Source organism: Grylomicrobium aquisgranense, assembly GCF_033971865.1.
In the GTDB taxonomy this organism is placed as follows: Bacteria; Bacillota_I; Bacilli_A; order Erysipelotrichales; family Erysipelotrichaceae; genus Bulleidia; species Bulleidia massiliensis.
Map to the genome: position 1 here is coordinate 57,672 of NZ_JALBUR010000006.1, position 43,774 is coordinate 101,445.

A 43,774-nucleotide genomic window follows, 5' to 3' on the forward strand; every position below is an offset into this window, starting at 1 on the left:
TTTCCGCTTGAATCTGCCGAAAGTTCTTCATAATCGCCTTTATCTGTCAAGTCTTGCTTATCAATGAACGTCAATGCATTGTCACTGTATTGATATTGATAGAGCGTATTGTCCAGAAGAACCCAGACAGTATCACCGGTGACTTCCACACGGCCGGAGAACAGATCCGAAACAAGCAGCGGATCATCCAGTTTGAGCCAGTCAGCGGTAATGGTATGATCGCCAGCACTGTACGTGTGCTGGACATCGGTTGAGAACGGCTCCCCGTTCCAAGGCCATGGCGCGTCGGTGTTATCAATATCTGTCAGTGTGAATTGCAGTGACTTGATAAGATCCTTGACACGTGAATCCTCCTGATCACCGGAAATACTGACGAAAACTGTCGTGCTGGATGGCTCATCACGGCCAAGATATGTCAGCGTAGATGAACCCCAGTATTCCGATTCATATTCCACGCATTCTACACCACCAATATTGGTCGTCTCCACGCTCTGTTTTTCAACAAGTTCATAGGCGTCAATTCCACTGCCTTTAAGCCTGTCTCGATACGAGCCAGCACTGTCTACCGATGCCTTAATCTCAACGGTCACCAGAGCCGTATTATTCTGTGGGATGGTAAGCTCCATATAGCAATAATCACTGCTGTCGTTGGTCTTATCTTCATCCAGTGCCCAGTCATCTGTATAACTGAGTGAGAATAAAGCGGTGGATGCTTTTGTTCCTTCAGCAGTACCAGCCGTCGGCTTTGCGCTGCCCGTACCCGCGGATGGCTTGCCACCGCAGGCAGCAAGACTGAATGCTGTCACTGTTGTCAGGAAGATTGAACAAATCCGTTTTACTGCTGTTGTCATGATGATCACCTTTCCTTTCTTTACACTTCCCAATTGATGCCGGCACTTGCAAGAACTTCATTGGTTTTGCGGATCCAATCGGAGCGATCACCCTGGAGAACAAGTTTGGCTTGATCCGTGATCACCTGTGCTGCCTGCTCCTGATCGCCGCCTGAAAGCATGCTCTTGACACCCTGAGTGATGGCAGCTGCTGCCATGATGTCCTGCTTGTTCTTCTTGATCGAATTTCTGAAGCCACGGAACCCTTTGCCGCCCAGTCCAAAGCACTCATCAAAGTAATTGGCGAGTTTCTTTGTCATGCCTGGTTTGCTTGGCATATAGATATCTCTGACTGCGTAGTCTCCGTCGAAGACCAGATGAACATACTTCTTATCTGGTTTTGTCCTGGCATCAATGGCCTGGTTTCCATCCGCTTCCTCATAGCTTGCCAGATCAGCATAGCGATAGATGTTGTATGTTTTATCTCCACCAAGACCGGCAAAACCACCTCTCTCCGTTTTGAAGAACATCAGTCCGGAGGCCGCATAGCAGTACAGGATCCATCCTGATTCGTCACCAAAGACTTCTGACTTCTTCTGCTCCCTGAGGATAGAAGTCACAATTCTCCCGTTCCTTTCCTGCTCCTTCAGCAGCCTTTCATATGCCGGATATGTGTGAACCATATTATTGAACACACGGCCGGCCTGCTTGTAACAATCCCGGCAAATGAACGAGCCATCCGCCAGCTTGACCTGTGACGCAAAACCGATTTCTTTGCCGCAATGTTTGCAATTCTGCTTAGCCATATATTTTTTCTCTCAGTCATTCATTGATCTGCAATCTTGTTATCTCGCTGTGATACGCGTTTCATCCTGGTTTTCTCGTGCCGCAGTTCTGACAGAACTTTCCCTGATTGACTCTGCCGCATTGCGGGCATGTCCACTCACCGGAATCAGAAGGCTTTGGCAAGCCGCATTCCTGGCAGAACTTTCCGGTATTGACGGCACCGCACTGACACTTCCAAGTTTCCGTCTGGACAGGCTGGGGCTTCTTTGCCCCGCATTCCGGACAAAATTTACCGGTTACAGTTGCCCCGCAAACGCACTTCCAGCTTTCCTGGGCGGATGCCTGTGCAGGCTTTTGTGCTTGTTGTGCCTGCTGGCCCATGGCATACAGATTCTGGGCGTTCATGCCACCGGCATTCATTGCCATGTTCATGCCCATGAAGCCGGCCATTGCTCCGGAAGGATTAGCCGCTGCTGCCTTCATGGCATCAGCCTGAGCACAAACCAGGGCTGCACCTGCCATATTGGCATTTTGCAGTACTGCTGTACGCTGCAGCTGCTTGACCATTTCAGCATCTTCCGGAGGCAGGGTCACACTCCCCAGAGCAATACTGACAACTTCCAACCCTCTCAGTTCTCCCCATTTCACGGACAAAGCTTCATTCATTGCCTTTTCCAGATCGGTGTTATGGGCTACGATTTGATTTGGCCTCAGTTCTAGATCAGAAAGCTTGGCAAAAGCCGGCTGCAAAGCACTGATAAACTCTGTTTTCAACTGACTGTCCAGCTGATCTCTTGTATAGGACTCTGCCACATTGCCGCAGACCTTCGTGTAGAACACAATCGGATCAGAAATCCGGTAAGAATACACACCCGAGCAGCGGACCGATACGTCGACATCCAGACCGATTTTGGAATCTACAATCCTGAAAGGTACAGGATTTGGGGTGCCGAACTTATTGTCGATCAGCTCCTTTGTATTGAAGTAGTAAACACGCTGGTCCTTTCCGGTATCTCCGCCGTATGAAAAGCGTTTGCCAAATGTTTTGAATGTATCCGCAATACTGCTGCCAAGATTTCCTGAAAAGATGCTCGGTTCTGTCGAGGTGTCATACGTAAATTCACCAGGTTCCGCACACACCTCAACAATCTGGCCCTGTTCGACAATGATCATGCACTGGCCATCCGCAACCGCAATGCCAGATCCGTTAGAGATAATATTGTCGTTTCCCATCTTGTTGGATGAGCGGCCGCTGACCCGTTTTCTTCCCTTTGTCACCAGTACTTCCTTGTCCATTGCTTCGCAATAGAAGAATTCTTTCCACTGGTCAGCCAAAGTACCGCCCAGTGCTCCTGATACAGCTTTAATCAGTCCCATCATTCACCTCCTGTGATCTTTGTGATCCAAATGAATTGCTATATTCAACTCTCATTTTTAATGCCGACGATACTGCCTTCTTCATTCAACTTCTTTGCACACCGCCTGCACATATCCAGATCTGCACAAACCATGAAGCAGTCATCACATACCCATCTGTGACAGATCGGACATCTGCTGAAGTGTGTCTCGGCATCCTTTTCTGCCTGCTGATATACAGCTTCTTTTTCGCGCTGATAAAGTGCTGCATAGATTACTTTTTTTCCTTCTGCAGCGGGAGGAATACCAGCCTTTGAAAAAGCAATTGGCTTGCTCTTCCACTCTCTTCCGCATTCCTGACAAGTTACCGAGAACTGAAATTGATCATTTGTTGAACAATCTGTCAGAATATCATTTAACAACCTCTGCATGGTCGGACCATCCTCCTTTCCTGAAATGTTTTTTGATTCTGCCGACTGCTTTTCTGCGACTTCATCATGACAGCTCATCAGCAATGAATCCATGGTCCCAGGTCTACTCCTGAGCAGGAAAAAGAAAAAAGTAAACCAGGTCCACCCTCAGGAAACGCATGGTAGACCGGGTTTACCATTGCTGATAAATTGCGGTTGGCAGAAGTATTGAATACACAAGCATGCATCATTATTGTAAAGTAAAAAAATACCCGGCTTTGGTGGAAACCGGGCAGTCTTCAGGAAGAGGGAATGATGCTTTTTGCACTGATATGGCAATGATCTTACTGTTTTAACAATGATGATTGACTACCTGCATCGTTTGCAGCAGGCGTCATGAGACATCTCTCAATTTCACGGGCAATGAGGAAATAATACTCATACTTCTGGATCGCATCCCAGTTTTCCCATGTACATGTAAACCCAAAGGCCATTGCAGGCATCTCATACTGGCTGCGCATGAAAGAATGAAACAGGTCCTCGTTGTTATAGACCGCCGCCTGGTTTTCTATCCTCATATCCGTCATTCCTGTCACCCAGGATGCCAGTTTTGTTTGTGAATTCGTCCATCAGCAAGCCACTAGTACCCGTGTGGCCTGCTGTCGTTACAGCTTCATCATGTACAAAGAAAATAAAAGGATCTATAGTCCCCGGTCTGCTCATCAGCTGATCACAAAATAGCAGACTTGGCCTGCCGTCAATTACCATATGGTCTAGATTGTTCTTCCTTAAGGAAAGCACAGAATTCATTACAGCGGCAAAAGACAGTCAGATGTCCTGATGCTGAAAAGTGGAATCCTCAACCTGTATCCCGAGGGTCTTCACCGCCATGACGCTGCAATTGATCAATGCAGCCGCATCTGCGAAAAAGATCCAGATACATCATCAGTTCTTCATAAGAAGAAATACCCAGTTTCCGGTAAATATTTCCATTGTGTTTTTTTACTGTGCTCATACTGATGCAGGCAGCGGCAGGAATTTGGGAAACTTTGTAGCCGTTCATGTAATACTGAAAGATATTGTATTCGGCGTGTGTCAGTGTTTTCACGTGATCCGCAAAATGCTTCAGAAGTTCCTCCATATCCCTGGGAAGCTCGCCAGCTTCACCGCCATTTTCTTTGCTGGCAAGATAGCTGCACAGCTCTTCCAACTCTGTAAATTTGTATTTGTTTTCGTCTGGATGCCGGCCTTTCTGGATCTCCTGGAAACTCTGTACAATCGGCCTTACAAATTTATTGGAAAGCTGCCAGGCGATGATGATCAGAATCATGAGTGAAGCACTGAGAACACTGATAATCCAGATATTGTGCTTATAAATATACTGATCACAACTGTGACGTGGAATCAGGACTGCCAAAACCCACTGCTGGCCATCATAACCGGGAATCTCCAGACTCTTCTGCAGACCGTAATATTCATCCTCTGCTGTTCGATATGTATAGTAATTGGCATTTTTCCGCACAACTGACAGACTTTCTTCGTTATCGAGCCAGGTGCCTTCTGTGTTTCCCGTCATGCCTTGATCCAGCCTCAGGATATTGTTCTGATAAGGACTAAACACGCTCACCATAGTTCCGAAAGAACTCTCAATTGCAGGATACTGCCGAAAATGTGCCGCATTCAGTTCAATGCCACAGGAGCCAAGAAATTCACCTGCATCACTGTAGATCGGCACAAGCAGAAGGATCACATCATCCCAAGTATTTCTCAGATCCATGCGGCTGATCCAGTAATATTCAGATTTCGACACGCCATTAACCAGATCCTGATACCCGGGGATCCCTTCTGTGCACAGTTCCATATTCCATCGACTATGCAGACCAAGATTGTTTTCTCTTGCCAGTATCATATTGCCGCGAAATAAGGTAATTTCCGGATTCAGAGTAACACCGCTGCCGATATTGGCAAGGCGCAGATAGACGCCGCATCGGGACAGATCAGCATCAGGAAGGCTGGTATTCACTGTTGCATTAACCAAGGCAAAAACACCGCTGCTGCGGCCAAGCTTGATCATTGTGCTGAGTTCTGTATACATCAGCTTCTGAATATTGATCAATTGTTCGGGATGATCATTCAGATCTGATACTGACATGCCTTCTGCTTCCAGATACCCTTCAATATCCCGTTTCAACTCACGGGAAAGCTGCAGGCCATACCCTGTATATGCTTCAATTTCTGCAGAGACCTGATTGGCTGTCAAGGTGACCTGGTTTTCCAATGCCTGCGCAATCTGCGGATCTGCCTGCAGATGAGCACCGATTGCACTTGACAGCACCAGAAATACACCCAGCGCTGAAAGGATGAAAAAGATCAGATATTTCATCAGCTTTCTGTGCATCGTTACCTGATGTGTCTGGATGACATGCAGAAATCTCCCTGTTTCTTTCCATATATCTGTCATCATGATCACCCGCTTTCCTGCTGAGGCAGTGAGACCTCAAGATTCATCATTGCCTGACTCTTCAATGCCTTTACATCTCTTTCGCCATTTTTCCAGGAAGTATTCGCCATCCGCAGCTTACTGCGCACATTCTTTTCAAAGGACTGTTCCAGCTCCAGATAGTTTGTCATCTGCGGAGCTGTATAGAATGTGTATTCTTTCTGGGTCTGCAGATACGCCTCATACAGGCTTCTGTATTTATCATCTTTCAGGTTGCCAATGTAATCCGGCAGAAGATCAAACGCTTCGGTTGTTACCGGCATGTAGCCAAGGCTTGTCACAAAGCGGTTATTGATCTGTGGATTTGTAAGCCACTTCACAAAAGCAACAGCCTTCTTTTCTTTCTCCGGAGTTGACTTCACGGCACAGATCCCTGCTCCTCTCTGGATCACCAGTTTCTGGCCATCCGTAAAGTACGGAACCGGTCTGGCAATGATTTCAATTGGCTCTGATCGATTATCCGCATATGTCACAATGTTCTCATAGTAAAGAACGCTGGCAGATGATGCCACGCTGACAATCGCATCAGCGGTGCGAAGAGGTTCTGTCGCATATCCATCCTGCAGCCATACCCCGCCCTGCACAGCCGCATCCGCATATGGTTCCCAGACTTTTGAAAAGGCATCACCGAAATACACACTGTCATTTACAAAGAAATCCTTTCCAAGAGACTTCACACCTGTCTGAAAATAGTTGAAATGATAGTCATGGACGAAAAATGCTTTGCCATCATGCGGTATATCCGGCGTCTGTGCATCTGTCCACTGATAATAATTTTTTGATAAAGCAAACAATCCTTCCCATGTATTGAGCTGATCAATCATTGCCCCTGTATCTTCAGCAAAACGATCAAACAGAGTTTTATTAATAAACATGATTTCCGTTGATTTGGCCGTTGGAAAGACAACAAGACGATGATCAATCTCACCTTCCTCAAGGAATGACGGGATATAGGCAGAAAGTTCATCATCATGAAAATAATCCTTGAAATCGATCAGAGTTTCCGGGTTATCCATTGCCAGGACTGTCTTGGGATAGGAAACAAACAAATCGGGAAGATTGCCACTGCCTGGTTCCCCTTTGGCTGCGCGCAGTACTGCTTCATGAACGCTATTGGTATTCGAGACCATTGTCACTTCTATTTTGATGCCTTTCTCAGCCCCGACCGTTTCATTAAATTCATCAACCAGATCATTCAGGGGAGAGTCGGTCTGCTCACCATAGACATGCCAGAGTGTCAGGGTAACGGGATCTGCTTTTGTGATGACTGTTCCGCATCCTGTCAGTGTGACGACGCCCGCCAGCAAAACTATTATCGTGATATACAACCAGGGTTGGTTTCTTTTCATTGTTTTTCCCCTTTCAATGTATTGATCACAGAGGATTTTCACGAATCTCAAAATGCCATGTTGCCTGGACGCTTACCCCCTTCATGCAAAATGTCTTTCAAAGCAATCATCACTGGCATCTCATCCAATCGATCAAATTCAATAAACCGCCTGAACTATCAATCATGTCAGAAGAGCATTGCTATTTACATCTTATTTGTATCAAAACCATGGAAATTTGTCCCCCGTAAAAATACGGGCTTTCTTATGATTAAGATTTCTATGCATCCTTCATATATGTCTTGAAAACGGAATTGCGGGAAATATTTTTTGCAATGAAAGACATATTGCACAGTGGGAACACCTGGCAGACATAATATATGGACAAATGGAAAAAGTGATGATGCGATGATGATTTCGGATCATAAGAAAACTGAGAGTACTTTAAAGAATGTTCTTCAGCTGGCAATAGCTGTTTCTTTGGATGCGGTGAGCCTAATTGTACTTATTGCTGATGATACTGAGAAAAAATCATCCACTTTCTGAAGCATTATGATGCATGCATCATAAGCAAGGCTGCGTTTTGTCTTCGCACGAATATAATTCCTTTGTAAGTCTCTGCAATTTTTCATTGCACTGAGAAACATGTTAGAATAGAGCGGTCAAAAGAAGAGGTTATTGAGTATGTTGACAAGAAACAGGAAGAAGAGAAACATGGCAGCCGAACCGGATGGCATGGCAAATACACAGCGTTCTGCCAGCAAGCGGAAATATATGCGGCGGCAGAAGCGGATGCGGGTATGGACCGCTGTATTCTGTGTGATTCTTGCCATCTACGTAGCGATCGGCGTCACGGGTGCTGCTGTTGTGCAGTATATGACCCGCGATATGCCAACTCTGGATATCAATGACTTTGTCGGTGATGAAAGCAGCCGTGTCTATGATGCCAATGGCAACCTGCTCATTGAACTTGGCACCTATTTCCGTGAAAATGTCAGCTATGATAAAATGCCGGAATCACTGGTGGATGCGTTCCTTTCTATTGAAGACTCCCGCTTCTTTGAGCACAATGGCTTCGATATCCCGCGTTTTACTTCCAGTGCCATTCACAATGTGCTTTCTGGTGATCTGACTGGTCAGGGTGGTTCCACCTTTACCATGCAGCTGGTGAAGAACAGCTACTTCTCCGTAGATAACGGCGATGCCAGCACAAGCTATTCAGCCGGCAAAGGCATCAAGTACAAGATCCAGCAGATCATGCTGTCACTGCAGCTTGAACAGAAGCTTGATAAGAAAACAATTTTTGAGCTGTATGTCAACCGTCTGAACTTTGGCAATAACATCCGCGGCTGTGAGATGGCTGCACGCTATTATTTCGGCAAGGATGTCTGGGAGCTTAACCTTTCCGAGTCCGCTATGCTGGCCGGCATTGTCAACCTGCCGAACTATTACAATCCGTATGCCCATCTGGATTATGCAACACAGCGGCGTGACCAGGTGCTGTACATGATGCTGTACCATGGCTATATCACCGAAGAAGAATACAAGCTTGCCACCTCGATCAAGGTTGAAGATGAACTTGTCGGTGAATATGCCGATATCAAGGAATCCAACACGAAGTATCAGGAATACATCGATGTTGCCCTGGAAGAAGCCGTGCAAATGACAGGCTATGATCCGGTATCCAAGGGCATGGATATCTATACTGCCATGAATCCGGATATTCAGGACAAGATCATTGATATTGAAGCAGGCAACTCTATAACGTATGCGGATGATCTGATGCAGACGGCAATCATGACGATCGATCATACATCTGGTGAGATTGTGGGTATTGGCGGCGGCCGCAATTATACGGCAAGCGGCGGTTCCCGCCTGCTCAACCGTGCAACAGATATGTACAAGCAGCCTGGTTCCACGGCGAAACCGGTCATCCCATATGCCCTGGCCTTTGAGTATCTGGGATTCTCACTGGATGAACAGGTTATTGATATACGGTACTCCTATCCGAATGAAAACCGGATTATCTCCGACTATGACGGCAGATATCTTGGTGTTATTTCGATCAAGGATGCCCTGGCGGATTCCCGCAACATTCCTGCGATCATGACCCTTGGCCTTGTCACTGACAAGATCGGCAAGGAACAGGTCATCTCCTATATGCAGGCAATTGGCTATGACAGTATGACAACAGACAATTATCATCTGTCTATTGCCATTGGTGCCAACGACTTTACGGCAACAGTGGAACAGATGTGCGGTGCCCATGCGATGCTGATGAATCTGGGTGTCTATAACAAGCCGCATACGATCACTCGTATTGTAATGACCAACAATGATACGTATTATCCGGAAGGACAGAATCAGCGTGTATTGTCGAGCGGCAGTGCCTATCTTGTAACCCAGCTGCTGGCAAACGACGTCACCCAGACCAAGTATGGTACGTATATGTCAATCCTCAAGCGCAGCTGGCCGGTATATGCAAAGACCGGCACAACCGACTGGGATTCTTCTGGTGCACAGTATGGTATTCCAAGCGGTGTTGCCAAGGATGAATGGATGATTGCCTCCAATGGCAAATACACCAATGCGGTATGGATGGGCTATGATCAGGCTGTGGCTGGTGAAAATACTTACCTTGCCCAGTGGAAACTGGCTCTGAATATTCCAGGCAACATCAACAGCCAGCTGATTGATCTGGAAGCTTCGATTACCGATGATGCCACCTCAGCTGTACAGAAACCGGATGATCTGACTGAAGTATCTTACGTAAAGGGTACATGGCCGCATGTCAATGTCGGCAAGACCAGCGGCACTACTGTTACCTCTACTGTTTCCAATACCGGTCTTGCCAATACCCCGCAGGTTGACAGTATGAGTGATTCCTACCGTATCACTGCCAAGGGATATATCAAGGGATCCACCAGTACGGCAACAGCAGAAGCAACTGCCACCCCTTCTGCTGAGACTGAGGAAAAGACAGAAACGAACAATTCGCAGACGACCAATAACAATCAGACAACAAATCAGACCAATAACAATGCCAATGCCAATAACGGCAATACGACGGATAGTGGCAATGCCGGCAATACTACCGACAATAACAGTAATAACAATAACAGTGGTAACAGTACGGATAATTCCGGCGGTGATAATACCGGTGGAAATACAGGTGACAGTACCACTTCCGGCGGTGAAACAAGCGGTGGAAACAATGATGATACCGGTCAGGGCAGCAATACCTCTGGCGGTGGTCAGTGATCTGATGCAAAAGAAGCAGAGAAATCTGCTTTTTTGTTTGGAAATAAAAATGGAAGATATTTCATCTTCCACTTGCTGACTTGATTATCTTTGCTCTTCGGATTTGAGATCCCGATGCATCAATGCTGTGATTTCCTGATCAGGAATACCATTTTCATACAGGACATGGTAGACCGCTGTGGTAATCGGCATATCGATGTGTCTTTCTTTTGCCTCTTCATAGACAATACGGCACGCTGACAGGCCTTCCACAGTCTTGGTATTGGTCTTCATGAAGTGATCAGCACTATTTTCAATGCCGATCTGATAACCAGCCATGAAATTGCGGGAAAGTCTGGATGTGCATGTGACAATCAGATCCCCTACCCCATCCAGACCAAGGAAAGTCTCAGGATGCGCACCGAAGGCAACGCCATAGCGCTCCATCTCAGCCAGTCCTCTTGTCATCAGGGCAGCCCTGGCATTGTCTCCCTGTCCAATACCTTCCAGAATACCAGACGCAATGGCCATGATGTTCTTTAAGGCAGCACCGATTTCCGTGCCAATGACATCTGTATTGCGGTATACACGGAAATAATCATTGGAAAACAACTGCTGGATGATTCTGGCCGCTCCTTCGTCTTCACTGACGGCATTGATGGCTGTCAGCTTGCGCTGAATCACTTCTTCGGCATGGCTTGGTCCGATCAATGATACGATGGCTTTGACATACTGTGCAGGCATGATGCGGCGGATGAAGACGCTCATGCGCTCATGCGTAACCGGATGGAAACCCTTGGCCACATTGATTACGATCACTGGATGATCCAGACAGGCAATTGCCTGGTTCAGCACGGTTTCAATGGCACTTGTTGGCACAGCTGCTAACAGCAGATCTGCATCCTGTATGCAATGCATATCCGTACTGGCTGTCAGACTCGGATTCAAAGGATCCGGAAACGCCTTCATGTTATGATGATTGAGATTAATGTCATCTGTTTCCTGCTGATTTCTGCCCCACAGCACTGTTTCATTTCCATTGTCAGCCAGTACCTGAGCCAGAGCGGTTCCCCAGCTGCCAGTACCAAGTACAGCCGCTTTCATTCACTGACCTTCTTTCTGGCGATGATTCTGATCGGCGTTCCTTCCAGATCAAAGGCATGCCGCAGCGCATTCTCCAGGAATCTCTGGTATGTGAAGTGCATAAGTTTCGGATCGTTGCAGCTGAGCACAAAGGTTGGCGGTGCAGCCGCCACCTGGGTGGCATAGTAGATACGGAAACGCTTGCCGTTGCGGGCCGGGGCAGGATTGGTTACCTGCGTATCAGCAATGACCTGGTTGAGAACATTGGTAGCAATACGGCGGTTGGCGTTTTCATAAACATGATCAACAATCGGGATAATCTGGTTTGTACGCTGGCCGGTTTTTGCAGAGACAAAAATGATTGGTGCATACGCGAGATACACAAATTCTTTGCGTACTTTTTCTGTGAATGCATTCATGGACTTGTCATCTTTCTCGACGGCATCCCACTTGTTGACGACGATAATGACCGGCTTGCCGGCTTCGCTTGCATAGCCAGCCACATGTTTGTCCTGCTCACGGATACCAGCTTCTCCATCGATCAGAAACAGGGCAACATCACAGTTCTCAATAGCTTTCATCGCCCGCATGACACTGTACTTCTCAACGGACTCCCATACTTTGCCGCGCTTGCGGATACCTGCAGTATCAACGATGACATACGGTCTGCCGTCAAAGACAAATGGTGTATCAACGGCATCGCGGGTTGTTCCCTGCACATTGGAAACAATGGAGCGTTCCTGGTGGAGCAGACGGTTGACGAGAGATGATTTGCCGACATTTGGCTGGCCGATGACCGCAATACGGATGCCGGGAAGATCTTCCTTTTCCTTTTCGGTCGGCATCTTGGCCATGCAGGCATCCAGCAGATCGCCGATGCCAATGCCATGAACACCGGATACAGCAATCGGGTCACCCAGGCCCAGCTCATAGAATTCATAGATATTGAGCAGCCGTGACTCATCATCAATCTGGTTGACAGCCAGTACAATCGGTTTGTGGCTGCGCTGCAGGATACCGGCAATGTAGCGGTCATCATCCGTGATGCCATGTTTGCCATCAGTAACCATGATAATGACATCTGCTTCTTCAATAGCAATCTGTACCTGTGCACGGATTTCTGTCTGATACGGCTGGTCTTCCATCTGGATTCCGCCGGTATCAATCAGCTGGAAATGATGGCCGGTCCAGTCACCTGTGGCATAAATCCTGTCTCTGGTAACACCCGGAACATCTTCTACAATGGATACCCTGTTGCCGGCAATCCGGTTGAAGATCGTCGACTTACCGACATTTGGTCTTCCGACAATTGCGATCACGCCGCTCATGCCTGTTTCTCCTTTGCAAAGTATGCTTCTACAAGACGGTATACAGCATCAGCACTCTCATCAAAGGACAGATCAGAAGTATCAATTTCCACAGCATCTGCTGCTTTGACAAGCGGTGATTCTTTGCGAGTTGTATCCTGCTTGTCGCGTTCCGCGATCTCAGCCGCAATCTGCTCAACGCTTTCTACCTGCAGTCCCTTTTCTTTGTCCTGCAGATAGCGCCGGCGTGCTCTTGCCATCGGACTGGCTGTCAGGAACACCTTGACTTCGGCATCAGGCAGGACCACGGTACCGATATCTCTGCCATCCATGATGAACCCCTTGGCAGCTGCCATGACCTGCTGGCGTTTGACCAGATCCTGACGGACTCTCTTCAGCTTGGAAACGCGGCTGGCAGCAAGGGAAATATCCTCATGGCGGATTTCTTCACTCACATCCTTACCATCCAGAAAAACCTTTCCTTCCGGTGTCAGAACAATCTCTGTATGGGCAAGCATATCGGCAATCTGATTTTCATCATCCAGATTGAGGTGCTGCTGCAGGGCTTTGCAGGCAGTGCAGCGGTACATTGCTCCGGTATCGAGATGGACATAATGCAGTTTTGCGGCAAGTGTATTGGCAATGGTACTCTTGCCGGCAGCACTCGGGCCATCGATGGCGATATTGATTTTCTCCATGTTTACGCTCCTTTCCTGCTCAGAAAAATCCAATAAATGACAATCAGCAGCACAATGATCAAAGCAATGATCAATACAACCAGCACAATATTGAGAATCTGGTTGGTATGGCGCATCTTGTCAGAAACTTCAGACAGGTTGTCTTCATAATCATCCAGCTGTGCACGCATCTGGGTTGTTTCATTCAGCAGCTGCTGGCGGGTTGTCCGCTCCAGTTCCATACGGCGGTTGAATTCACCCGTGCTCATGACATGATGCCCATCCTGATCAAGATCCGGCACTTCTTCATTACTCACCTGTTCCTGCTGCTGATAGGATGGTGCCTTCTGGAGTACCTTCTGTTTCTTTGACGGTGTATCATCATCCACCAGTCCCCTGACTGTCGAGGCAATATCACGGGCGTTGTCCGGCGCACTGGGTGCTTCATCTTCCTCCCGGTAGGCATTCGGTGTCACATTCTGATTGATGAACGGCACCTGCGTTGTTCTTCTGGCATTGCGGGAAGTTTCACGACCCTGAAAAGGACGGTCCACAGCTGGTGCAGGCTGTTCCTTCTTCAGACGGTCAAGAATATTAACTTCCGTATTTTCAGATACCGCATTGCCCTGGGCAATGTTGTACTGTTTGACTTCATTGATATAGCGGTCCAGATAGTCATTGGCAAAAGCCGGTTCATCCTGAGAATCATCATGCTCAAAATGCAGGCTGTCACTGTCATTCGTCTGCACCTGTGCGCGCTGATCGTCCACTCGCGGACTCTGGTAGGCAGTCCTTCTGACATGAATCGGATCATGATCATTGGCTGTATCCGGCACATCCGACGGCGGGGCAAAATTATTGCTGTCAATCTGGTTCAGACGATCCTGAAAACGATGAAGATCCCTCGTCTCGATCTCCTGTCCAACATCATTCTGCAAACTTTCCCGCAGATCTTTATATTTTTCTGTCCGTGATAATTTTGCCATATACTTTCTCCACAAATTACACCGCTAACCATTATAGCATAGACCCCTGCTGTCATTGTGCAGGGATCCGATCATATATACCGATCTTTCCAACAAAAAAGCGGTCTTTTCATAAGACCGCAGTGTCTGTACGTGATGGCTTATCAGCGGTGCAGCAGTGGTGAAACGTGCTTATAGAGCACGCCTGTGATCACACTGATCACAGCACCCTTAAACAGGTTGAATGGCACAACACTGAAGATGATCAATGTGCCAAGGCTGTTAATTGCAGGATTGACGGCAGCACCCATCTGCAGGATGGCATCCAGCGGGAAATTTGCCAGTGTCACATAAGCCGGAATCAGTACAAAATAGTTTAGTACAGCACCGGCCACAGCCATGCATACGGTACCAACAGCCATGCCGATGATGGCATTCTTCTTTGTCTTATGGCGCTTGTAGATGATCGCTGCAGGTATGCAGAGTGCACTGCCGATCAGAAAGTTGGCAAGTTCACCAACACCCATTGTGATGGTACCGTTGAACAGCAGATTCAGCACAATTTTAACAGCTTCAATCAATGCACCGGCGACCGGTCCCATGGCAAATGCGCCCAGCAGGACTGCAATCTCAGAAAAATCAAACTTGTAGAATGATGGTGCAAATGGCAGCGGGAATTCAAACAGCATAAGAACAGTTGCAATCGCGCTAAGAATGGCGATCTTGGCAATGTTCTTAGTGGTCAGAACGGACCGTGCGGATGCTTTTTCACTGATACTTGTTTTTGATACTGACATGGTTTTCCTCCTCTGCCCCACTAAAAAAGGGGGTCTTTCAGATAAAAACCTCCGGGTATACCTATAAAAGATGTTCACTCTTTCATCCAGACTTTACTGTCGCCATCGGAATTTCACCGATTCGGTTCCTGCCTCAGCAGGAAGTCGCGGGGTTTACCGCCGGTCAGGAATTTCACCCTGCCCTGAGTTTTATCAACCAAATTATAACGGAATGCAAAGAGAATGCAACAAATTTTCCTCATGCATAGATTTCCAGCAGCAGTTCAATCAAAGAATGCTCAGCAGCACCAAACCACTTGTAAATCATATACAGAGCAATCATCATACAGACTGTTGTTACAATGGACTGTGTCTCTACCCTTGCACTGGTGCTTTCGGCAATGACATGATTTTTCAGGAAAACGCCGTACAGAACAACGCCGATCATGATGATGATGCCGACTTCCGGACTCTTCAAAGAAATCAGCCCCGCCACAAGGAACGCGGCTGATTCAGAAAGCCAGCCCATTGTACCAATGGCAAAGATCCGGGTTACCGTAATCTTTTCATGGCGGAAGATAGAGACAAAGACATTGATCAGATAACCGATGCTTTCTGCCAGTACAAAGATCACCAGTAGCCTGAAAGCAATCTCGGCTGTATGTGTAAAGTTCAGGCGCAGATAGCTGAAATTCTGTGTATCCACGATCTTCTTGAAACCAATGGCAAGGAATGCGGACGCAATCAGCCATTTGATGATCATTCTGCCAAGGCTTGCCAGAAATGGCGAAGGAATCTCCTCATAGGCTTCATTCTCCATACAAGCATATGGATGCAGCAGCAGTTCCGAGAAAGAATAATGATGCCGTCTGACAATGGCACTGACCTCTGCATCGCGGGCCTGTTCCACCCGTGCATGGCGGGCTGCCATTTTCTCTTTGAAAGAAGGCTTTTCTTTCTTTTCAGGCTTTGCATGTTCCGTCAGAATATCGAAATTCTCATGCTTGACGGAGGAATCTGCCTGCATCGTTTTTACCTCTGGTGCCTGTTCACTTACATGCAGTGTATCTTTGACAAGCACCGAAACCGTATTTCTGGTTTTGGAATGGTATGGGATATGGCGGGCAGCCGGGGCATGGTGAAAACGGTCGGAAGGCAGAGCGGTTCTTTTGTGATAGTAGCGAAGAGATGGTTTCACGATAGTCTCCTTTGTATCAAAAATGTGCCATATCAGCACATTTTGTATTTTCATGTCAATCAAAAGTGTGCCAGGAAAACAGCCTGACGTGTGAATCATCTTAATTTTATTTGATTGGCATAGCCTGTCAACTGCAAACCAGGATCTTAATCAACTGTCTGCATCCATCCGTTCTGCATGAAAATCAAACACCCTTCCCGTCTGTTCATCATACACAATTGTCATTGCCTCACGCACCGGCCAGGAAATTGTGGCATAGGCAGTTCCAGATGCCAGTTCCATGTCAAAAATCGTATTTTCAGAAGAAGAAATGGATACTGTATCTGTACACAGGGCACATTTCAGTGCCTGGATGACCTGCATTTCCGCAATCTGGTATTTTTGTGCTTTTTCCAGGAAAAGAATGGACGCAAAGCGCTGCTGCATCATGGCAGCAAAAGCAGCGCAAACCGTGACGGCAAGCAGAAAAACACTCAGAAAATACACCGAGACATTACCGTGCACTGTATGCAGCCGCAGCCTGATATGTTTCATTTCCGCGCTGGTAGTATACATAGATCACCTCCTGTTCCATGCCAAATGAGAGTGCATCAATGTCATTGAGAAAGATCTGGGTGCCAGGCTGCAGGATCATGCGGTTATTGCGCAGCACAAGCTGACAGTCTCTTCCCTGGTATTGAAAATACAATGTATCATTGCGGCATTCCAGATCATAGGAAAGCATCAGAATTCTTCGCAGCTGCTGCAGGGCAATCTCATCCTGGATACTTTCATCAAATGCGGTCAGCTGAGGCAGTATCCAAAGACATGCCGTCACCGCAGGCAGCAGCATCACACTGATCAGGATCGTCAGCAATGCATCCCCTAAGGCGAAGCCGTGGCTTGACACGTTTCTTCACATCCTTTCATCTGTCCCAGGGCATCCTCGAAGTGCTCGGCCATCTGCTGCCGTTTCTGCTTAATATCCTGACTGCCTGCTGTGTGCAGTGCAGCGGCACCATACACAACAAGACAAAGCATTGCAGTAATCAGAACGGCAATCAGCGCCTCACTTAGCAGAAAGCCATTACGGTGTAACAAGACGGCCGCCTCCCAGCTCAATGATGATCTTCTTTCCACCCGGATATACAGTCTGTGCCCTTTTGACATTGCCTTTTTCATTGAAGTAAATCACGGGAAGTTTTCCAAATGAATCAACATATTCCTGATTCTCTGCCAGAGCCATTGCCCTTGCCTGCATCTGCAGATAGCCGCCTGGCCACAGAAAGCGCTGGATCATTTCCTGTTCAGAAAGAACGGGCAGACTCATACTGGCAAACACGCCAAGACACAGAATCACAATCATCATTTCAAGCAGTGTAAAGCCATGTTTATTCAATGTGCGCGGTACCATCATAGATCGTCAGGCTCTTTTCGTTATGATCGCATGTTGTCTGATTTTCGCTTAATAGGCCGGCAGAAACAAGATCAGATACGCTTCCCGGGTACTGGTCAAATTTCATTTTGTATTCCAGTATGGCGGCATCTGCCACCTTTTCAATTGCCCGGCAGCCCTTGTCATTGACAATGCCAAGAGTTGTTTTGATATTGGGAACAGTCAGCAGAAATAAAACGGAAATGATGACAATGACAACTGTCATTTCCAGAAGTGTGAATCCTTTGTGGTTGTTCTTTTTCATAGTCTTTCCTTTCAGATGCCGATCTGCTGCATCATTGCCATCGGCATTAGCAATATACGGTACGCAAAGATGATGACAAGTCCTACTGCCAGGTAACAGACTGCCTGAACGCCATGGGTGAAATGGTCAATCTGATGCCTGGTGCGCATCAGACTCATCTGCAGATAGCCGGTCAGGATGCCGGCAGTATCTTCAGCATAAACTGCTGTCTGGAAAAAGGCGGCCAGTGCGCTTTCAAGATACGGAGACACGACGGCCCGGCTCAGTGATTCTCCCTTCTGGAAAGAATGGTCCAGCTCACTGGCAAGAAATGCAATCAAAGGCCGCTGATTCATTCGTGAAAGAATCTGAAGTGACTGCCTGGTACTGATCTGTCTGCGCACACATTCCTGAAAGAAACGGGTAAACTGCGTCGATGCCAGCTGCACAGGAAGATTGTTGGGAAAGTGCAGGGCTGCAAAACGATATGCTTTGACGATATTTGTTTGTCTGGTGCACAGCCACAGGATGGCTGTGAAAACAAGAACCGCCGCAAACAGGCCTCTTGCAAACCATGCCATCAGTGATGCCAGCACAGCCACATTGCCGGATGAAACATTGACAGCTGTTACCATATTGAGCATGGTGGGCAGCACAGTTCTTTCAAACAGGAAGATGCCGCCTGCCATTCCTGACATTAACATGCATGGATACAGCAGTCCTTTTTCAATGATGGCAAGATGTTCCTTCTCCTGGGCAGTGATGGCAATGGCAAGCTGCAGACTGTCCAGAAAAGGAAGATATGCCAGGAAATCACGTAGGAAGCTTTGATAGCTGGATGGCATATACTGCCCGAGAAACGTCTCAGCCAGCTCGCCATTGTCCAGGTGAGCACGGATGGCATCAAAACATGATTTGTTGGCAGGTGTCTGCAGAATATGCATTGTTTCTTCCAGGGAAAAGCCGCTGTCCATCAGAACGGCAGCAGCCTTGATATCCTGCTCAGAAAGTGAAATCCGCCGCCGCAGCCATTTTTTCAATAATGCCGTTTGCGGCCGCAAAGGATGCTTTGGCAGACAACGGGATGAAGTCTTCACTTGTTTCTTTGTTGGCAAACCAGTAGTCCACCTCCTTTCTGTCCATAATTTCATAAATGCCGGTCATACCCTGGCTGCATGGGTACAGCCGCTGGTTGGATATGCCGCCAAGCACGTCCTTCAGCTGGTAATCTTTGACGCCAAGATCCAATAACCGCAGTATTGCCGAAGTGCAGCTTGAAGCATGCAGTGAGGTCAGTACCAGATGACCCGTCAAGGCACAGCGCACTGCCATCACTGCTGCCTCAGAATCTCTGATTTCGCCAATCATGATAATGTCGGGATCATGGCGCATCAGCTGCTTGATGCCTTCGGCATAGGACATGTGCTGCCTGTCATTGATCTGCAGCTGTACATACGCAGGATTAATCACTTCCACGGGATCTTCCAGGGTATAGATTTTTCTTCCGGAAACACTGTTCAGCAGGGTATAGAGCGAGGTTGTCTTACCAGATCCGGTAGGTCCTGATAAAACAAACAATCCGGTGCGGTGTTGAAGAATGTCATGCAGAAAGCCCTGTGCCTGTCTGTCCCGGGTCAGATCATCAATCTGCAATCTGGAAGAATGATTCAGGATGCGCAATACACCGCTGGTCAGCCTGTAACTTGTCACAAGTGCAAAGCGCAGTGACAGTACGGTCCCATCCACTTCTTCCTCAAAGGAGCCCGTCTGCGGTACAGAAACCCGGGACAGATCAAGGTTGGCACGATACATCAGATAATGAAACAGGCGCAGATCATCATCCTGCGGCTTCAGTTGTTCCATGGTGCCATGCACACGCATCTCGATCGCTACTTCCCCCTTCTGGCTCAGCAAAGAAAAATGTATATCTGTTACCTGATAAGCCAGTGCAATTCTCAGCAGGTCCTGCAGTCTGTCTTCCATGTCTCTTCCTCCTTCATCTCTCTATGCCCCTGCAAAACCACATTTCCCTGAAGAAAATAAAAAAAACATCAGTTCAATGAACTGATGCCTGAAAACTCAGAAGTATTCCCGCAGGCAATCACCCGCCATAAACGGATTGGTATCTGCTTCCTGGCCAATGGTCGTAGCAGGTCCATGACCGGGATAGACTTTCAGATCTCTTGGCAGCTGTTTCAGAAAGCGCAGAGAAGCGGACATTTCCTCCTGACTGCCGCCAAAAAGATCGGTGCGCCCGCAGCTGCCGGCAAACAGCGTATCACCACTGAACAGGACATTGCGGTACTGGATACAGCAGCTGCCCTCTGTGTGGCCCGGCGTATGATAAATAATCAGATGGAATGTTCCAACATCCATTTCTTTCTGCATTGGCAGAATCTTACTATACACGGGTGAACAATATCCTGCCCTGGAAGCAGGATCTACCAGAGCAAGATCTCTTTGATCCATGAATACCGGACAGTGGTAAATATCCACAAGGTCGTCGACAGCACCCGTATGGTCTTCATGGCCATGTGTCAGCACAATGCCATCTGTCACTTCATCATCCCCGATTTCGGCCTGAATGCGTCTGGCATAGGCTCCGGGATCAGTCAAAAGCACATGGCCATGATCATGCAGCACATAACTGTTTTCACCATACAGTCCGATTGGAAGTGTTGTAATCTTCATACATTACCTAATAAAAATAACCTGATACCAGGTTATCTTATTTCTTCTCCTTGTGCAGAGTCATCTTGTTGCAGCGCGGGCAGTATTTTTTGATTTCCATTTTTTCTGTATGCTTACGCTTGTTTCTGGTTCCGATATAATTCTCTTCCCCACAGACTGAGCACTTGAAAGTAATATTCTCTCTTGCCATGGTTACCTCCTGATGTCTATTTGCGTTGGTATTATACCAGAATCATCATTCTTTTCCAACAATTTATGCAATAATGGGAGATGGAGGAAGCTATGAAGAGAACTGAAACAAGAAAAATCATGGTTGGCAATGTCCAGGTTGGTGGTCAGAACCGCTGCATCCTGCAGTCCATGACCAATGTGCCGGCCAAGGATATTGACGCAACAATCGCCCAGATCAATGAACTGGAAGAGCACGGCTGTGAAATCATCCGGATCGCCGTATTGGATGAAGACGATGCAAAGGCAATTCCGGCAATCAAGAAAGGCATTCACATTCCGCTGGTCGCAGATATTCATTTCAACTACCTGCTAGCTCTGGCTGCCCTGGATGGCGGTGTCGATGCAATCCGCATCAATCCTGGCAATATCGGCTCCCGTGAGCATACAGAAGCTGTAGTCAGAAAATGCAAGGAAAAGCATGTGCCGATCCGCATTGGCATCAATGGCGGTTCTCTGGAAAAACAGTTTCTGGAGAAATATGGCCTGTCTGCCGAGGCAATGATTGCCTCTGCTGACCGCCATGTCAAAATTCTGGAAGACATGGATTTCCATGACATCTGCCTGTCCTTTAAATCGAGCAATGTCGAACTGACCATTGCTGCCTATGAGCTTGCCGCAAAGCATTATCCATATCCTTTGCATCTTGGCGTGACCGAAGCCGGCGGTTTTACAGAAAGTGCAGTGAAATCTTCTGCCGCCCTGGGTACCCTGCTGCATGAAGGCATTGGCGACACCATCCGTGTATCTGTTTCAGCACCGCCGAAGGATGAGTTGATCATTGGCAAACAGCTGCTCAAATGCTTTGGCCTGATCAAGAATGTACCAGACCTGATTTCCTGCCCTACCTGTGGCCGAATCCAGTACGATATGCTGCCACTGGTGAAAGAGATGGAAGACTATCTTGGCACCATCCATGAAGACATCACCGTTGCGATCATGGGCTGCCCGGTCAATGGCATTCAGGAAGCCGGCCGTGCGGATATCGGCATTGCCGGTTCCTATAACTCAGGCATCCTGTTCCGCAATGGTGAAATCATCAGAACGGTTCCACAGGATAAGATCAAAGAAGCACTGATTGAAGAAATTCAGCGTTTCATTGCCGAGAAGAAACAAAAAAAGCAATCATAATCCATAACAGCCGAAGTATTCGAAAAGGTGCCAGTGACTGGCACCTTTTCTGTATAGATATTACGATAAATGTTTTGATAAAATGATCCATTACTTCGCAGAATCTGCCTGCTGGGATGCAATCGGTTCAAACTTTCCGCTTCGCAGCATGGCAATTTCCTGCTTATATGGAGGTTTCTTGTCAATGTAGGGTGTTTCCAGAATCTTGGCTATGTGTTCCGTTCTTTTGTTTTCAGCCACGTTGTGCAAAGCTTCAAACCCAATTTCTCCCATACCGATATTGGCATGGCGGTCTTTTCTTGCACCCTGCACATTCTTGGAATCATTGAGATGAATCACATGCAGTCTTTCAAGACCAATCACATGATCAAAGATGTCCAGAACATCATCAAAGTGGTTTACATCATAGCCTGCATCCCATATGTGGCAGGTATCCAGACAGATACCGAAATGTTCGGGATGGCGCAGTTTTGACAGGATTTCTGCCAGCTGCTCAAACCGGAATCCAACTTCACTGCCCTTGCCTGCCATTGTTTCAAGACAGACAATCACATCGTACGGATCATATTCAATCGCATTGAGCTGCTGGACAATTGTTGCAATGCCTGTTTCCAGATCCGTAGTTGTATAAGACCCCGGATGCAGAACAAGATACTTTGCCCCGATTGCCGCGGTGCGTTCCAGTTCCAGCTGCAGAAACTGCCTGGCAAGTTCTGCCACTTCCGGCTTGACACTGTTGGCTGGATTGATGATATACGGCGCATGAACGATCAGCCTCTCCATAGGCAGATGATGTTCTTTCATCAGTTCCTGTGCCTGGGAAATATGAAGCGTATCAATATCTTTGCGTACCGTATTCTGCGGCGCACCGGTATAGACCATCATGGCATCACTGCCATAACTCAGTCCTTCTTTGACACTGCCTTCCAGATACAGCGGTGCCTTCATCTGCACATGGCATCCAAGAATCATGCTTTCTCCTTGTTTTTGGCAATCTGCCGTTCTTTATACATTGCCTTCTTTTCCTCACGGATCTTTGCCCGGATCAAATCTCTCTTCTGATGGCGGTGAATCATCTCAATCTTCTTTGCCCGCTTCTTCTTATAGCCAGGCTTAACCTTCTGGCTCTTGCGGGTATAGATCATGGCAATCTTCTTTTCCAGCTCATCATCTGGCTTCATGCGGCGCTGCCCATATGGATGCAGCTGCTGCCAGCTGTCCTTATGCCAGCGCATATGATCAAAGTGAATGCCCATCTTCATCAAAGACCGGATTGCGGCATCATCACTTTCATGATACAGCGTATAGCATGTGCCGCTGCTACCGGCTCTGCCGGTTCTGCCGGCCCGGTGCACATAGTATTCCAGATCCTGCGGCAGACCACAGGAAATGACATGGCTGACCATGTCGATATCAATGCCTCTGGCCGCAAGATCCGTGCAAACAACATACTTGTGCATGCCAAGTTCCAGGCTCTTCATGGCCTGTTTGCGCTTGCGGCTGGTCATATCGCCATGCAGTTCGCCAACATCTACACCCGCATCCCGCAGACTCTCCGCAATCTGGGCGGCTTCCTGCCTTGTATTGCAGAAAATCAGGCATACATATGGCTGAAAGCCCGGCAGCATGTTCAGAATTGTCTCTGCATAGGTATGATGATAGCATGGCACCAGGACGTGTTTGACGTTCGGGTTGTAGCGCACATGATCACCGATCTCGATCGTCAGCGGATGGTGCATATATTTACGGATAAACGGTTTGAGCTGATCCGGCATCGTTGCCGAAAATGCCAGCATCTGCAGATGTTCTCCCATCCTGCCGGCAAAGGCATCCACATCATCCAGGAAGCCATACTCCAGTGTCATATCAGCTTCATCCACAATCAGAATGCCTGCCTGGTCCAGACGCAGACTGCCGCCATTGAGAAACAGATCACGTATACGGCCCGGTGTTCCAATCACGATATGCGGCTGTTCTTTTGCCAGCATGGCTTCATCCTTGGAGCGTTCACGGCCGCCGATCAGCAGCTTGATGCGCAGAGACGGATCAACTTCACTCATGACCTTTGCCTTCTCAAAAATCTGTGCCGCAAGTTCACGGGTTGGCGCAGTGATCACTGCCTGGGGATGGTCAATCGATGGATCGACCATTTCCATCAGCGGAATCAGATAGGCGTGGGTCTTGCCGGTGCCGGTCTTGGACAGACCAATGACATCCTTTCCCCGCAGCATATTGCCGATGACTTCCGCCTGGATCGGCGTTGGCTCTGTAAAGCCATTGCGCCGGATAAATTCTTTTGTTTTTTCCTTCAGGTTATATTCCTCAAATTTTTTCATATTCTCACCTATAATTGCATATGGAATTATAACGAAAAAGGTAGGAATGTCGAATGGAAATCATCAGTGTTGTCCCGCGCGGATACTGCCAGGGGGTTGTCAGGGCGATCATGCTGGCAAAAGAAACCGTCAAAAAGTATCCTGACAAGAAAGTAACGATGCTTGGCATGATCGTGCATAATCAGTTTGTTGTGGATGCATGCCGGAAAGCAGGAATTCATTTTATTGAGGATCCGCTGAAAACAAGGGAACAGCTGCTGGATGAAATTGATGATGGTGTGGTGATCTTCACTGCCCACGGTATCAGTGATGCCGTGCGTGAAAAAGCAGAAAGAAAAGGCCTGATCTGCGTGGATGCGACCTGTCCGGATGTGCGGAAGACGCATACCCTTGTCAAGGAACATGTCCAGGACGGTGATGTGATTTACATTGGCAAAAAGCATCATCCGGAGGCGGAAGGAACCGTATCGCTTTCCCCGCGCATTCATCTTGTCACGTGCATGGATGATGTGGCTGCCCTGCCAGAGCTGCACAATGTGCTGATTACAAATCAGACGACTCTTTCTCTGCTGGATGCACAGCAGATCATTGCCGCATGCAAAAAGCGCTTCCCGGATGCTGTTGTGGCCGAGGAAATCTGCAATGCGACCAGAATCCGCCAGGAAGCGGTCATGGCATTGAAAGATGTAGATCTGCTCATTGTGGTTGGAGATCCCCGTTCCAACAATTCCCGTATGCTGGCAGAAACAGGAAAGAAAGCTGGCATTCCGGATGCATTGCTGCTTTCCAGTGCCAGCCAGCTCAAAGAAGACATGATTCATCATAAAAAGCGCATTGCGGTAACAAGCGGTTCATCCACCCCCAATGCGCTGACCAAACAGGTCATTGACTGCCTGCAGACATATGCCGATACCGGCATTCTGCCCCATGTTAATCCTGATCCTGAAGTCCTCTGATCTCTTCTTTGGTTAAAGGACGATATTCTCCTTCTTTCAGATCCGGATCCAGAACGAGATTCTTCATTCTCACTCTCTGCAGATACAGCACTTCATTATCCAGAGCAAGAAAGATCCGCTTCACTTCATGAAACTTTCCTTCCTGGAGAATGATATGTCCGCTTGTTTCATCAAGCGGATGATAGACGGCAGGCAGAAAGAGGTCCTCTCCTTCTTTGATCCCCGCCTTCATCTTCTCAATATCCTGTTCACTGACAGGATTTTTTACTTTGACATAGTACTCTTTTTCGACATGATGCTTTGGTGACAGCAATTGATGTCCTAACGGCCCGTCATTAGTCAAAAGCAGCAGGCCGGCTGTATCTTTATCAAGCCGGCCAACCGGATAAACGCCATGTACCTGCTGATCAATCAGGTCCATGACAACCGGTTCCCTGCCTTCGGTTGCCGTAATATAGCCTGCTGGTTTATTCAGCATCCAGTACACATATTTCTGGTATACAACCGGCCTGCCATCCAGCACAATCTCACTGTCTTCCGCAATCTTTGTATCTGGATTGCGGATGATGACGCCATTGACCTGTACCAGACCCGCCTTGATCATCTGCTTTACCTGCGTGCGGGTTCCTTCTCCCATTGAGGCAAGTGCTTTATCCAGCCGGATCATTGCCGCTTCCTTCTTTTCGGGAACAGCCGCAGCACATCCCCTGTCATATAATAGGCTGCTGCACCGGCTGCCATCATCAGGATGAACTGCTTGAGAATACCGCTGTCTGCTGCACCGGCATCAATACCGGCTAATGACAGCAGATACATGGCACCATGCATGGAAAGGCATCCGGCCAGTGCTTTCAGCAGGACAATGCCGGTTCTGCCATATTCTACCAGTGCCCTTGTCCGGATTCTTGCCAGTGAGAGAAATACCAAAGCTGCAAAATAGAGAATTGAAGAAAGCAGGATTCCCTTCATGCCCCATTTCTTTACCAGCGGGAACAGGAGCGCTGCTTTGATCACAAAGGCAATCAGCTGATAGGTGCCAAGCTGCTTGTGCAGCTGCAGTGCAGACAGCAGATACATGCACAGAATACCCATGCCAAACAGAATTGCTAACGGTCCGGTCCATCTGAATACAGACGCTGTATAGGCAGAATAGATCGATGGGAATAATGCTTTAACAATGGCATCGCTGTGCAGGAATACAAATGTTCCCAGGGGCATTGCTACGATCAGGAAGGATGCAAAGGCACGGTTGACATGCTGTTCAATCCGGTCTCCATCTCCATTGGTAAACGCTTCTTCAATCTGAGGAAGGCGCGTGAAGCAGTCAACGCAGGATAGCAGCAGCGGCAATGCACACAGTGCGTATCCCTGAACAAAGATGATGCCCTGTGCAGATTTGATGTCTGCGGCAGCAATACCATAATGAATGCCTGCATATCCAGATACAAAAAGATCAAACAAGATCCACAGACTGCTGAGAACAGCCTGTATAAGATATGGTCGGCTGGCATGCAGGATCTGTTTCTGAATTCTGCTTTCATCCACTGCATTTGTGCGCATGCCAAGACCATGTGACTGATGGATGTAGTAGGCAAGTACAGCTGCAGAGGCTAATACGCCGGCAAGCGCGCACATCATAATGGCAGAGGAAGATGCTTTCTGCAGCTTTCTGACACACAGCCATGCAAGCAGAATGGTCAGCACCAGACGCAGTCCCTGCTCCGCCAGGACGCCGCGCATATAGTCATGATGCCGTCTCATGCCCTGATCTACACTGCGGAATCCTGCCAGCATGCCTTCACTGACGGCAAACAATGCAAAGCAGCGCAATACTGCTGTCATGGCTGCAATATCACTGGTGTCTGCGCCTCTGCCAAGAATCCAGGCAGAAAGCGGTGCAGCCAGGATCATTAGTAAAGATGCCAGGATGGCGCCAATGACAAAGCCGGCAATGGCAGTATCATGAAAAACTGCCATGACATTCTTGTATTTCTTACGGCGGCTGTAATGGGAAATGATGACAGCGATGCCAAAAGGCACCCCTGCACAGGCTGCCTCAAAGACAATCTGATACAGCACCATCACTGGTGCAAGCAGGGCACTGTCTGCCCCTGCCAGCATCGTCAGCGGGATGATGACGATCATTTCTATCAAACGTTCCACCAGGCGGCACACGGCGCCGCCGGCAGAAAAACCCGGTATTTGTTCCTTTCGTTCACTCATTGTTTATGACTCCACATACTGCATTCCACTCTGATTCAGCGTGATCTGATGATATTCCCGCTGAACATTCTCTCCGTTTTTATCCTGCCATTCGACAAGCATTTTCAGTGATACTTCATCCGTATCACTGCTGCCGCTGATGACCATTCCCTTGACAAAACCATCATCTGAATTGACCTGGTTGGGAATCAGAGAATATGGTCCGTCAAAAATACCGATGCTCGGCATCATAGTGGCGGCATCCTGCAGCTGCGTATCGTTGGCCACTGCAATCATGACCACATTGTACATGGCGATTTTTGGTTCATCGAGCACAATGTAGTAGCTGTAGGTACCTTCACTGACTTCTTCCATCTCTGCACTGAGCGTATAGAAGCGTGATTCTGCCGTAAAATGGATCTGATCCATGACGGCCTGGTAATAGGTTTGGTAGTTTTTCAGCTTTGTTGAGGGCGTGCTGCTGCCGCATCCTGCAAGCAGAATCACAGCGGCGAGCACCCGGTTTAAGTTGCTTTTTCTCATAGCGTACCTGTCAGCTTCTTCATTATACCAATTATGATGGCTTCTGCATCAGTGGAAGCCGGATGTTGCTTCTCTGCATTTTGGGATCAATTCCGCTATAATAGCACCGTACAAAGAAAGAAGGACCCATATGTATCAGATCGATTTCAAGCATCCTGCAGCAAAACTTTACTTCTGCGGCGTCGGCGGTTCGTCCATGAGCGGTCTTGCTGGCATGATGAAACAAATAGGCTTTGATGTCTGGGGCAGCGATATTGCCAAGTCCCCTGCCCTGATTCAGGCAGAAAAAGACGGTGTTCATGTCATCATCGGCCAGAAAGCTGAGAATATTACAAAAGATATTGACTGTGCCATCTTTACAGCAGCCATTGCGAAAACAAATCCGGAATATCAGGCTGTGCTGAACCTTGGCATTCCGCATCTGACCAGAGCCGAGCTGCTTGGACAGATTATGGCACAGTTCCCGATGTCTATCGGTATTGCCGGCACCCATGGCAAGACAACCACAACTTCCTTCATTTCAGAGATTCTGCTGCGTGACGGCAAGGATCCTTCCATGCAGATCGGCGGTGTGCTCAACAGTGTGCATACTTCTTACCGCCTTGGCAAATCAGATGAATTTGTTGCGGAGGCATGTGAGTATACCAACAGTTTTCTGTCTTTGAAGCCGCGGATTGGCATCATTACCAATATCGAGGCTGATCATCTTGATTTCTTCAAGGATCTGGCAGATGTACGCCACAGCTTCCGTCTGTTTGCCGAAAACATTCCGGCAGATGGCTGGCTGATCATCAATACTGAAATTCCAGACCTTGATGAGATCACAAATGGTCTTAAATGCAAAGTCATCTACTTTGGCGATAATCATGAAAAGGCTGACTATTATGCCACGGATATCAAGTACAATGAACTTGCTGAAGCAAGCTATACACTTGTGCGCCGGCATGGCCAGAGCCAGAAGATTGTGCTGGAAGTACCGGGCAAGCAGTTTATCTGGGATTCTCTGGCAGCAGCGGCTGCCTGTGATCTGTGCGGTGTCAAGCCGGAAAGCATTACGGATGCCCTGCGTGCGTATAAGGGTGCCGGCAGACGTTTCCAGTTCAAGGGCAAGATCAATGGCTGCCAGATTGTAGACGACTATGCCCATCATCCGACTGAAGTTGCTGTCACGCTGGATGCAGCATCCAAGATTCCTCACCGCAGACTGATTGCCTGCTATCAGCCGCATACGTATTCCCGTACCAAGGCATTGATGGATGACATTGCCAAGGCACTGCATGAAGCGGATCTTGTTGTACTGACTGAGATCTTCCCGGCAAGGGAAACAGATAACCTTGGCATTTCTTCACAGGATCTTGCAAAGAAGGTTGAGGCACTTGGCACACCGTGCCATGTCTTCCATACGTTTGAGGAAATTGAAGACTGGGCAAGAAAGAACTGTGGTGAAAATGATCTGTTTGTCACCATGGGCGGTGGTGATGTTTACAAGATTGCGGACAATCTCACGAATTTCCATTATGAATATCCGCAGGATGAGAAAAAAGCCTGAGTTATTACAAATCTGTGTATAGTAAAAGCCATACCTGCCGTGAAGCGGATATGGCTTTTATTGTTGTTCAGAATTCCAGAACGAAGTAGTTCTTCTTGCCTTTGCGGATGATGGAGAAGGAACCATCATATGCACAGTCACGGCACATTGCATAGGCAGTGTCAGTGATCTTGTCACCATTGACCTGAATGGAGCCCTGCTGAATCAGGGTTCTGGCATCGCGCTTGGACTTGGAAATGCCGCTGGAAACAAGGGCATCCACCAGCAGCTGTCCGTCTTCGATATGGGCTTTTGGTGCATCTGCGAGTCCTTCCCGCAGTTCTGATGCCGACAGGTCCTTGATCGAGCCATGGAAGAATGTCTCCGTGATCTTTTCTGCCTTGGCAAGTCCTTCTTTGCCATGCACAACCTCGGTCAGCTCCTGGGCCAGTGCTTTCTGGCAAGCACGCTTTTCCGGCTCGCTCTTGAGACTCTCTGCAAGAGCTTCAATCTCTTCTGGTGTGCGCATGGACAGACGCTTGAGGTAATCCACAATATCTGCATCCGGTGTATTCAGCCAGAACTGGTAGAATTCATAGGCATTTGTCCTGGCAGGATCCAGCCAGATATTCTTTCCTTCTGACTTGCCGAACTTTGTGCCGTCGCTCTTGGTAATCAATGGTGAGGTAATGCCAAATACCTTTTCATCATCACCAAGCACCTTGCGGATCAGTTCAATGCCGCTGGTCAGATTGCCCCACTGATCAGAACCGCCGATCTGCACATCGCAATGATACAGCTTGTGCAGGTTCAGAAAGTCAATTGCCTGCAGGATCGTGTATGTGAATTCGGTGTAGGACAGGCCGCTGTCGAGCCTCTTTTTAATGGTATCCTTCTGCAGCATGTAGGCAACATTGAACAGCTTGCCATAGTCACGCAGGAAGTCAAGCAGGCTGAGACTGCCAAGCCAGTGGTTATTGTTTTCCATGATGGCCGCATTGTCACCTTCAAAGTCCAGGAACTTTGCCAGCTGGGTGCGGATGCATTCCGCATTGTGCAGCACTTCTTCGTGGCTCAGAAGTTTTCTTTCTGTTGTAGGTCTTGGATCACCGATCATGCCGGTGAATCCGCCGCAGAGGGCAATCGGTGTATGGCCTGCTTTCTGCCATCTGCGCAGCAGCAGGATCTGCTGCAGATGTCCGACATGCAGAGAGTCTGCAGTTGGATCAAAGCCGCAGTAAATTGTGGCCGGGCTTTCCAGACGTTTGACAAGTCCTTCCATGTCTGTGCAGTCTTTGACAAGACCACGCCATTTCAGTTCTTCAATAAAGTTCATATATTCTCCTCTTCTCTTGATGCAAATAAAAAAGGCATCCTCATATCTAAGGACGCCTTCTGCGCGGTACCACCTTAGTTCACTTGCGTGCACTCTAGCCGCTAACGCCGGCATACGTCCGCATAAGCGGAGTGCTCCCGGGATGTAATTCACATCTGTTTCTGCATTCCTTGCACCATCCGGAATGTCTCTGATGTCAGTCTGACAGATGCCAGTAAGCCCGATCCATGCATGCCTACTGTAACACAGCAGGTTTTTGAATTCAATCCTTGGTTGTCTGACGCGGCGTGAACAGATAGCTCAGTTCCATTGCCTTATCCGATTCATCTCCGCTCTGCAGCATCTTGGTCATGACCCGCATGGAGACTGCACCAAGATCGTAGCTTGGAATCGAGAAGGATGAAATGGCCGGCCTCATCATGGCATTGTACTTGGTATCAATGACACAGACAATTTCCATGTCATCCGGAACAGAAATACCATTCTCACGGGCAGCGTTCAGTGCTGCCATTGCCTGGGAATCACGGTTGCCAATGACCAGGTCATATTTATGATCCTTGAACCAGTCGGACAGGAAGGCATAGCTTGTACGGCTTTCCGGCGGAATCTTCAGGAAGTTGTCAAACTTTCTGCCCTTTGCTTCAAAGGCACGCTGGGCACCCTTGACCATCTGTGCACATGTATACGGATTCTTGCGGTCCTCAATGATGGCAATATCTTCCTTGCCCTCTTCCAGATACTTGGCAGTAAGTTCATAGATTGCTTTCTCAATGTCAACATAGACCGAAGCAACATTCTCACCCTTGACCTTATTGCCGATGATGACAATCGGAATATTGTACTTGGACAGCTCTTCCATCTCATCCATCTGCAGCTTGGCATTATAGACAATTACGCCATCCACACGGGACTTGATGATATCCTCAATGACATCATTTATATCCGTAATGCCTGCTGTAATTGTATGCAGCATGATGTTGTAATTATAGATTTTGGCAACATCCAGAAGACCGTTGATAATCTGGCCGGTATACGTGAAGGATGCCTCCGGAATAACAAGACCGATGACGGTTGTCTTCTGCAGAGCCAGCCCCTGGGCAATGGCATTCGGCTTATAGCCAAGTTTGTCAATAGCTGCCTGGACACGCTCTTTGGTAGGTTCCTTGACAACGTTGGAACCATTGATCACACGGGAAACCGTCGCAAGGGAAACGCCTGCTTCCTTGGCTACATCATAGATTGTGACCCGCTTCATCTGTCGTCGCCTCCATCCTTATGATCAAACAGTCCGCGGAGTGCTTCGGCACCCTTCTGTGCAGCATCAGCACTCTTGCGGCCGAACTCCTGTACCTGCGGATTGTTCCTGAAATCTTCTACTGCTTTGGATACATGTTCTTTTGTCTCATTCAGCGCAGCTCCGACCTTGTCTCCGGCATCTTTCAACTGTGCCTTCTGGTCATCACTCAGCCTGTTATCCAGATAATTCTTTGTATTGTCTGCTGCCTGTTTCATTGCATCAGATGCCTTGGACAGTGCATCAGCAGCAGCTTCTTTTGCCCCCTCGACATTCTGGCGGACCTTAGGATCATTCTTCAATGCGTCCATTCTGTCCTGGGCAGCATCAACAACCTTCCGTGCATTTTCACGGATATAGGCAAGTGTCTTCTTCAGATCTTCCTGCGAATTCTTTTCCGCAGCCGCATTCTTCGCTTCCTCAATGCTCTTATTGACCGATTTCACTGCATTATCCCGGATCTCGGCAATCTTCTTCTTTGCCTCGGCAAACTGCGGAATACTGGCTTCAGGTTCCTCGTTTTCCTCATTTTCTTCGGAAGAAATCTCCATAATCTTCTTTTTCAGATCTTCGACGGTCTTTTCAATGTCTTCAATCGGCTCACGGCTCTCATCCCGCTTCGTGCCATTATCCTTTTCTTCACTCATCGCTCTTCACCTGTTCTGTGCCTTCCTGTTCATTCTCTTCCTTTTTTCTGGCAGCAAAATCCTTTAAATTATTGAGGCTGTCAGTTGTAAAATCTGTCATTTTTCCAAAGGCCTGTTCAGCTTTATCCTGTACTTTATCTACGGAATGAGAAAGCTTGACGGCAGTATCCAGAGGTGCCTGGATCTTTTCCATGCTGAGGTCCGCTTTATCAAGCGTAGATGAAAGCTGTTTTAACCTCTCATTTCCGGTATCCACCATCTGCCACAGTTTCTTGATGAAAATGCAGAGAAAGACAAGTGCCACCGCACCAAGGATCGGCAGCAGCTGTGTGCAGACATTCTGCAGGTCCGTTAATAATGCGTCCATATACAATTCCTCTCTTCTTCGTTTGATTATAAAACATAATGAAAAGTTTTACAATGTGAATGATAGCGCTTTAATCCTGTCAAAACAAGGGATTTATTAACGCCAGGACAAACAGCAGCGTAAAAAAACCTGCAGAAACGATCTGCAGGTCAATTGACATAAATCTTCCGGAATTGCTTACTTGGTCAGCGGCTTCTTCAGGATCATGGTCTGATCCGGTTCTTCTTCCGGTTTTGCAGGCTTTGCGTCCGGAACCGGATCATCCGGGAAGTTCAGATCCGGGAACAGCGGTGCTGTATCAGACAGTGAATCATCATGATCATCGTACTGTTCATCACGTACCTTGAGAATATCATCCAGTGAGAAATCAGGGATCTCCTCATCGGCTGTCGGATTGGCCGTTGCCACAGGCTCTTCTTTGCGGGCAGGTGCAGCCTTTGCATGCGTTTCAGCTTTCTTGGCAGCAAGCGGCTCTGTAGAGCCATAAATTGGTGAAATCACCGGTGTGATATTGCCATCGTCCTCATCGTTTTCAGCCATAGCCTCTGCTGCTTTCTTCGCTGTATTTTTCAGTGCCGTCATATCCTTCTCATCCACACCAAAGATCGGCGAGATGACCGGCTGGAACTGATAGGCAGGCTTAGAAGGCTTCTTCGGCTTCTGTGTCTTGGGAACAGCCGGCTTGACCGTTCTCTGACGGACAGGCTGATGGTAATCTGTATCATCTGCCGTTATGCCAAGCCCGGAAGGCTTCTTCTCCTCGCGCGGCGGCATCTGCGGAAATACCGGCTGTGCAGGCTTGCTGTTCTGTACCGGGATATCCTGTGTCACATCAATCCGGCTGACCCGCGGTGCTGTATGAACAGGCTGTTCCACAGCGGGCTGTACGGAGGGCGCTTCCCTTCTTTCCTGAACCGGCTTGCCAGAATCAACTCTTCTGGGCTGCGCTGCCACCGGTTTCACTGCGGAAGGTTTGACAGGCGCCGCACTGACCGTTTCTTCCTCATCCTCATCATCGAGATAATCGTCATCATCATCTTCGAATAAGAGATTCTGCAGTTTCTTAAGCATAACTTCATCCTTTCTTACATACGTTACTATTCTATGCTATTTTTTGAATCTTGTTAAGATTCCTTGCATATTTACGTTGTTCTCACTCCGATGGAGCGACACTTGCCTGGGCATCCGCATTGGTCTGCCCGCCCTTTTTCAACAGATCGGCAACCGTGCCATTCACTGGTGCAAGGTTTTCAAACAGAGCTGTCTTTTCGGCGCGGTATACCGTATCACTGCGATTGGCAAAGTCGTCAATCACATGGCTTTCTTTGATACTGACACTGCGTCCGATCCGCAGCATGGCATCGCTCACATTGATGGCTGCAGACAGATCACTGATGGCAGTAAAGATCATATGTCCGACTGTCACCCGGGTCAGATACATGGAATCCACCTGATAAATGCGGATGGCATACGTGTATTCTCCTGATGCAGCATTGGCACAGATACCATCATCCTTCAGCACGGGTGTCAAAGATGCCAGCGGGTCTGCATCCGTCTGGTCATCCTGCTGATAATAGAGATCCTGCAGAATGCCGGATGTGTCCAGATTCATGATGAATCTGGTTCCTTCATAGTCAAACAGCACTGACAGATCATCTGCCTGCAGGCTTCCGACACTGCGCGGCAGCTGATAGCTGTAATAGTATTTGATACAGGTATCCGTGGATGTCAGCGGCACAGCCAGAGCATCCGCAATCCGTTCATTCAGAAGATTCTGATATGACTGCTCTTTGCTGCAGCCGCTCATAAGCACTGTGCACAGGCATAAGATACAGCCAATTTGCTTCTTCATGAACTGCCTCCGTCACTATTTTAGCATATCGCCTGCCGGCTTGCATGGCCGTGCTGTCAGTTGATAAATCGGCTGCCCGAGATCCATGAACTTCTGCTCATATTCGGTAATGGCATCCTCCGGATGAGGATTGCGGCGGAAATCCACGGAGAAATCCATGAATACATAGCCTGCATTGACAAAGCAGATCACGCTGTCTTCAAACAGATCCTTGTTATCGGTCTTCATGGCAATATATCCGTCTTTTGCAAGCAGTTTGCGATAGGTATCCAGAAAGGCAGGTGCGGACAGACGGCGCTTATGCGTGCGCTTGCGGGGCCAGGGATCCGAAAAGTTCAGATGGATGACATCGATTTCTCCGGGTGCAAACCACTTTTCAAGATCTTCGGCTTCCCCGACGATCATGCAGCGGTTGCCCGGCTGCTGCTCATCTTCCAGCTGTTTGCGCACAGCCACGGCAGCCGCATTGCGGTCCTTTTCAATGCCAACCCAGGCATCAGCCGGATTGGCATTGCTCATAGCAAGCAGATATCCGCCCTTGCCTGAGCCGATCTCGACATGCAGTTTCTGTCCATGCAGCACTTCTTTCCATTTTCCTTTGTTTTCTTCCGGATTGTCCAGGGCGTAGTCAGTATGGGCCTGCAGGTATGGCTCAGCCCACTTTTTCTTTCTCATTCTCATTGTGTCTGTTTCCTCGTCTTCCAAAAAAGAAGGCAGGTGCCTTCTTTTCTGGATTATTCACTCTTTCTGCGGAAGACACGCTTTTCCACGTTGCCGCCTTCATGATCGCGGTCATGATGACGGTCACGATCACCGCGGGCACCATGCTGTGGACGCAGCGGTTTCTTCTCCACATAGCCTTCCGGCTTTTCCAGCAGTTCACGGGCAGATACCTTGACCTTGCCGGCATCATCGATCGAGATCACCTTGACCTTGATCGTATCACCGACATGCAGTGCCTGCTGAATATCATCGGTTCTTGTCCAGCTGAGCTCAGATACATGCAGCAAGGCATCTGTGCCAGGGAACAGTGTTACAAAGGCAAAGCTTGGCCTGACTTCCGCAACTGTCGCATCATAAACTTCACCAACATGTGCCTCACGGATCAGATCACGGATCATATTCATGGCCTTGTCGATCATCTCCTGAGATGTATGGTACAGCACGACATTGCCGTCATCATCGATATCAATCTTGATATCGTCACATGCGGCGATAATCTTGTCGATCTGCTCACCGCCCTTGCCAATGACAATGCGGATCTTATCGGTCGGAATCGTCATTCTGCCAAACTTCGGTGCATACTTGGAAACATGATCACGCGGTGCGGAGATGGTCGCTTCCATATTATCGAGGATCTGCATTCTGCCCTTGTGTGCCTGAGCCAGTGCCTCGGCAAGGATCTTTTCGGAAATGCCTGTCACCTTGATATCCATCTGCAGAGCTGTAATACCCTTGCGGGTGCCGGCAACCTTGAAGTCCATGTCACCGTAATGATCTTCCATACCCTGAATATCTGTCAGAATGGAATAGGTATCGCCAACGGTAATGAGACCCATGGCAACACCGGCTACCATTGCCTTGATCGGTACACCAGCAGCCATCAGGGACATCGTACCTGCACAGATGGATGCCTGGGAAGAGGAGCCATTGGATTCCAGGACTTCGGCACATGTACGGATTGCATACGGGAATTCTTCTACTGACGGCAGTACCTGGCGCAGCGCTCTTTCACCAAGAGCACCATGGCCGATTTCACGTCTGCCCGGTGAACCCATGCGGCCAACCTCGCCAACAGAGAACGGCGGGAAATTATATTGGTGCATGAATCTCTTTTCTTTGACTGGTGTCAGATCTTCAATGGTCTGGGCATCAGACAGTGGGCCAAGGGTTGTGATGGACATGACCTGCGTCTCACCACGTGTGAACATGGCAGAGCCATGGGCACGCGGCAGCAGATCCACCTGAGAATCCAGCGGCCGCAGTTCATCAAGAGCACGGCCATCCGGTCTGATCTTGTCTTCAGAAATCAGACGGCGCACTTCCTGAGCCTCTACTTCGACACCATATTCATGAGCCTGCTTGACAGCTTTGTCACAGGCTTTTTCATCCGGCCATTCCATATTGCCGATGTCATCTGCCATCTCATCGATGATTTCATCGATCGTATGATAGCGTTCCAGCTTACTCTTGATGGAAACAGCCTCACGAATGCGCTGGGCACCATGGGCATCAATATAATTTTTGACAACCGGATCAATCTGGTACAGAACAACTTCCATCTTTTCCTTGGCACAGGCAGCGATGACTTCTTCCTCAATCGCACACAGTTCCTTGATTGCCTCGTGTCCGACCATCAAAGCCTTGAGCATATCCTCTTCGGATACCTCTTTGGCACCGGCTTCAACCATGTTGATGGCCTGCTTTGTACCGGCAACGGTCAGGTCTATTTCAGCCTGTTCCATCTGCTCCACACTCGGGTTGATGATGTAATCATCACCGATCTTGGCTACCTTGACACCGGCTACCGGTCCATTGAACGGGATATCGGAAACACACAGAGCCAGGGAGGATCCAAACAGGCTGGCCATTTCATTGGAGCAGTCCGGATCATTGGAGAGAACAGTATTGACGATCTGTACTTCATTGCGGAATCCTTCTGCAAACAGCGGACGGATCGGACGGTCAATGAGTCTTGCGGTCAGTGTGCCATGTTCTGTCGGTCTTCCCTCACGGCGCAGGAAGCCGCCTGGGATTTCACCATTGGCATACATCTTTTCCTGATAGACAACGGTCAGCGGAAAAAAATCCGTGTCTTTGGCCTGGGAGGAAGCAGTAGCTGTTGACAGAACAACCGTATCCCCATAGCGGATCAAGACGGAGCCGCCTGCCTGTTTGGCAATTTCTCCGTTTTCCACAGTCAGCGTATGGCCATGGAAGTCCCAACTTCTTTTGTACTTTTCCATTTTGAATGCAATCTTCTCTTTCTTTTAACAATCTCTTTAATTTATCAACTGTTTTATCATAGCACATGGAAAAATGATGGGAAACTGCAAAATGGGCAGGCAGCACATACGAAAAAAGCCCCGCAGGGCTTTTGTTCGCATCTTTTGACTGAAATCAGATTTCTGTCTTCCAAAGTCCGTGCAGATTGCAGAACTCATAGACGGCCTTGACCGGCTCATCTGCATACAGTTCTGTACGCGGCTTTTCACCCGGGTTGAGCTTGACAACACGGAAACCATTCTCACTCTGCAGAACAATGAACTCGATGTAGTGTTCCGGCAGCATCGGATGGTCAACAGAGCCGACATTGACAATGACCTTGCCATCTTCGCGGACAACAACCGGTACATGCTTTTCAGCAGCACCATCTGTTGTGTTGGCCTTCAGCAGCTCCATCTCTTCGCCGCAGCATACCGGCACACAGCCGGATGCATGTGTTTCAATGACAATCTTTCCGCACTTGCGGCAGCGGTAAATCTTCAGTTCTTCCATGATCTTTTCTCCTTTGTTTTCAGCCTCATATGCGGCAATGAGATCCTTCTTCTCTGCATGGCTCAATTGTTTCAAATGCCACTCCTGACTCATTGCCTCTCTACGAGAATCATAGCATTTTGCATATGCAATTGCTAGAGGATGATGGCTGTGAGTATATTTTGCACCTTTTCCCTGGCAATGTCGCTGATAACGCCCCGTAAGATCATTGGTCCAGCCTGTGTAATAGCTGCCATCTTCACAAAGCAGGATGTATACCCATTTCTTCTCACCCATAAATGAAAAACTGACAGGATGTCCTGCCAGTTTGTATGACTTGCAATTACTTACGCAGACCCAGCTTCTTGACGAGTTCTCTGTAACGGTTGACATCCGTTCTCTTGAGATACTCAAGCATGTTTCTTCTGCGTCCAACCATCTTCATCAGACCACGGTTGGAAGCATAGTCCTTCTTGTTGGCCTTCATGTGCTCAGTCAGACGCTTGATCTGCTCTGTCAGCAGGGCAACCTGCACTTCAGCAGAACCTGTATCGCCTTCCTTGCGGCCATACTCTTTGACAATCTGTGCTACAACTTCTTTTTCCAGCATTTTATTCTTCCTCTTTCTTTCTGTCATTCCAGTCCAGCTCTCCGTTGAGGATACGGTGGATCCAGCCTGAAATCTGCTTTATGTTAACACATCAAAGCCTTCCAAGCAATCAGTTTGACATCGACTTGACCATATTATAGAAGCCAACGCGGACAGTCGGCGAAAAGATCATCACAATCTGGAAAATGATCCAGGCAATATTCAGGATGATGCAGATGAGCGGAATAATGATACCCCGCCAGCCATAGTCTTTGTTTTTCTTCAAGCCTATCCAGCACAGTATGATGGCTGGAATGGACAGAAGTCCATACATTCCCAGCAGTAAGGAGACTAAGGTCAGCAGACCGCCGATTGATGACATCATTGCCGACTTGAAAGTCTCTTTGGTTTCATTCCTTCTTGCCAGAGCTGCCTGTCTCTTCTTTTCTTCCTCAGCCTTTTCTCTCTGCTGTTCCAGAGCACGCTCACTGACTTTGTGCACCTTGTTGTTTTTCTTCATTCCATTTGCCATCTTATTCTCCCTCCGGCATCAATTCTTCCAGTACCGTATTGCATATTTCATAGCCTTGATCACTGCAGCGCACATAGCCATCACTTTCTTCCAGCCATCCCCTTTTGATCAATGCCTCTGTTTTTGAACCATAGTCTTCTTCATAGGCATGATGGAAGCGGTGCTGATAAGCAGAAAGATCCAGTCCCTTTTTCAGCCGCAGCGACATCATGATCATCTCAAACTGAGCGTCCTGCCGGTCCAGATGAATCTCATTCCTTGCCATGGGATTCTGTAGATATCGCATCAGATTCTTCTCATTGTCATAGCGCAGCAGTCCTTCTTTCCCGCTTGCCCCGCACGAGACACCATAAAAGTCATCATAGTGCCAGTAGGCAAGATTATGCCTGGATTCATAACCATCCAGACAGAAATTGGAAATCTCATACTGCCGGTAGCCATGGCGGGGAAGCTCGCAGCAGATATATTCATACATGTCTGCTTCGGTATCATCATCCAATGGCTGGATGCCCTTTCTGCCAAATACCGTATTCTTTTCAACGGTCAAAGAGTACAGGGACAGATGCGTCGGTTCCAGGGCGATTGCCCTGGCAATGGAATCCTGCAGATCCTTCATTGTCTGGTGCGGCAGTGAATACATCAGATCCAGTGAGATGTTATGGATGCCTGCCTGTTTTAACAAAGATACAGCACGGCATGTATCCGCAAAGGTATGATGGCGGCCGATGGATGCCAGCAGCCTGTCATCTGCACTCTGCATGCCAAGGGATACACGGTTGACGCCATGTTTTGCCAACAAGGCAGCCTTTTCCAGCGTCAGGGATTCAGGATTGCATTCTACCGTATATTCCTGCACTTCATGGCAATAGGGATCCAGCATCTTCAGCAGTGCGGCAAGCTCATCATCATGCAGGCATCCCGGTGTACCGCCGCCCACATAGATGGTTTTCAGCTGGTGGTTGATCTTCATGTGTGATAACTGCACAGAAAGCGCATGGAGCCATTGCTGCACCAGATTTTTCTGATATACCACATGGGCAAAGTCACAATAGAAGCAGATAGAAGTACAGAATGGCACATGCACGTAAAGTGATTCAGCCATTGCGCTTCCCATTTTCATCATCTACTGACAGGACTGCCATAAAGGCTTCCTGCGGAATGACAACCGAACCAACGGCCTTCATTCTCTTCTTGCCCTCTTTCTGCTTTTCCAGCAGCTTTTTCTTACGGGAGATATCACCGCCATAGCATTTGGCTAACACATTTTTGCGCAATGACTTGATGTTGGTGCGGGCAATGATTTTGCCGCCGATGGCTGCCTGCACCGGGATCTCAAACTGCTGCTTGGGAATCAGGTCCTTCAGTTTTCTGGTAATCAGAGATCCGCGGCTGTAGGCATCATCACGATGGACGATGACACTGAGGGCATCGACCATTTCTCCATTGAGCAGAATGTCCATACGGACGAGATCCTCTCTGCGGTAGCCGATGATTTCATAATCCAGGGATGCATAGCCTCTGGAACAGGATTTGAGCCGGTCAAAGAAATCAAAGATGATTTCAGACAGCGGCAGTTCATAAATCAATGTGTTGCGGCCTTCGTCAATGACATCCATGCTTTTATAGATGCCGCGCTTATGCTGGCACAGATCCATGACACCGCCGATGTAGGCATCCGGCACCATGATCTCTGCCCTGACAAAAGGCTCCTCAATGTGGTCAATCCGGGTGGCATCCGGCATTCTTGCCGGGTTATCCACTTCCACCATGGTGCCATCAGACAGATAGCAGTGATAGATTACGGATGGGGCTGTGGCAATCAGAGCCAGATTGTATTCTCTTTCCAGGCGTTCCTGGACAACATCCATGTGCAGCAGGCCGAGGAATCCGACCCGGAAGCCAAAGCCAAGGGCCTGGGATGTTTCGGGTTCATACTGCAGGGATGCATCATTGAGCTGCAGTTTGTCCAGTGCTTCATGCAGGTCTTCGTACTTGGCGGCATCACTTGGATACAGGCCGCAGTAGACCATTGGATTCATTTTCTTGTATCCTGCCAATGGTTTATCAGCAGGATGGTTGACATCCGTAACGGTGTCGCCGACACGGACATCGTGAATATCCTTGATGCTTGCCGCAAACCAGCCGACATCACCGCAGACAAGCGTATGTACCTGTACTTCCTTTGGATTGCGGATACCTGCTTCCACAACTTCATATTCCCCGCCGGTTGCCATGAAGCGGATATGATCGCCAACGGAAAGCTGTCCTTCCCTGATTCTGACTAAGGCAATCACGCCGCGGTAAGGATCATAAAAGGAGTCAAAGACAAGTGCCTGCAGAGGTTTGTCCGGTGATCCGGATGGTGCTGGAATCTTTGCGACGATCTGTTCCAGAACATCCTGTACATGCAGACCGGTTCTGGCTGAAATCTCAGGGGCATCCGAGCAGTCCAGGCCGATGATATTTTCGATTTCACGCTTTGTTTCTTCGGGTCTGGCATTATTCATGTCTACCTTGTTAATGACAGGAATCACTTCCAGGTCATTGTCCAAAGCAAGATACGTATTGGCAAGGGTCTGTGCCTGTACGCCCTGGGTAGCATCCACGACCAGGACAGCGCCCTCACAGGCAGCCAGGGAGCGTGATACTTCATAGCTGAAATCGACATGACCTGGCGTATCAATCAGATTAAACAGATACGTTTCATGGTTTTTTGCTGTATAGGAAAGCTGCACGGCATTGAGCTTGATGGTAATGCCGCGCTCTCTTTCCAGATCCATGTCATCCAGGATCTGTGCTTTCATGTCGCGTTCCTTGACCGTATCTGTCATTTCCAGAATGCGGTCAGCAAGTGTACTTTTGCCATGGTCAATATGGGCAATAATACAGAAATTTCTGATATGTGACTGATCAATCATGCATCAAATCTCTTTCCTGTCAATTCGCGCGCATAGCCATTGGCAAAGGCATCTGCGCTCATCCGTTTGCGGCCTTCCATCTGCAGTTCATAGATGTGGATGATGCCGCCATTGGCTGCCACCAGCATGGCATGATCCGCAAAGCCAAGTACGGTGCCCGGTTCTGCAGACACTTCCTTTTTCTCTTTGCCAGCCGCAAAGATTCTGACCCGTCTGCCTTCAATGCGGCCATATGGGATCGGCCAGTCAATCAGTGCACGGATGTGATTGTATAAAGCATCAATGGGTTCACTGCGGAAATGAACCTCTTCCATTTCCGGCGGTATATTGGAACAATATGTTGCCTTGCTGTCATCCTGGGGTGTACCCGGCAGCTTTCCTTCCAGATAGGCAGGCAGATCATCCTTTACCATCTGAATCGAAGTCTCAAGCAGTTTCTTTTCCAGCTGCGCTTCGGTTTCATCCGGGCCGATAGGAACCCGCACCTGGGCATAAACTCTGCCGGCATCCATAGCTTTGACCATTTCCATCAAAGAGACACCGGTTTCTGTATCACCATTGAAAATAGGAAAATGCATTGGTGCACCGCCTCTGTATTTTGGCAGAAGCGATGGGTGAATATTCAGGCAGCCAAGCCGCGGTGCCTTCAGAACCGCCTCTGGAACCATCTGCCCATAGGAACATGTCAGGATGAGGTCCGGCTTTGCATCGAGTACCTGCTGAAATTCTTTGCGCAAAGACTGCGGCTGCAGGCAGCAGATGCCATGGGCATCACAAAAGGCATGAACCGGCGTAGGCTTCAGGACATGATGACGTCCGGAAGGACGGTCCGGCTGGGAAACAGCAGCCACAACATTGTATGATTCGTTTACAAGTGTTTCCAGAATGCCGCATGAAAATTCAGATGTACCGAAGAACACAATTCTTTCGTTAAACATGAGGATGTCCTCCTTTGTCCCGCCAATTATACTAAATTTGCCATTAAAGCACATCTTATTCACAAAATACAGCATGGCTGCTGTTTTCATTGCAA

45 protein-coding genes and 1 riboswitch (1 of these 46 running past the window's edge) are annotated in these 43,774 nt (G+C 48.3%); of the genes, 4 read left to right on the forward strand and 41 right to left on the reverse strand.

The genetic code is table 11. The annotated features are described in order from the left end of the window. From MOZ60_RS03870 to MOZ60_RS03900, 7 genes are all read right to left on the reverse strand, one after another. A protein-coding gene (locus tag MOZ60_RS03870) for an NHL repeat-containing protein (RefSeq protein WP_370595711.1) crosses the window boundary here: on the reverse strand, positions 1-851 show its 5' portion. The gene continues 607 nt to the left of window position 1, outside the view; the window shows 851 of its 1,458 coding nt (coding positions 1-851); its start codon is at positions 849-851; its stop codon lies off the left edge, out of view. 20 nt (positions 852-871) lie between these two features. Further along, entirely contained in the window at positions 872-1,636 is a 765-nt protein-coding gene (locus MOZ60_RS03875; protein WP_370595712.1) for a DUF4428 domain-containing protein, read from the reverse strand. A gap of 61 nt (positions 1,637-1,697) precedes the next feature. Then, the gene (locus MOZ60_RS03880) at positions 1,698-2,993 is read right to left on the reverse strand and encodes an SPFH domain-containing protein (protein ID WP_370595713.1); all 1,296 of its coding nucleotides are present in this window, start codon (positions 2,991-2,993) and stop codon (positions 1,698-1,700) included. 44 nt (positions 2,994-3,037) lie between these two features. After that, on the reverse strand, positions 3,038-3,496 hold the full coding sequence (locus tag MOZ60_RS03885; protein ID WP_370595714.1) for a hypothetical protein: 459 nt from the start codon (positions 3,494-3,496) through the stop codon (positions 3,038-3,040). Positions 3,497-3,726: 230 nt separating this feature from the next. After that, on the reverse strand, positions 3,727-3,960 hold the full coding sequence (locus tag MOZ60_RS03890; protein ID WP_370595715.1) for a hypothetical protein: 234 nt from the start codon (positions 3,958-3,960) through the stop codon (positions 3,727-3,729). Between the two features lie 281 nt (positions 3,961-4,241). Then, positions 4,242-5,846 carry a helix-turn-helix transcriptional regulator gene (locus tag MOZ60_RS03895; RefSeq protein ID WP_370595716.1) on the reverse strand — a complete coding sequence of 535 codons (1,605 nt, stop codon included), beginning with the start codon at positions 5,844-5,846 and terminating at the stop codon, positions 4,242-4,244. A gap of 2 nt (positions 5,847-5,848) precedes the next feature. Then, positions 5,849-7,231 carry an extracellular solute-binding protein gene (locus MOZ60_RS03900; protein ID WP_370595717.1) on the reverse strand — a complete coding sequence of 461 codons (1,383 nt, stop codon included), beginning with the start codon at positions 7,229-7,231 and terminating at the stop codon, positions 5,849-5,851. Between the two features lie 663 nt (positions 7,232-7,894). Here MOZ60_RS03900 and MOZ60_RS03905 point away from each other — a divergent pair. Further along, entirely contained in the window at positions 7,895-10,471 is a 2,577-nt protein-coding gene (locus MOZ60_RS03905; RefSeq protein ID WP_370595718.1) for a transglycosylase domain-containing protein, read from the forward strand. Positions 10,472-10,555: 84 nt separating this feature from the next. Here the strand turns inward: MOZ60_RS03905 and MOZ60_RS03910 are convergent, their stop codons facing one another. From MOZ60_RS03910 to rpmG, 15 genes are all read right to left on the reverse strand, one after another. Next, positions 10,556-11,554, reverse strand: a complete 999-nt coding sequence (locus MOZ60_RS03910; protein ID WP_370595719.1) for an NAD(P)H-dependent glycerol-3-phosphate dehydrogenase — start codon at positions 11,552-11,554, stop codon at positions 10,556-10,558. Next, entirely contained in the window at positions 11,551-12,861 is a 1,311-nt protein-coding gene (gene der, locus MOZ60_RS03915) for a ribosome biogenesis GTPase Der (RefSeq protein ID WP_370595720.1), read from the reverse strand. Before der ends, MOZ60_RS03910 begins: the two co-directional genes overlap by 4 nt. Beyond that, the gene (gene cmk / locus MOZ60_RS03920) at positions 12,858-13,538 is read right to left on the reverse strand and encodes a (d)CMP kinase (protein WP_370595721.1); all 681 of its coding nucleotides are present in this window, start codon (positions 13,536-13,538) and stop codon (positions 12,858-12,860) included. Before cmk ends, der begins: the two co-directional genes overlap by 4 nt. A gap of 2 nt (positions 13,539-13,540) precedes the next feature. Further along, positions 13,541-14,503, reverse strand: a complete 963-nt coding sequence (locus MOZ60_RS03925; protein ID WP_370595722.1) for a hypothetical protein — start codon at positions 14,501-14,503, stop codon at positions 13,541-13,543. A 143-nt stretch (positions 14,504-14,646) separates the two neighbouring features. After that, on the reverse strand, positions 14,647-15,279 hold the full coding sequence (locus MOZ60_RS03930) for an ECF transporter S component (protein WP_370595723.1): 633 nt from the start codon (positions 15,277-15,279) through the stop codon (positions 14,647-14,649). Positions 15,280-15,349: 70 nt separating this feature from the next. Then, positions 15,350-15,473, reverse strand: a riboswitch (FMN riboswitch). Between the two features lie 44 nt (positions 15,474-15,517). Then, positions 15,518-16,456, reverse strand: a complete 939-nt coding sequence (locus MOZ60_RS03935) for a hypothetical protein (RefSeq protein ID WP_370595724.1) — start codon at positions 16,454-16,456, stop codon at positions 15,518-15,520. A 150-nt stretch (positions 16,457-16,606) separates the two neighbouring features. Beyond that, positions 16,607-17,011, reverse strand: coding sequence for a hypothetical protein (locus MOZ60_RS03940; RefSeq protein ID WP_370595725.1), 405 nt, complete (start codon positions 17,009-17,011; stop codon positions 16,607-16,609). Then, positions 16,950-17,345: a hypothetical protein gene (locus MOZ60_RS03945; protein ID WP_277008178.1), complete on the reverse strand. Its 396-nt coding sequence runs from the start codon at positions 17,343-17,345 to the stop codon at positions 16,950-16,952. Before MOZ60_RS03945 ends, MOZ60_RS03940 begins: the two co-directional genes overlap by 62 nt. After that, the gene (locus MOZ60_RS03950; protein WP_108776134.1) at positions 17,321-17,536 is read right to left on the reverse strand and encodes a hypothetical protein; all 216 of its coding nucleotides are present in this window, start codon (positions 17,534-17,536) and stop codon (positions 17,321-17,323) included. The genes MOZ60_RS03945 and MOZ60_RS03950 overlap by 25 nt, the downstream gene beginning before the upstream one ends. Beyond that, a complete protein-coding gene (locus MOZ60_RS03955; RefSeq protein ID WP_370595726.1) occupies positions 17,523-17,852 on the reverse strand; it encodes a pilus assembly FimT family protein in 330 nt (109 codons plus the stop codon). The genes MOZ60_RS03950 and MOZ60_RS03955 overlap by 14 nt, the downstream gene beginning before the upstream one ends. After that, positions 17,827-18,135 (reverse strand): competence type IV pilus major pilin ComGC, encoded by a 309-nt coding sequence (gene comGC, locus MOZ60_RS03960; RefSeq protein WP_108776132.1) that lies wholly within the window; start codon positions 18,133-18,135, stop codon positions 17,827-17,829. The genes MOZ60_RS03955 and comGC overlap by 26 nt, the downstream gene beginning before the upstream one ends. An 11-nt stretch (positions 18,136-18,146) precedes the next feature. After that, positions 18,147-19,154: a type II secretion system F family protein gene (locus MOZ60_RS03965; RefSeq protein WP_370595727.1), complete on the reverse strand. Its 1,008-nt coding sequence runs from the start codon at positions 19,152-19,154 to the stop codon at positions 18,147-18,149. Further along, positions 19,117-20,097, reverse strand: coding sequence for an ATPase, T2SS/T4P/T4SS family (locus MOZ60_RS03970; protein ID WP_370595728.1), 981 nt, complete (start codon positions 20,095-20,097; stop codon positions 19,117-19,119). Before MOZ60_RS03970 ends, MOZ60_RS03965 begins: the two co-directional genes overlap by 38 nt. Before the next feature lie 96 nt (positions 20,098-20,193). After that, on the reverse strand, positions 20,194-20,805 hold the full coding sequence (locus MOZ60_RS03975) for an MBL fold metallo-hydrolase (RefSeq protein WP_370595729.1): 612 nt from the start codon (positions 20,803-20,805) through the stop codon (positions 20,194-20,196). Between the two features lie 37 nt (positions 20,806-20,842). Beyond that, on the reverse strand, positions 20,843-20,995 hold the full coding sequence (gene rpmG, locus MOZ60_RS03980) for a 50S ribosomal protein L33 (protein ID WP_277008356.1): 153 nt from the start codon (positions 20,993-20,995) through the stop codon (positions 20,843-20,845). 92 nt (positions 20,996-21,087) lie between these two features. Between rpmG and ispG the strand changes: the two genes are divergently transcribed. Beyond that, on the forward strand, positions 21,088-22,164 hold the full coding sequence (ispG, locus tag MOZ60_RS03985) for a flavodoxin-dependent (E)-4-hydroxy-3-methylbut-2-enyl-diphosphate synthase (RefSeq protein ID WP_370595730.1): 1,077 nt from the start codon (positions 21,088-21,090) through the stop codon (positions 22,162-22,164). A 90-nt stretch (positions 22,165-22,254) separates the two neighbouring features. Here the strand turns inward: ispG and MOZ60_RS03990 are convergent, their stop codons facing one another. Both MOZ60_RS03990 and MOZ60_RS03995 read right to left on the reverse strand, forming a co-directional pair. After that, the gene (locus MOZ60_RS03990; protein WP_370595731.1) at positions 22,255-23,136 is read right to left on the reverse strand and encodes a deoxyribonuclease IV; all 882 of its coding nucleotides are present in this window, start codon (positions 23,134-23,136) and stop codon (positions 22,255-22,257) included. Continuing rightward, positions 23,133-24,500 carry a DEAD/DEAH box helicase gene (locus MOZ60_RS03995; RefSeq protein ID WP_370595732.1) on the reverse strand — a complete coding sequence of 456 codons (1,368 nt, stop codon included), beginning with the start codon at positions 24,498-24,500 and terminating at the stop codon, positions 23,133-23,135. Before MOZ60_RS03995 ends, MOZ60_RS03990 begins: the two co-directional genes overlap by 4 nt. Before the next feature lie 53 nt (positions 24,501-24,553). Here MOZ60_RS03995 and ispH point away from each other — a divergent pair, with 53 nt between their 5' ends. Then, a complete protein-coding gene (gene ispH, locus MOZ60_RS04000) occupies positions 24,554-25,456 on the forward strand; it encodes a 4-hydroxy-3-methylbut-2-enyl diphosphate reductase (protein WP_370595733.1) in 903 nt (300 codons plus the stop codon). Here the strand turns inward: ispH and MOZ60_RS04005 are convergent. The 3 genes from MOZ60_RS04005 to MOZ60_RS04015 are packed head-to-tail and all read right to left on the reverse strand — an operon-like array spanning position 25,431 to position 28,201. Continuing rightward, positions 25,431-26,123, reverse strand: a complete 693-nt coding sequence (locus tag MOZ60_RS04005; protein ID WP_108773998.1) for a pseudouridine synthase — start codon at positions 26,121-26,123, stop codon at positions 25,431-25,433. The two genes, ispH and MOZ60_RS04005, sit on opposite strands and share 26 nt — an antisense overlap. Then, on the reverse strand, positions 26,120-27,679 hold the full coding sequence (locus MOZ60_RS04010) for an MATE family efflux transporter (protein ID WP_370595734.1): 1,560 nt from the start codon (positions 27,677-27,679) through the stop codon (positions 26,120-26,122). Before MOZ60_RS04010 ends, MOZ60_RS04005 begins: the two co-directional genes overlap by 4 nt. Positions 27,680-27,682: 3 nt before the next feature. After that, positions 27,683-28,201 (reverse strand): hypothetical protein, encoded by a 519-nt coding sequence (locus tag MOZ60_RS04015; protein WP_277634554.1) that lies wholly within the window; start codon positions 28,199-28,201, stop codon positions 27,683-27,685. Positions 28,202-28,331: 130 nt separating this feature from the next. Here MOZ60_RS04015 and murC point away from each other — a divergent pair, with 130 nt between their 5' ends. Then, on the forward strand, positions 28,332-29,750 hold the full coding sequence (gene murC, locus MOZ60_RS04020) for a UDP-N-acetylmuramate--L-alanine ligase (protein ID WP_277008368.1): 1,419 nt from the start codon (positions 28,332-28,334) through the stop codon (positions 29,748-29,750). A gap of 67 nt (positions 29,751-29,817) precedes the next feature. Here the strand turns inward: murC and tyrS are convergent, their stop codons facing one another. The 14 genes from tyrS to fmt form a co-directional block, all read right to left on the reverse strand. After that, positions 29,818-31,065: a tyrosine--tRNA ligase gene (gene tyrS, locus MOZ60_RS04025; RefSeq protein WP_277634553.1), complete on the reverse strand. Its 1,248-nt coding sequence runs from the start codon at positions 31,063-31,065 to the stop codon at positions 29,818-29,820. Between the two features lie 262 nt (positions 31,066-31,327). Further along, positions 31,328-32,320, reverse strand: a complete 993-nt coding sequence (locus MOZ60_RS04030) for a LacI family DNA-binding transcriptional regulator (protein ID WP_108774003.1) — start codon at positions 32,318-32,320, stop codon at positions 31,328-31,330. Continuing rightward, entirely contained in the window at positions 32,317-33,006 is a 690-nt protein-coding gene (locus tag MOZ60_RS04035) for an MlaD family protein (RefSeq protein WP_370595735.1), read from the reverse strand. Before MOZ60_RS04035 ends, MOZ60_RS04030 begins: the two co-directional genes overlap by 4 nt. Then, a complete protein-coding gene (locus MOZ60_RS04040; protein WP_108774005.1) occupies positions 32,999-33,373 on the reverse strand; it encodes a hypothetical protein in 375 nt (124 codons plus the stop codon). The genes MOZ60_RS04035 and MOZ60_RS04040 overlap by 8 nt, the downstream gene beginning before the upstream one ends. Before the next feature lie 177 nt (positions 33,374-33,550). Then, positions 33,551-34,444, reverse strand: a complete 894-nt coding sequence (locus MOZ60_RS04045) for a hypothetical protein (RefSeq protein WP_108774006.1) — start codon at positions 34,442-34,444, stop codon at positions 33,551-33,553. Positions 34,445-34,526: 82 nt separating this feature from the next. Next, on the reverse strand, positions 34,527-35,225 hold the full coding sequence (locus MOZ60_RS04050; RefSeq protein WP_277008374.1) for a hypothetical protein: 699 nt from the start codon (positions 35,223-35,225) through the stop codon (positions 34,527-34,529). Between the two features lie 15 nt (positions 35,226-35,240). Then, positions 35,241-35,900 carry a tRNA (guanosine(46)-N7)-methyltransferase TrmB gene (gene trmB / locus MOZ60_RS04055; RefSeq protein WP_370595736.1) on the reverse strand — a complete coding sequence of 220 codons (660 nt, stop codon included), beginning with the start codon at positions 35,898-35,900 and terminating at the stop codon, positions 35,241-35,243. Positions 35,901-35,959: 59 nt separating this feature from the next. After that, positions 35,960-38,191 carry a polyribonucleotide nucleotidyltransferase gene (gene pnp, locus MOZ60_RS04060; RefSeq protein ID WP_277634547.1) on the reverse strand — a complete coding sequence of 744 codons (2,232 nt, stop codon included), beginning with the start codon at positions 38,189-38,191 and terminating at the stop codon, positions 35,960-35,962. Between the two features lie 154 nt (positions 38,192-38,345). Continuing rightward, entirely contained in the window at positions 38,346-38,999 is a 654-nt protein-coding gene (locus tag MOZ60_RS04065) for a GIY-YIG nuclease family protein (protein WP_370595737.1), read from the reverse strand. 46 nt (positions 39,000-39,045) lie between these two features. Beyond that, on the reverse strand, positions 39,046-39,312 hold the full coding sequence (gene rpsO / locus MOZ60_RS04070; RefSeq protein ID WP_108774471.1) for a 30S ribosomal protein S15: 267 nt from the start codon (positions 39,310-39,312) through the stop codon (positions 39,046-39,048). A 109-nt stretch (positions 39,313-39,421) separates the two neighbouring features. Then, complete coding sequence (locus MOZ60_RS04075; protein WP_108774011.1) at positions 39,422-39,823, reverse strand: hypothetical protein; 402 nt, start codon at positions 39,821-39,823, stop codon at positions 39,422-39,424. Between the two features lies 1 nt (position 39,824). Then, positions 39,825-40,925, reverse strand: a complete 1,101-nt coding sequence (gene hemW / locus MOZ60_RS04080; RefSeq protein WP_370595738.1) for a radical SAM family heme chaperone HemW — start codon at positions 40,923-40,925, stop codon at positions 39,825-39,827. Continuing rightward, positions 40,918-42,741, reverse strand: coding sequence for a translation elongation factor 4 (gene lepA, locus MOZ60_RS04085; protein ID WP_445972110.1), 1,824 nt, complete (start codon positions 42,739-42,741; stop codon positions 40,918-40,920). The genes hemW and lepA overlap by 8 nt, the downstream gene beginning before the upstream one ends. Next, positions 42,738-43,679: a methionyl-tRNA formyltransferase gene (fmt, locus tag MOZ60_RS04090; protein ID WP_370595739.1), complete on the reverse strand. Its 942-nt coding sequence runs from the start codon at positions 43,677-43,679 to the stop codon at positions 42,738-42,740. Before fmt ends, lepA begins: the two co-directional genes overlap by 4 nt. Positions 43,680-43,774 lie beyond the last annotated feature (95 nt).

What these genes read in the sequence shown, in the direction of transcription:
- MOZ60_RS03875 (WP_370595712.1), bottom strand. Translation starts at nt 1,636, where the DNA reads ATGGCTAAGCAGAATTGCAAACATTGCGGCAAAGAAATCGGTTTTGCG.
- MOZ60_RS03880 (WP_370595713.1), bottom strand. Translation starts at nt 2,993, where the DNA reads ATGGGACTGATTAAAGCTGTATCAGGAGCACTGGGCGGTACTTTGGCT.
- MOZ60_RS03885 (WP_370595714.1), bottom strand. Translation starts at nt 3,496, where the DNA reads ATGGATTCATTGCTGATGAGCTGTCATGATGAAGTCGCAGAAAAGCAG.
- MOZ60_RS03890 (WP_370595715.1), bottom strand. Translation starts at nt 3,960, where the DNA reads ATGAGGATAGAAAACCAGGCGGCGGTCTATAACAACGAGGACCTGTTT.
- MOZ60_RS03895 (WP_370595716.1), bottom strand. Translation starts at nt 5,846, where the DNA reads ATGATGACAGATATATGGAAAGAAACAGGGAGATTTCTGCATGTCATC.
- MOZ60_RS03900 (WP_370595717.1), bottom strand. Translation starts at nt 7,231, where the DNA reads ATGAAAAGAAACCAACCCTGGTTGTATATCACGATAATAGTTTTGCTG.
- MOZ60_RS03905 (WP_370595718.1), top strand. Translation starts at nt 7,895, where the DNA reads ATGTTGACAAGAAACAGGAAGAAGAGAAACATGGCAGCCGAACCGGAT.
- MOZ60_RS03910 (WP_370595719.1), bottom strand. Translation starts at nt 11,554, where the DNA reads ATGAAAGCGGCTGTACTTGGTACTGGCAGCTGGGGAACCGCTCTGGCT.
- der (WP_370595720.1), bottom strand. Translation starts at nt 12,861, where the DNA reads ATGAGCGGCGTGATCGCAATTGTCGGAAGACCAAATGTCGGTAAGTCG.
- cmk (WP_370595721.1), bottom strand. Translation starts at nt 13,538, where the DNA reads ATGGAGAAAATCAATATCGCCATCGATGGCCCGAGTGCTGCCGGCAAG.
- MOZ60_RS03925 (WP_370595722.1), bottom strand. Translation starts at nt 14,503, where the DNA reads ATGGCAAAATTATCACGGACAGAAAAATATAAAGATCTGCGGGAAAGT.
- MOZ60_RS03930 (WP_370595723.1), bottom strand. Translation starts at nt 15,279, where the DNA reads ATGTCAGTATCAAAAACAAGTATCAGTGAAAAAGCATCCGCACGGTCC.
- MOZ60_RS03940 (WP_370595725.1), bottom strand. Translation starts at nt 17,011, where the DNA reads ATGTATACTACCAGCGCGGAAATGAAACATATCAGGCTGCGGCTGCAT.
- MOZ60_RS03955 (WP_370595726.1), bottom strand. Translation starts at nt 17,852, where the DNA reads ATGATGGTACCGCGCACATTGAATAAACATGGCTTTACACTGCTTGAA.
- comGC (WP_108776132.1), bottom strand. Translation starts at nt 18,135, where the DNA reads ATGAAAAAGAACAACCACAAAGGATTCACACTTCTGGAAATGACAGTT.
- MOZ60_RS03970 (WP_370595728.1), bottom strand. Translation starts at nt 20,097, where the DNA reads ATGGAAGACAGACTGCAGGACCTGCTGAGAATTGCACTGGCTTATCAG.
- MOZ60_RS03975 (WP_370595729.1), bottom strand. Translation starts at nt 20,805, where the DNA reads ATGAAGATTACAACACTTCCAATCGGACTGTATGGTGAAAACAGTTAT.
- rpmG (WP_277008356.1), bottom strand. Translation starts at nt 20,995, where the DNA reads ATGGCAAGAGAGAATATTACTTTCAAGTGCTCAGTCTGTGGGGAAGAG.
- ispG (WP_370595730.1), top strand. Translation starts at nt 21,088, where the DNA reads ATGAAGAGAACTGAAACAAGAAAAATCATGGTTGGCAATGTCCAGGTT.
- MOZ60_RS03990 (WP_370595731.1), bottom strand. Translation starts at nt 23,136, where the DNA reads ATGATTCTTGGATGCCATGTGCAGATGAAGGCACCGCTGTATCTGGAA.
- MOZ60_RS03995 (WP_370595732.1), bottom strand. Translation starts at nt 24,500, where the DNA reads ATGAAAAAATTTGAGGAATATAACCTGAAGGAAAAAACAAAAGAATTT.
- ispH (WP_370595733.1), top strand. Translation starts at nt 24,554, where the DNA reads ATGGAAATCATCAGTGTTGTCCCGCGCGGATACTGCCAGGGGGTTGTC.
- MOZ60_RS04005 (WP_108773998.1), bottom strand. Translation starts at nt 26,123, where the DNA reads ATGATCCGGCTGGATAAAGCACTTGCCTCAATGGGAGAAGGAACCCGC.
- MOZ60_RS04010 (WP_370595734.1), bottom strand. Translation starts at nt 27,679, where the DNA reads ATGAGTGAACGAAAGGAACAAATACCGGGTTTTTCTGCCGGCGGCGCC.
- MOZ60_RS04015 (WP_277634554.1), bottom strand. Translation starts at nt 28,201, where the DNA reads ATGAGAAAAAGCAACTTAAACCGGGTGCTCGCCGCTGTGATTCTGCTT.
- murC (WP_277008368.1), top strand. Translation starts at nt 28,332, where the DNA reads ATGTATCAGATCGATTTCAAGCATCCTGCAGCAAAACTTTACTTCTGC.
- tyrS (WP_277634553.1), bottom strand. Translation starts at nt 31,065, where the DNA reads ATGAACTTTATTGAAGAACTGAAATGGCGTGGTCTTGTCAAAGACTGC.
- MOZ60_RS04030 (WP_108774003.1), bottom strand. Translation starts at nt 32,320, where the DNA reads ATGAAGCGGGTCACAATCTATGATGTAGCCAAGGAAGCAGGCGTTTCC.
- MOZ60_RS04035 (WP_370595735.1), bottom strand. Translation starts at nt 33,006, where the DNA reads ATGAGTGAAGAAAAGGATAATGGCACGAAGCGGGATGAGAGCCGTGAG.
- MOZ60_RS04040 (WP_108774005.1), bottom strand. Translation starts at nt 33,373, where the DNA reads ATGGACGCATTATTAACGGACCTGCAGAATGTCTGCACACAGCTGCTG.
- MOZ60_RS04045 (WP_108774006.1), bottom strand. Translation starts at nt 34,444, where the DNA reads ATGCTTAAGAAACTGCAGAATCTCTTATTCGAAGATGATGATGACGAT.
- MOZ60_RS04050 (WP_277008374.1), bottom strand. Translation starts at nt 35,225, where the DNA reads ATGAAGAAGCAAATTGGCTGTATCTTATGCCTGTGCACAGTGCTTATG.
- trmB (WP_370595736.1), bottom strand. Translation starts at nt 35,900, where the DNA reads ATGAGAAAGAAAAAGTGGGCTGAGCCATACCTGCAGGCCCATACTGAC.
- pnp (WP_277634547.1), bottom strand. Translation starts at nt 38,191, where the DNA reads ATGGAAAAGTACAAAAGAAGTTGGGACTTCCATGGCCATACGCTGACT.
- MOZ60_RS04065 (WP_370595737.1), bottom strand. Translation starts at nt 38,999, where the DNA reads ATGGGTGAGAAGAAATGGGTATACATCCTGCTTTGTGAAGATGGCAGC.
- rpsO (WP_108774471.1), bottom strand. Translation starts at nt 39,312, where the DNA reads ATGCTGGAAAAAGAAGTTGTAGCACAGATTGTCAAAGAGTATGGCCGC.
- MOZ60_RS04075 (WP_108774011.1), bottom strand. Translation starts at nt 39,823, where the DNA reads ATGGCAAATGGAATGAAGAAAAACAACAAGGTGCACAAAGTCAGTGAG.
- hemW (WP_370595738.1), bottom strand. Translation starts at nt 40,925, where the DNA reads ATGGCTGAATCACTTTACGTGCATGTGCCATTCTGTACTTCTATCTGC.
- lepA (WP_445972110.1), bottom strand. Translation starts at nt 42,741, where the DNA reads ATGATTGATCAGTCACATATCAGAAATTTCTGTATTATTGCCCATATT.
- fmt (WP_370595739.1), bottom strand. Translation starts at nt 43,679, where the DNA reads ATGTTTAACGAAAGAATTGTGTTCTTCGGTACATCTGAATTTTCATGC.